The sequence below is a fragment of the Terriglobus sp. TAA 43 genome, from assembly GCF_000800015.1.
GTDB lineage: Bacteria > Acidobacteriota > Terriglobia > Terriglobales > Acidobacteriaceae > Terriglobus.
Genome location: NZ_JUGR01000001.1, coordinates 3284752 through 3341923, shown reverse-complemented (window position 1 = coordinate 3341923; position 57172 = coordinate 3284752). Strand labels below are relative to the sequence as shown.

At 57.9% G+C, this 57172-nt stretch carries 55 protein-coding genes and 2 tRNA genes (2 of these 57 running past the window's edge); 24 read left to right on the top strand and 33 right to left on the bottom strand.

Annotation, left to right across the window (positions count from 1 at the left end):
- Positions 1-259 carry the beginning of a tryptophan synthase subunit beta gene (gene trpB, locus M504_RS14145; protein ID WP_047492498.1) on the bottom strand. It extends 977 nt beyond the left edge of the window, so the window shows 259 of its 1236 coding nt (coding positions 1-259); the start codon lies at positions 257-259; its stop codon lies beyond the left edge, outside the window.
- Between the two features lie 319 nt (positions 260-578).
- Between trpB and M504_RS14140 the strand changes: the two genes are divergently transcribed.
- On the top strand, positions 579-893 hold the full coding sequence (locus tag M504_RS14140) for a hypothetical protein (protein ID WP_047492495.1): 315 nt from the start codon (positions 579-581) through the stop codon (positions 891-893).
- 101 nt (positions 894-994) lie between these two features.
- Here the strand turns inward: M504_RS14140 and M504_RS14135 are convergent, their stop codons facing one another.
- The 3 genes from M504_RS14135 to M504_RS14125 all read right to left on the bottom strand — a co-directional run bounded on the left by M504_RS14135 (position 995) and on the right by M504_RS14125 (position 2677).
- Positions 995-1678, bottom strand: a complete 684-nt coding sequence (locus tag M504_RS14135) for a phosphoribosylanthranilate isomerase (protein ID WP_047492492.1) — start codon at positions 1676-1678, stop codon at positions 995-997.
- Positions 1679-1683: 5 nt separating this feature from the next.
- Positions 1684-2484 (bottom strand): indole-3-glycerol phosphate synthase TrpC, encoded by an 801-nt coding sequence (gene trpC / locus M504_RS14130; protein ID WP_047492489.1) that lies wholly within the window; start codon positions 2482-2484, stop codon positions 1684-1686.
- A gap of 106 nt (positions 2485-2590) precedes the next feature.
- Positions 2591-2677, bottom strand: a tRNA-Leu gene (locus tag M504_RS14125).
- Between the two features lie 178 nt (positions 2678-2855).
- Here M504_RS14125 and M504_RS14120 point away from each other — a divergent pair.
- On the top strand, positions 2856-3119 hold the full coding sequence (locus M504_RS14120) for a hypothetical protein (protein ID WP_047492486.1): 264 nt from the start codon (positions 2856-2858) through the stop codon (positions 3117-3119).
- Between the two features lie 73 nt (positions 3120-3192).
- Here M504_RS14120 and M504_RS14115 read toward each other — a convergent pair whose 3' ends face one another.
- Positions 3193-3807 (bottom strand): response regulator, encoded by a 615-nt coding sequence (locus tag M504_RS14115; RefSeq protein ID WP_047492483.1) that lies wholly within the window; start codon positions 3805-3807, stop codon positions 3193-3195.
- Positions 3808-4050: 243 nt separating this feature from the next.
- Here M504_RS14115 and infC point away from each other — a divergent pair, with 243 nt between their 5' ends.
- Complete coding sequence (gene infC, locus M504_RS14110) at positions 4051-4650, top strand: translation initiation factor IF-3 (protein ID WP_084214433.1); 600 nt, start codon at positions 4051-4053, stop codon at positions 4648-4650.
- 74 nt (positions 4651-4724) lie between these two features.
- Here infC and M504_RS14105 read toward each other — a convergent pair whose 3' ends face one another.
- The 7 genes from M504_RS14105 to alaS all read right to left on the bottom strand — a co-directional run bounded on the left by M504_RS14105 (position 4725) and on the right by alaS (position 14120).
- Complete coding sequence (locus tag M504_RS14105; RefSeq protein ID WP_047492481.1) at positions 4725-5645, bottom strand: tetratricopeptide repeat protein; 921 nt, start codon at positions 5643-5645, stop codon at positions 4725-4727.
- A gap of 416 nt (positions 5646-6061) precedes the next feature.
- Positions 6062-6137: transfer RNA gene (locus M504_RS14100), tRNA-Thr, on the bottom strand.
- Positions 6138-6457: 320 nt separating this feature from the next.
- A complete protein-coding gene (locus tag M504_RS14095; protein ID WP_047492479.1) occupies positions 6458-7594 on the bottom strand; it encodes a DUF6599 family protein in 1137 nt (378 codons plus the stop codon).
- 41 nt (positions 7595-7635) lie between these two features.
- Positions 7636-9960 (bottom strand): N-acetylmuramoyl-L-alanine amidase, encoded by a 2325-nt coding sequence (locus M504_RS14090; RefSeq protein WP_084214347.1) that lies wholly within the window; start codon positions 9958-9960, stop codon positions 7636-7638.
- Positions 9961-10055: 95 nt separating this feature from the next.
- Positions 10056-10748 (bottom strand): hypothetical protein, encoded by a 693-nt coding sequence (locus M504_RS14085; RefSeq protein ID WP_156993791.1) that lies wholly within the window; start codon positions 10746-10748, stop codon positions 10056-10058.
- 93 nt (positions 10749-10841) lie between these two features.
- Positions 10842-11036 carry a hypothetical protein gene (locus M504_RS22105; RefSeq protein WP_156993789.1) on the bottom strand — a complete coding sequence of 65 codons (195 nt, stop codon included), beginning with the start codon at positions 11034-11036 and terminating at the stop codon, positions 10842-10844.
- 396 nt (positions 11037-11432) lie between these two features.
- Positions 11433-14120, bottom strand: coding sequence for an alanine--tRNA ligase (gene alaS / locus M504_RS14075; RefSeq protein ID WP_047492470.1), 2688 nt, complete (start codon positions 14118-14120; stop codon positions 11433-11435).
- A gap of 24 nt (positions 14121-14144) precedes the next feature.
- On the opposite strand from alaS, the gene M504_RS14070 reads away from it, so the two are divergent.
- From M504_RS14070 to M504_RS14055, 4 genes are all read left to right on the top strand, one after another.
- Positions 14145-14627 (top strand): energy transducer TonB, encoded by a 483-nt coding sequence (locus M504_RS14070; protein ID WP_156993787.1) that lies wholly within the window; start codon positions 14145-14147, stop codon positions 14625-14627.
- Positions 14628-14649: 22 nt separating this feature from the next.
- On the top strand, positions 14650-16125 hold the full coding sequence (locus M504_RS14065; protein ID WP_047495036.1) for an alpha-L-fucosidase: 1476 nt from the start codon (positions 14650-14652) through the stop codon (positions 16123-16125).
- A 150-nt stretch (positions 16126-16275) separates the two neighbouring features.
- Positions 16276-17466: a GGDEF domain-containing protein gene (locus tag M504_RS21425; protein WP_084214346.1), complete on the top strand. Its 1191-nt coding sequence runs from the start codon at positions 16276-16278 to the stop codon at positions 17464-17466.
- A 130-nt stretch (positions 17467-17596) separates the two neighbouring features.
- Positions 17597-18781, top strand: coding sequence for a GGDEF domain-containing protein (locus M504_RS14055; RefSeq protein ID WP_156993785.1), 1185 nt, complete (start codon positions 17597-17599; stop codon positions 18779-18781).
- On the opposite strand, the gene M504_RS14050 is transcribed toward M504_RS14055, so the two are convergent.
- Together M504_RS14050 and M504_RS14045 are read right to left on the bottom strand one after the other, a co-directional pair.
- On the bottom strand, positions 18733-19650 hold the full coding sequence (locus M504_RS14050) for a hypothetical protein (protein ID WP_232296288.1): 918 nt from the start codon (positions 19648-19650) through the stop codon (positions 18733-18735). The two genes, M504_RS14055 and M504_RS14050, sit on opposite strands and share 49 nt — an antisense overlap.
- Positions 19634-20179 carry a regulatory protein RecX gene (locus M504_RS14045; protein WP_047495028.1) on the bottom strand — a complete coding sequence of 182 codons (546 nt, stop codon included), beginning with the start codon at positions 20177-20179 and terminating at the stop codon, positions 19634-19636. The genes M504_RS14050 and M504_RS14045 overlap by 17 nt, the downstream gene beginning before the upstream one ends.
- 73 nt (positions 20180-20252) lie before the next feature.
- On the opposite strand from M504_RS14045, the gene M504_RS14040 reads away from it, so the two are divergent.
- The gene (locus M504_RS14040; protein ID WP_047492460.1) at positions 20253-21584 is read left to right on the top strand and encodes a Gfo/Idh/MocA family protein; all 1332 of its coding nucleotides are present in this window, start codon (positions 20253-20255) and stop codon (positions 21582-21584) included.
- Positions 21585-21708: 124 nt separating this feature from the next.
- Here M504_RS14040 and M504_RS14035 read toward each other — a convergent pair whose 3' ends face one another.
- Both M504_RS14035 and M504_RS14030 read right to left on the bottom strand, forming a co-directional pair.
- On the bottom strand, positions 21709-22560 hold the full coding sequence (locus M504_RS14035) for a sugar phosphate isomerase/epimerase (RefSeq protein ID WP_047492457.1): 852 nt from the start codon (positions 22558-22560) through the stop codon (positions 21709-21711).
- A 43-nt stretch (positions 22561-22603) separates the two neighbouring features.
- On the bottom strand, positions 22604-23809 hold the full coding sequence (locus tag M504_RS14030; RefSeq protein WP_047492454.1) for a Gfo/Idh/MocA family protein: 1206 nt from the start codon (positions 23807-23809) through the stop codon (positions 22604-22606).
- A gap of 123 nt (positions 23810-23932) precedes the next feature.
- Here M504_RS14030 and M504_RS14025 point away from each other — a divergent pair, with 123 nt between their 5' ends.
- Positions 23933-24775: a hypothetical protein gene (locus M504_RS14025; protein ID WP_047492451.1), complete on the top strand. Its 843-nt coding sequence runs from the start codon at positions 23933-23935 to the stop codon at positions 24773-24775.
- Positions 24776-24819: 44 nt separating this feature from the next.
- Here M504_RS14025 and M504_RS14020 read toward each other — a convergent pair whose 3' ends face one another.
- From M504_RS14020 to M504_RS14010, 3 genes are all read right to left on the bottom strand, one after another.
- Complete coding sequence (locus tag M504_RS14020) at positions 24820-25755, bottom strand: CHAD domain-containing protein (protein ID WP_198137611.1); 936 nt, start codon at positions 25753-25755, stop codon at positions 24820-24822.
- A 126-nt stretch (positions 25756-25881) separates the two neighbouring features.
- Entirely contained in the window at positions 25882-26037 is a 156-nt protein-coding gene (locus tag M504_RS22100; RefSeq protein WP_156993783.1) for a DUF3309 domain-containing protein, read from the bottom strand.
- Positions 26038-26164: 127 nt separating this feature from the next.
- Complete coding sequence (locus M504_RS14010; RefSeq protein WP_198137610.1) at positions 26165-27577, bottom strand: outer membrane beta-barrel protein; 1413 nt, start codon at positions 27575-27577, stop codon at positions 26165-26167.
- Between the two features lie 107 nt (positions 27578-27684).
- Between M504_RS14010 and M504_RS14005 the strand changes: the two genes are divergently transcribed.
- Positions 27685-28269, top strand: a complete 585-nt coding sequence (locus M504_RS14005) for a DUF1003 domain-containing protein (protein ID WP_232296287.1) — start codon at positions 27685-27687, stop codon at positions 28267-28269.
- A gap of 3 nt (positions 28270-28272) precedes the next feature.
- On the opposite strand, the gene M504_RS14000 is transcribed toward M504_RS14005, so the two are convergent.
- Complete coding sequence (locus M504_RS14000) at positions 28273-29379, bottom strand: mechanosensitive ion channel family protein (protein ID WP_047492439.1); 1107 nt, start codon at positions 29377-29379, stop codon at positions 28273-28275.
- A 544-nt stretch (positions 29380-29923) separates the two neighbouring features.
- Here M504_RS14000 and M504_RS13995 point away from each other — a divergent pair.
- The 4 genes from M504_RS13995 (at position 29924) to M504_RS13985 (ending at position 32976) form a co-directional block, all read left to right on the top strand.
- The gene (locus M504_RS13995) at positions 29924-30370 is read left to right on the top strand and encodes a hypothetical protein (protein WP_232296286.1); all 447 of its coding nucleotides are present in this window, start codon (positions 29924-29926) and stop codon (positions 30368-30370) included.
- 54 nt (positions 30371-30424) lie between these two features.
- Entirely contained in the window at positions 30425-31081 is a 657-nt protein-coding gene (locus M504_RS13990) for a hypothetical protein (RefSeq protein ID WP_047492432.1), read from the top strand.
- Positions 31082-31109: 28 nt separating this feature from the next.
- Positions 31110-31283, top strand: coding sequence for a hypothetical protein (locus M504_RS22095; RefSeq protein ID WP_198137609.1), 174 nt, complete (start codon positions 31110-31112; stop codon positions 31281-31283).
- A gap of 67 nt (positions 31284-31350) precedes the next feature.
- Positions 31351-32976, top strand: coding sequence for a DUF4435 domain-containing protein (locus M504_RS13985; protein ID WP_084214342.1), 1626 nt, complete (start codon positions 31351-31353; stop codon positions 32974-32976).
- Between the two features lie 109 nt (positions 32977-33085).
- Here M504_RS13985 and gyrA read toward each other — a convergent pair whose 3' ends face one another.
- On the bottom strand, positions 33086-36067 hold the full coding sequence (gene gyrA / locus M504_RS13980) for a DNA gyrase subunit A (protein ID WP_047492430.1): 2982 nt from the start codon (positions 36065-36067) through the stop codon (positions 33086-33088).
- A 182-nt stretch (positions 36068-36249) separates the two neighbouring features.
- Between gyrA and M504_RS13975 the strand changes: the two genes are divergently transcribed.
- The 4 genes from M504_RS13975 (at position 36250) to M504_RS13960 (ending at position 39793) form a co-directional block, all read left to right on the top strand.
- Positions 36250-36627, top strand: coding sequence for a hypothetical protein (locus tag M504_RS13975; protein WP_047492427.1), 378 nt, complete (start codon positions 36250-36252; stop codon positions 36625-36627).
- 15 nt (positions 36628-36642) lie between these two features.
- Complete coding sequence (locus M504_RS13970) at positions 36643-37026, top strand: hypothetical protein (protein ID WP_232296285.1); 384 nt, start codon at positions 36643-36645, stop codon at positions 37024-37026.
- Positions 37027-37233: 207 nt separating this feature from the next.
- Complete coding sequence (locus tag M504_RS13965; RefSeq protein WP_047492422.1) at positions 37234-39246, top strand: M13 family metallopeptidase; 2013 nt, start codon at positions 37234-37236, stop codon at positions 39244-39246.
- 76 nt (positions 39247-39322) lie between these two features.
- Complete coding sequence (locus tag M504_RS13960; protein ID WP_052200738.1) at positions 39323-39793, top strand: hypothetical protein; 471 nt, start codon at positions 39323-39325, stop codon at positions 39791-39793.
- Between the two features lie 67 nt (positions 39794-39860).
- Here the strand turns inward: M504_RS13960 and M504_RS13955 are convergent, their stop codons facing one another.
- Positions 39861-40253 (bottom strand): LysM peptidoglycan-binding domain-containing protein, encoded by a 393-nt coding sequence (locus M504_RS13955; protein ID WP_047492419.1) that lies wholly within the window; start codon positions 40251-40253, stop codon positions 39861-39863.
- Between the two features lie 176 nt (positions 40254-40429).
- On the opposite strand from M504_RS13955, the gene M504_RS13950 reads away from it, so the two are divergent.
- Complete coding sequence (locus M504_RS13950) at positions 40430-41983, top strand: sulfatase-like hydrolase/transferase (RefSeq protein ID WP_047495012.1); 1554 nt, start codon at positions 40430-40432, stop codon at positions 41981-41983.
- Between the two features lie 12 nt (positions 41984-41995).
- Here M504_RS13950 and M504_RS13945 read toward each other — a convergent pair whose 3' ends face one another.
- Together M504_RS13945 and M504_RS13940 are read right to left on the bottom strand one after the other, a co-directional pair.
- Positions 41996-42466 (bottom strand): hypothetical protein, encoded by a 471-nt coding sequence (locus tag M504_RS13945; RefSeq protein WP_156993777.1) that lies wholly within the window; start codon positions 42464-42466, stop codon positions 41996-41998.
- Between the two features lie 37 nt (positions 42467-42503).
- Positions 42504-43361 carry a rhomboid family intramembrane serine protease gene (locus M504_RS13940; protein ID WP_047492418.1) on the bottom strand — a complete coding sequence of 286 codons (858 nt, stop codon included), beginning with the start codon at positions 43359-43361 and terminating at the stop codon, positions 42504-42506.
- 238 nt (positions 43362-43599) lie between these two features.
- Between M504_RS13940 and M504_RS13935 the strand changes: the two genes are divergently transcribed.
- Both M504_RS13935 and M504_RS13930 read left to right on the top strand, forming a co-directional pair.
- Complete coding sequence (locus M504_RS13935) at positions 43600-43812, top strand: hypothetical protein (RefSeq protein ID WP_047492415.1); 213 nt, start codon at positions 43600-43602, stop codon at positions 43810-43812.
- Positions 43813-43903: 91 nt separating this feature from the next.
- A complete protein-coding gene (locus M504_RS13930) occupies positions 43904-44263 on the top strand; it encodes a carboxypeptidase-like regulatory domain-containing protein (protein ID WP_052200736.1) in 360 nt (119 codons plus the stop codon).
- Between the two features lie 16 nt (positions 44264-44279).
- On the opposite strand, the gene M504_RS13925 is transcribed toward M504_RS13930, so the two are convergent.
- Complete coding sequence (locus M504_RS13925; protein WP_047492410.1) at positions 44280-45458, bottom strand: peptidase; 1179 nt, start codon at positions 45456-45458, stop codon at positions 44280-44282.
- Positions 45459-45630: 172 nt separating this feature from the next.
- On the opposite strand from M504_RS13925, the gene M504_RS13920 reads away from it, so the two are divergent.
- Positions 45631-46923 carry an MFS transporter gene (locus M504_RS13920; RefSeq protein WP_047492406.1) on the top strand — a complete coding sequence of 431 codons (1293 nt, stop codon included), beginning with the start codon at positions 45631-45633 and terminating at the stop codon, positions 46921-46923.
- A 27-nt stretch (positions 46924-46950) separates the two neighbouring features.
- Here M504_RS13920 and M504_RS13915 read toward each other — a convergent pair whose 3' ends face one another.
- The 6 genes from M504_RS13915 to M504_RS13890 form a co-directional block, all read right to left on the bottom strand.
- Positions 46951-48861: an ATP-dependent DNA ligase gene (locus M504_RS13915; RefSeq protein ID WP_047492403.1), complete on the bottom strand. Its 1911-nt coding sequence runs from the start codon at positions 48859-48861 to the stop codon at positions 46951-46953.
- 124 nt (positions 48862-48985) lie between these two features.
- Positions 48986-49735, bottom strand: a complete 750-nt coding sequence (locus M504_RS21420) for a cytochrome c3 family protein (RefSeq protein ID WP_156993773.1) — start codon at positions 49733-49735, stop codon at positions 48986-48988.
- Between the two features lie 95 nt (positions 49736-49830).
- Positions 49831-51396, bottom strand: a complete 1566-nt coding sequence (locus M504_RS13905) for a GMC oxidoreductase (RefSeq protein ID WP_047492400.1) — start codon at positions 51394-51396, stop codon at positions 49831-49833.
- A 27-nt stretch (positions 51397-51423) separates the two neighbouring features.
- Complete coding sequence (locus M504_RS13900) at positions 51424-52179, bottom strand: gluconate 2-dehydrogenase subunit 3 family protein (RefSeq protein ID WP_047492397.1); 756 nt, start codon at positions 52177-52179, stop codon at positions 51424-51426.
- An 88-nt stretch (positions 52180-52267) separates the two neighbouring features.
- Positions 52268-52837, bottom strand: coding sequence for an RDD family protein (locus M504_RS13895; RefSeq protein WP_047492394.1), 570 nt, complete (start codon positions 52835-52837; stop codon positions 52268-52270).
- A 45-nt stretch (positions 52838-52882) separates the two neighbouring features.
- Entirely contained in the window at positions 52883-54055 is a 1173-nt protein-coding gene (locus M504_RS13890; protein ID WP_047492393.1) for a Gfo/Idh/MocA family protein, read from the bottom strand.
- A gap of 98 nt (positions 54056-54153) precedes the next feature.
- Between M504_RS13890 and lipA the strand changes: the two genes are divergently transcribed.
- Positions 54154-55065, top strand: a complete 912-nt coding sequence (lipA, locus tag M504_RS13885; protein WP_047492390.1) for a lipoyl synthase — start codon at positions 54154-54156, stop codon at positions 55063-55065.
- 3 nt (positions 55066-55068) lie between these two features.
- Here lipA and M504_RS13880 read toward each other — a convergent pair whose 3' ends face one another.
- Positions 55069-55458: a hypothetical protein gene (locus M504_RS13880; RefSeq protein ID WP_047492388.1), complete on the bottom strand. Its 390-nt coding sequence runs from the start codon at positions 55456-55458 to the stop codon at positions 55069-55071.
- Positions 55459-55489: 31 nt separating this feature from the next.
- Here M504_RS13880 and M504_RS13875 point away from each other — a divergent pair, with 31 nt between their 5' ends.
- The gene (locus tag M504_RS13875) at positions 55490-55858 is read left to right on the top strand and encodes a DUF3060 domain-containing protein (RefSeq protein WP_047492382.1); all 369 of its coding nucleotides are present in this window, start codon (positions 55490-55492) and stop codon (positions 55856-55858) included.
- Between the two features lie 13 nt (positions 55859-55871).
- Here the strand turns inward: M504_RS13875 and M504_RS13870 are convergent, their stop codons facing one another.
- A protein-coding gene (locus M504_RS13870) for a dihydroorotase (RefSeq protein ID WP_047492380.1) crosses the window boundary here: on the bottom strand, positions 55872-57172 show its 3' portion. It continues 58 nt past the right edge of the window; 1301 of the gene's 1359 nt are visible here — the last part of the coding sequence; the start codon falls outside the window, past its right edge; it ends in the stop codon at positions 55872-55874.

Here is a 57172-nt window from a genome sequence, read left to right as displayed (position 1 = left end):
TCAGATAGATCTGCGCCCCGCCAAGCTCCTGGCTCAAACGCTTTGCGTAATACAGCGGTGTGGGGCGTCCCACGTAATGCTTTAGCAGGTCTGCAAGCTCTGCCTGAAACTCTGCGTCGTCGCGCGCCTCCACGTAGGCCCGTTCCAGTTCCAGCAGCGCCGCCATCAGCGTCTCCGGCACATAGCGGCCGCCGTACGCGCCAAAGCGCCCCGCGCCCAGCGAGCGGCTTACTTCCGTTGTCGATTCCACAACTGGCATCTCTTGCTGTCCCTCTACGTCTGTTCTGCGTTCAAAAACTAAAAACCGCGGCCCTAGTGGGTCCGCGGCTCCGGGAATCTTTGTCTCTTACTCTGCTGCCCTGTCTTGGCAGCGATTGCTTAGAGAGCGTGTTCCATTGGCGCCGCGGGGGTTGCCCCGTAACGGAAAGTAAATCGCCAAAAATAGACAGAACGCACCATCAGGGAAAACTCTACCTGAAATTACGCGGTTTGAAAAGGAAACCTTCCCGCCAGCGATCCCATCCATCCACATCACGTGCGTTGGCCGGTCCCCCAAACGGCCTCGCGGGAGAGATGCGATGTTCATGAAGAAAATGGCAGCAGCGATTGCAGTGGCAGGAATGTTGGCTCCCTTTGCAGTAATGGCGCAGGAATCTCATGCCGATGCCAAAGCCCAGGTGGAAGAACACGACGCGAAGCATCACAACAAGGCGAAGATCGTTGGCGGCAGTGCCGCGGGTGGCGCAGCTACAGGCGCACTTGTAGGTGGCCCGGTAGGGGCAGTTGTCGGAGCAGGTGTAGGCGCGACCGGTGGCGTCGTTGCCAACAAAGTACGCAAGCATAAGTCCATCGAGAAGCGCGAAGAGACGGCGCATCCGGATGAACCCAGATAACACTTGTATTCGCTCCCGAAAAGAGCGAATATGAAGTCCAACTTTGTCCTTTGGCGAGGACAAGCAGGGCGAGTGGCGACGGCCGCTCGCCCTTTATCTTTTTATCTTTCCGCGGAGCCGCTCCGCGCGGCCTGGATAAACTGCTCCATCCGCGCGTGATCCTTCACGCCAGGCGAAGCTTCCACACCACTGGAAACATCCACACCCCAGGGTTTGAGGACACGAACAGCTTCCGCCACGTTCTCCGGTCGCAAACCACCCGCTGCAATCACCGGCAAACGCGACTCACGAACCACTTCAGCGGCAGCGACCCAATCAAACATCACGCCTGTTCCGCCACTGCCCTGCTTCGTGCGCGAGTCCATCAATGCAGCATCCACTAAGCCGGTATCTGCCAGCGCGTTCAGTTCCCCACGAAGCCGAGCCTGCTGCAGTTCCAGAGCCTCATCCACATCCCAATGCACTACCTGGATCAGCCGTGGCGAATCGCCCTTCGGAAAACGCACACGCAGGGCCGACACCAGCGAAGGATCAAAAACGCCATGCATCTGAATGCCTGAAATTCCCGCTACTTCTGCCGTGTGCAGAATGAACTCCGGATCACTTTGTGTGAACACACCGAAGGTGGGCACATGTGCCGGCAGCTGCGACGTAATCGTCCGCACGTCCTCCGCCGTCACCAGCCGCTTGCCGTGCGCAAAGATGAACCCCAGAGCATCCGCGCCAAGGTCAACAGCGCGCTGACAATCTTCCAGCCGCGTATTCCCGCAGATTTTCACCCACATCGGATTTACTCCGCCGCGACAAGCTGCGGTTGCAACAGTGCAGCCAGCGCGTCGCCCGGATCATCCTTCCGCATCAACGATTCGCCAATCAGAAACGCGTTATAGCCAGCAGATGTCATGCGTCGAATATCCGCAGCAGATCCGATACCGCTCTCGGCCACACGCACTGCGTCCGTCGGCAACAACTCCGCCAGCTTCTCCGCCTCTGCCGTGTTCACCTCAAAGGTGCGCAGATTGCGGCTGTTTACGCCAAACATCTCGCATCCCAGGTCCAAAGCCCGAGCCAGTTCCTCGCGGTCATGCACCTCGCACAACACATCCAGCTCGGCATTCTTTGCAGCCGCGCGTAGCTTGCGAAGTTCCGCATCGGTCAGTGCCGCCACAATCAGCAGAATCGCATCCGCCCGGTACGCACGCGCTTCGACAATCTGAAACTCATCCACCATAAAGTCCTTGCGCAGGCACGGCAGTTTCACCGATTGCGAAGCAATCTCTAGATTCCGAAGCGATCCTTGAAAGAACGGTTCATCCGTCAGTACGCTCAAGCACGCCGCACCGCCACGTTCCAGCGACTGCGCCAGCCATGCCGGGTCGAACTCCGGCCGGATCAATCCCTTGCTGGGCGAAGCTTTCTTCAACTCCGCAATCACCGCCGGACGAGTCTTCGCTGCTGTCCGCAGTGCCGCGGCAAAGCCTCGCGGCGTATGGTCTGCGGCCATCCGTTCCAGTTCACGCAAACGGTCGGGCGACCGCCGTTGCGAAAGTGCGATACGGGTCTGAACAAGAATGCGATCAAGATGCGTCATGGCTGTTCTAATGCTAAACCCGGCCAGAAAGAAGGCTGCAAATTCTGCAAAAAGCAGAAGCGCGATGCTTTCGCATCGCGCTTCTGACGTTCCTTACAGAACTTGATGGTGCCGAAAAGAGGACTCGAACCTCCACACCCTTGCGAGTACATGGACCTGAACCATGCGCGTCTGCCAATTCCGCCATTTCGGCACGGAGCGAGCGTCACAGGCATGAGCCAGAACTTCGCTTGCAGCTCTTTCAGTGTCCCAAAGGATGAACAGGATGTCAAACCAGACGGCCTCATCATCACTTTCTATCCAACCTTCAGACTTTTCAGTAGCATCCAAAGCGCAGCACACACAGAACTAGCTGGGAGCACCGTTTCCGCATGGACCAGAGCAACGTAAACTCGCCTTCTGCCCCCACAACCGAATCTGTAATTCCGGAAGATCTTGCCCTTGAGATCCGCAAGTTGGCACACGACCTTAGCAATGCCCTTGAAATCATTGTGCAGACCGGCTACCTGCTCAGCACGGCAGGGCTGAAATCGCCCGCCAGCGACTGGTTACACATGCTCGACAACGGTACCAGCAAGGCGCTTGAAATCAATCTCGCACTGCGCAGCTACATCAAGACGCACAGCCCGAAATAACGCACCACGGAAATATAGAAAGGCGCTCCTTCCGGAGCGCCTTTCTTATTTGTGAGAGATCTATCCCGCGTGATTAACGCGATTTCTTCGCAGCTTTTTTAGCCACCGGCTTTTTCGCAGCGGCCTTCTTGACCGGCACAACTTTTTTGGCAGCAACCTTCTTCGCAGGCGCATTTTTCTTCGCTGGAATGGCCTTCTTGGCTACGGGCGCAGCCTTCTTCGCCACAACCGCCTTCTTTGCGGGAGCTGACTTCTTCACCACGGCAGCAGATTTCTTCGCAGCCGACTTCACAGGCTTTTTCCCCGAAGTCTTTTCCTTCGCTGCGATATGCCGGGCAAACAACGCCTCAAGCTGCTGCAGAAGAATGCGCGTATGCATTGGCTTCACCAGCATCTTGTCCGCGCCCATGGTTGAAAGTGCTTCATCATCCACGGGAAACGCAGTGAGCAGGGCAACTGCGGGATTGTAAGGAGCTTCCTTGGCCGCCGCAATCACTTCGGTGCCGGCATGTTCATCTTCCATGCGCATGTCCGTGATCACCATCTCGTATTCGCGATGGCGGATTCGGCTCTTGCCTTCGCGTGCGCTTGTGGCCGTATCCACATCAAATCCGCTGATCTCAAGAACCGCCTTGAGGGTAAGCAGAACGGCAACTTCATCATCAACCAGCAGAATGCGACGTTTCATGGAACGTGTCTATCTCCCGTGCGCCAGAACCTCGCCCGCCTGTGCACCACATGCAAGCATAACTCTTTCTGTCTGCTATGTACCGCCTTCAAGGGCACTTTTCGTTCTTGACAGCACACCTGGGAAAGCCCGCAAGGCACAGATTCGGCTATTGATGACATAGAGAAATCACTTGAACGGTGGCACCACGTTGTATACTGGTTCGTGCAGAGGCACGTCTAAGTGCGCTGCGGAGGCCCGACTATTCCACCGTTTACTGACAAGCGTTCCGTCAAGAGTTTCATCCGCACCAACGAAAAAATCCGCGCGCGCGAAATCCGCGTGATCGATGAAAATGGCGAACAGCTTGGCATCATGGCCCCGTTCGACGCGCTGAAGATCGCGCGCGAGCGTTCGCTGGATCTCGTGGAAATCTCCCCCAATGCAGTGCCGCCCGTCTGCCGCATTCAGGATTACGGCAAGTACCTTTACGAGAAGGACAAGAGCGACCGCGCTGCACGTAAGAAGCAGAAGGTCATCGTCATTAAGGAAGTTAAGTTCTCCGTCACCGTGGACGAACATGACTACCAGACGAAGAAGAACCAGGCTGTTCGCTTCCTCAACGACGGCGACAAGGTGAAGGCCAGCCTCCGCTTCCGTGGCCGCCAGATGGCACATCGCGATCTGGGCTACAAGATCATCAACCGCCTCATCATGGACGTGGGCCCGGCTGGCATCGTGGAATTCATGCCGCGCATGGAAGGCACCACGCTCCACGCCATCATCGCTCCCAGCAAGAAGCAGGAAGCACCCGCACCCAAGAAGCCAGCCACGGAAGAAGCAGCAACACCGGCTGAAGCGTAAGCTCCTCTTCTCTCAGATACAGCAATGCGCGGCTCTCGCCGCGCATTTTCTTTTTCACATTCTTCCTGGGAGTTCTACCCAGCCATCTTCCCAAATCGCGAAACGATACTGAGCCGCTCACTCGCCAGCGTCCGTCGCGCCTGAAGGCGTGCGTGCGTCGCCCACGGACCCACGGGGTCCAGTCGCACATAACAGAGCCAGTGCCGCAATGCCTTGCGCTTCTCGCCTGTGCGTTCATAGGCCAACGCCAGGTTGTAGTGCGCATCGGCATACTGCGGCACGAGCTGAATCGCCCGATGGTAAGCCACGATCGCTTCCGGAAGACGTCGCAACTCATCCAGCACATTGCCCAGGTCGAAGAAAGCCAGCGCATAGTCCGGATCAATCTCAGCAGCCGCGCGATACCGCTTCTCCGCCTCTTCAAATCTGCGGTCGTTATAAAGAATCGTTCCCAGATTGATGGAAGCGGGAGCATGCTTCGGCCAGATGGCCAGTACCTGCTCGTACAGGTCGGCTGCCTCAGCCAGCGTCTCTTGCCTCTCTTCCAACTGCACAGCGCGCTGGAAAATCTCCTGGGCGCGCGCCTGATCACGGAGCTGCTGGTCGCGCGGCAGCTCGCGCCGCACGACAGTCAACGCCCGCTTCGGCGCTTCAAAATCAAAGGCAAGCTGCTGTGTCAGAGGATCCAGTAGCGCTCCGGCATGGCGGAAGACCAGCTTCGCCCCTTGCGACACGGGAGCAAAGTTGTGCAGCGGATCAGCAAACCCCGCGCGCTGCATCGCCTCCAGCGATACGCGAATGGATCTCGCAGAATGCCGCTTATGCTGCAGATCACGCAGACTCCGCATCCTGGCCAAGTCGCGAATGGTGAAGTCAGAGGTGTCGGCAATCAGCCCGGCTCGCTGCCACGAAGTCACCTGGCGTTCGGGAACACCCAGGATCCGTCCGGCCTGAGCTCGGCTGTAACGGGAAACAGGCGCTGTCATTACGGGCATCGTCTGTGCTCCAGCAGTGAGCGGTTCCTTGCGTTTTTGCTCACCTAATGCCGAGTATGATGCCGTCGGACATTGCGCGCAAGATACCTATAACCACGAAATGAAGAATCTTGTGGGTAACCTGTACCACAACTGATTCTTTTTTCACGGTCCCCCAACATTTCATGAGCAAACCAAGCGTTCCGGCTCTTTTCCGCCTCTTGCATCGCGAGTCTACCCACCACCAACTTCGAGATGAAGGTGTGCGTCCCCCGCTCCCAATTCGCGACAAAGAATCCCGCACGACCTCCGCGACAACCCTGATCCTGACGTTCTCAAAACGACGGCGGATGGCACCAACGGTCTCCGCCCCCTTCGCCGGGCAATAAAAAATCGCCTGCGAGGAGGCGATGTTAAATCCATAAATGGAACGCGTATGGAGCCGACGAACGGACTTGAACCGTTGACCTGCTGATTACGAATCAGCTGCTCTACCAACTGAGCTACGTCGGCGTTCCTTAACGATTCTATCGTGGGTTGCCGTGTGTGCCAAATCGCGCTCTAGGGAGCGTTTTCCGGGTTCAAAATCGGGCACGAAAAAGCCGCCTGCGGAGCGGGCGGCTTTTTCTCAGGGAGAATAGTCCGGACGGAGGCAAAGCCATCTGAACTTTCTGGCGAAAGTCTATGGCTCCACTTCAGGCGGTGTCAAGGAGAATCGCATCTCATTGAAAAATATGCTTTTAGCGAAGAGATTTTATTACTTGGCGCGCGTACGGTTTCGCTTTTCTTTCTCTTTTACTCACTAGCGCCAAACGTATGAGAATCGAGATCGACTACTCGAGTTTGTGTTCCGGCTTGCCGCGCAAACCCAGGCTGATGACTTCCATGTCCGCAAGCGACGAAGCCGACTTACCGCGCGAAATTCGGAAGGCAGCGCGTCCCCCGCCGAACACAATTCCCAACGCTAGCGCAGCACCGCACATCACGAATACGAAGATCATGATCTGCACCAACACACTGGCTGCGGCAGAGACTTTGAACTGCTCCATGTAGCCTTCGGGCTTGTCCCACGCAATCTGCGCCTGGTACTTCACACCGCCGACCAGCTTCGCAGCCTCCTTCGCCGTGAAGCCACTGGAAGCAATCGCAACAATCGGTCCCGAACGCGCGATCTGAGGCTCACCCGCCAAGAATGAAGCAGGCATCTGCTTGTCGTCCATCGCCTTCTGAATCGCACGCATGCGATCGCCTGCGATCGTCGGCGTGGGATAGAAGATCAGCGTCAACAATCCGGTACCGCTCTTCGACGAGCGATAGTGCGCGGTAAGAATTTCAGGCGACTTGCTGAAGTCCAGCGCCGAAGCCGGAATCGCGCCACCACCGGCTGCGTATGTACTCTGGCCAACGGCATAACGCAGGCTGGTTTTTTCCAAACCGTCGGTAGGCAACTTGCCTGGCAGCAACGGATGCGCGGCTTTCGCACCACTAGGCTTCGGCAACGTACCGACTAGATCTGTAAACGAACCTGCTGCAATGCCCTTCAGCCCCGCGGGCGCGACGATTACCACCGTATCGCCCTGCCAGAACAGCAACCGACCACAGGACACCGCGCAATCGACACCCAGGCTGTTACCCGCCGAGCACGGACGCATCTCTGTCGTACGCAGATAAGTGAATGCGCTGTAAGCACCAGTCGCGTCGGCGAGTTCCACTGCCGAAACTGCAGCCTTGTTCCCCTCTGCCTCGTAGATCTTCGCGGCCGACCGCTTGACGATCAGTTCCTTCGCCACATCATCCGGCAGATGGATGTCATTGACCGTGGCAGGAGCGGAAGCCTGCCAAGGACCAAAGTGATCAGCCAACAGAGGTGCAGGCGGAACAGAAACCGTCGTAGAAGCTGCTGGCGTCTGCGCTACGGCAGAGGAAACCAGCAGAGCGGAAACAAGCGCGAAATGGGCAATACGCAGCATCACTCAAAGTGAGACTACCACCATCGCCCAAAGGAAAGCGGCTACTGCCCGCGAGGGTCAGGTGAGGAAGTCTTCGCAACCCGCGTCGTCACAGAACCGCTACTTAAACCACTGGTGTACCGAGCGACGCCTTTATAGATAGACTCCGCGATGCGTTCGCGGTACTCCGGTGTCCGTAACTGCGATGCGTCACGAGGGTTCGTTACAAAGCTGATCTCTGTCAGGATCGACGGCATATTCGCTCCGATCAGCACCACAAATGGAGCCTTCTTCACGCCGCGATCCTTCAGTCCTTCGTTACCGCGATGCAGTCCCTCGAACAGGGACTTGTCCACGTCCGCAGCGAACTCTCGCGACTCATCCAACTTGTCCTTCAGCGTTATCTTCTTCACCAGGTCCGCAAGTTGATGCACGGATTGATCGCTGACCGCGTTTTCACGCGCTGCAACATCCAGCGCATCTGGCTGTGAGGTGAAGTTCAGGTAATACGTCTCCACGCCACGCGCTGTTTCGTCCTGCGAGCTGTTCGCATGAATGCTGAGGAACAAGTCCGCCTCAGCTTTATTGGCGATCGCTGTGCGCGTTTCCAACGGAATGAATGTGTCGTCGCTGCGGGTGTAGATTACCTGCGCACCCAGCTTGTCCTGCAGCAGCTTGCCCAGCTTCAGCGCCACATCCAGAACGACGTCCTTCTCCATGATGCCGCCCACGCCCAGCGTTCCACTGTCGTGGCCACCATGTCCCGCATCAATCACGATGCGGTTGATCTTGAGTCCCAGCGCGCGCTGCAGAGTGCGTGCGCCATCTGCGGTGGGTGCAGCCGCCTGCCCCGGCTCCGCAGCTTCGACCGCCTTCTCATTCCGCTTGCCGTTCTTGTGCGTCGGCACAGGGATGTCGCCGGTGCGGGTATCCGCAACCACCGCAATCGGTTTGCTCGTCGGCAACAACGTCGCCTTCTGCGTATCGGGAGCCTTGCTTAAGCTGGCCACGTCGCGACCGCTGCTGCGCGTCGCAACTGTGCTTGGAACCGCAGCGGTATCTGCAGGAACTGGAGCGGGAGGCAGTGAGACCCCAGACGACAGACCCGTTGACCGATTCGCGTTGTTGGCTGCGCTCTGCGTCACCGTCGGCGCATGCAGCAGATCATCTCCACGCAGTTTGTCGGTCTGAGGAGTAGCCGTAGTTGTAGGCGGCTGAACGGACGAGGTGGAACTCTTCGCACCACCATGGATATCAATGATCAGTCGGTACGGATTCGGCAGCAGAAACGCCGAATACTCGGTCACATCATTCACGTCGAGTACCACGCGTACGACATCGTTCGAGTACTGCGCCACGCGGATCTTCTTCAAGAAGCCATCGTCCGTTACGCTGAATGCCTTGCCGCTCAACTCCTGCGCCAGTCGCGTTCCATGCAGATCGAAGAAGATGCGATCCGGATTTGGCACGCGTGCCGCTTCATACTGCACTTCGTCGCCCAGGTCGATGGCCACGCGGGTGTAGGTGGGGGTGGACCAGTGGCGGATGGCCGAGACCGTCGCCAAGCCGTTGCGGGTATGCGTTGGCACATTCGCGGATGCGTCTTCCACTTCCTGCATACGCGTCGTCGGCTTCAGTGCGGGCAGCGTGGATGACTGCGAGGCAGCAGCGTTTGCAGCGTCTCGGATCTCATGTGGAACTGTCGAGGCCGGGACGCCATTAGAGGCGGACGCGCTGCCTTCCGGCAGGCGTGATCCCTTCGGTTGCGCAACCACCTGCGGCTTAACACTGGCCTGCGCTGTATCGGGAGAAGTTGGCAGGACGCCGGCCTTCAGGCTCTTGAGTGCGGCCTGTGCTTCGTCGATATGCGACGACTGTGGATACTCCTCGACAAACGCCGAATACTTCGTCCGCGCCAGCTTCACATCATGCAGATCATTCGCGGCAACATGCGCTTCTTCCAGCAATGCCAGGATGCGGAAGCTGGATCGCGGATACTGTGTCCGCAGGAACTCAAACTGCCCAATCGCCGCGGTGAGCATCTTTGGCTCGTGCAGCGTCATGGCCTGGTCGGCCAGTAGCAGGCCTACGTTGTAGATGGACTCTGGCGAATGCACGTCCGCGGGATTGCCGTGATAGATCAGCCGGTACGCATCCATCACCGTCGTGTAGTCGTCGCGGGTGCGCTGCTCTGGCGGAATGGCCATCAACTGTTCGCGCGCTGCCTCGGCGATCTGCCATGGCGTCTGCTCGACAGCCTTCTTCCTGGTGGCAGATGCACTCGACGATGTCCGTGGTCTTTGCGCGACGGCGCTCAACGCCAACGGCAACAGTAGAGCCGCAGCGACAACGCATCGTGCGCTTCGGGATGGAGCTAGAGAAGCCAAACCGGCTTCAGTGTATCGAGGTCTCCCAGCTGTTTTGGGGACGAAAGCCAACGGGGTAGCTTCCGTGATTACCGTCTCAGACCGACACCGTTGCGCTAATTCCCTATCTTTTCTGACATATGGTTCAACGGCGCACGATGTTCCAAAAAGGCACGTTCATGTTCCTGCAATACGCGGGCGGCGATGTGCAGGTTGAGGAGGTGGCCCTGCCATATACCGAACCGCTCCGCCATGGCGTCGGCACCCTCTTTGGTGATGTGGCCGTTCACGATGGGATGGCTGGCAAGCGCGCCGAAGAATTGCGCCTCATCTTCAACGAGGGCTTTCTGTGCGTTCTCGAAGTTGTCGACCTCGTCATAGATGCCGCTGAAGCGCTGGGCTTCCTCGTAGGGCATGTAGCTTAGGGCTCCTGTGGCCTGTGCGGTGCGCCAGGCTGTCTTCTCCAGACCGGTGGAACCGTAGGCGGCATTGATATCGGCGTTGTCTGCGGCCGATCCTTTTGGGGCGGTCTGGATCTTCTCCAGCGTGTCCAGGTTCTTCTTCATACGGTCTTGCTGGGCGGCGATGTCGCGCACCGCGTCATCTGTATTTGCCATGTTGTGGCGGATTTCCGCCGTCAACGTCTCGCGCGCTTCTTCGGCCAGGTTCTTGTGCTCGTGGCGCGTCACCATTCCCTCAATTCCGACGGCGATCAGCAGACCGACGGTGATGGTGAACAGGTGTAAGAAAAAGTCGCCTACGCCGTGTGCGGGGGTGTGGGGTGGATGGACATCCAGCATGGCTTCCACTGTAGTGACGGTTGCCGCACACCGCAACCGTGCGCCGTCACAAACCAGTAGCCAAAACTATTGCGGTGGGAATACAACATAGGCGTTGACAGGCTACGACCGGGAGGCAGTGAGATGCCCGACACCAACACCCATGGAACCCACAATCCGCACCACACTTCGCTGCACGATGTGATGTCCGCACTGAAGCACGGCATGCACAATGCCGGGCACAAGATCACCGATGTGGGCCACAAGATGCACGATGCGGTTCTGCACAAGCATGTTTCGCTCTGCAACGTCTGCCATGTGGAACTTCGACCGGAAGAGTTTGCGGATGGCTGCTGCGCTGACAAGAACGCTTGCAGTTGTCGCGCGTTTTCGGCGCGCTGCTTTTAGGCCACAGCAACAGGCTTTATCGACTTGAGGACCTGGTATCGCAGGGGTACCCCCTCCCCCCTGTTTTTCTAAAATCGTCTTTCTAAAAGAGTTAAGCTTTTAGTGGCTGTAAAATCGTCTATCCATTGGGGTTAGAGGCAAAATCGTCTTTCTAAAGGAGTTAGGGCCGCATCGCTGCGGCCCTGCTCTTTTGCTCTATCTCTATTTTAGAGGTTTGGCGGAAATACCATGCCAACTCTATTTCTTTTGCTTTGTTTGAGTTGGACGGGACCGTGGCTTGACAGCTTTTGTCCCGGACACCGGTTGCTAGGCGATCAGGCCCCCTACGGTATCGGGTACGGAAGCCAACGCGGCATCAAGCTGCGAGGGATCGGTGCCGCCGGCTTCTGCGAGGTCCGGACGTCCGCCGCCTTTGCCGCCAACCTTTGCTGCGACGGCGCCGACGACCTTACCTGCCTGCACCTTGCCCGTGAGGTCCTTGGTTACGCCAGCGATCAGCGCGACTTTGCCATCTTCCGTGGCTGCGCCGAGGACGACGACACCGGAGCCGAGGCGCGTGCGCAGTGTGTCAACGAGCGTACGCATCTGGTTACGGTCGAGACCGCTGACCTTCTGCGCGAGTACCTTAATGCCCTTCACTTCGACCGCAGATTCCGCAGCGTTCTCCGTGGAGGCCGAAGCCGACTTCATGCGTGCCTGATCGAGTTCGCGGCGCAGCTTCTTCAACTCCTCTTCCTGAGCGGAGAGCTTTGCCTGGAAGCCTTCGGCATCGTTGGCACCGACGAGCGTCGAAGCCATCTTCGCAAGCGCGAAGCCCTTGCGGAACTCAGACAGCGAACCGGTGCCGGTGATGGCTTCCACGCGACGGATGCCGCTGCTTACCGACGATTCGCCGGTGAGCTTCAGCAAACCGATTTCGCCGGTGGCGAGCGTGTGGGTGCCGCCGCAGAGTTCGGTGGAGAAGTCGCCGATCTTAACGACGCGTACCTTGTCACCGTACTTTTCGCCGAAGAGTGCAGTGGCCTTGTACTCATTGATGGCGACGTCGATGGGCACATCCACGAAGGTTTCTACCTTGGTGTTGGCCAGCACGTGCTGATTGACGATGTCTTCAATCTCCTGCAACTCCTCATCTGCCACCTGGGCGAAGTGTGAGAAGTCAAACCGAAGACGGTTGCGGTTGTTCAGCGATCCGGCCTGCTTCACATGCGTGCCCAACACCTCGCGGAGCGCAGCCTGAATCAGGTGCGTGCCGGTGTGGTTGCGGGTGGTGGCGGTGCGTTCTGCGCCATCGACCACTGCGTCTACCTTGTCGCCCACGGCGATGGGGCGCTTGACCGTGACCTTGTGCGCGAAGACGCCCGCGACGGGCTTGGTGCAGCCGTGCACTTCCGCGATGGTGCTGGTGTGATCGGTTGGGAAGAGCCAGCCGGTGTCGCCCACCTGTCCACCGCTGTCTGCATAGAAGGATGTGCGGTCGAGAACGACTTCGCCTGTATCGCCGGGTTGCAGAACCTGTACACCGACGCCGTCTTTCACCAGCGCGATGACTTCTGCGCTGTCAGCACGGAGGCCGGTGTAACCGACGAAGTCGGTCTTGTCGAGAGATGCGAAGGCTGGCGATGCGGTCTTCTGCGAACCACCCTTCCATGAGGCGCGTGCGCGCTTCTGTTCTTCTTCCTTGGCTCGTTCGAAGCCGACCATATCGAACTCGATGCCCGCGTCACGCGCGGCATCGGTCATGAAGTCGAGCGGCATGCCGAAGGTTTCGTACAGCGAGAATGCCTGTGCGCCATCCTGCAGAACTTCATTGGTCATGCGTGCGAGGCCAAGCTGCAGCGTGCGTGCGAACTGCTGCTCTTCCTGCAGCACTGTCTTTGCAACGCGCTCTTCTGCATCCAGCAGTTCAGGATATGCGACCTTCATTTCGCCTACGACGGCGTGCACCATCTCGTGCATGAAGGGTTGATCCTGACCGAGCAGGCGTCCGTGACGGATGCCGCGACGAAGGATTTTGCGCAGTACGTAACCGCGGCCTTCATTCGCGGGCTGAATGCCATCGGCGATGAGGAACGTTGCGGCGCGTGCGTGGTCTGCGATGATGCGAAGTGAGGCCGCGCCCTTTGCATCGCTGACAGAGCCTTCCTCCGCGTTCATGGCGGAGAACCCTGTCAGACGAATCGCAGCATCGATCAACGGAACAAACAGATCGCTCTGATAGTTGGAGAGCTTGCCCTGCAGCACACAGGAGATACGCTCGAGGCCCATGCCGGTGTCGATGGAGGGCTTGGGCAGCGGCGTGAGTTCCGGCAGGCCGCCGGGTGTGATGTGACGATCGAACTGCATGAAGACGAGGTTCCAGATCTCCATGTAGCGCTGGTCGTCTTCGCCGAAGGGCTTGTCTTCGCCGGTTTCGCTGGCGGCGAGGCCGAGGTCGTAATAGATCTCAGAGCAGGGGCCGCAGGGGCCGGTTTCGCCCATCTGCCAGAAGTTGTCCTTGGCGCCCAGTTCATAGATGCGGCTCTTGGGCACGCCTGCTTCAATCCAGAACTGTTCCGCTTCGTCGTCGCGCGGGGTCTGCGCGTCGCCCTCGAAGATGGTGACGTAGAGCTTGTCCTTGTCGATGCCGAACCAATCGGGCGAGGTGAGGAGTTCCCACGCGAAGGCGATGGCGTCTTTCTTGAAGTAGTCGCCGAAGCTGAAGTTGCCCAGCATTTCAAAGAAGGTGTGGTGGCGACGCGTGAAGCCGACGTTTTCCAGATCGTTATGCTTGCCGCCCGCGCGGACGCACTTCTGCGAGGTGGTGGCGCGGGAGTAGGTGCGCACGTCCGAGCCAAGGAAGACGTCCTTGAACTGGTTCATACCCGCGTTGGCAAAGAGCAGCGTGGGGTCGTTGTGCGGCACGAGCGACGACGAGTGGATGCGGCGATGGCCCTTGCCCTCAAAAAACCGCAGAAAATCTTCGCGAATCTGGCTTCCGGAACGGTATTGCATGACCTATAAAGTCTAGCAGTGAGTATGCCCGCGCAAGTCTGTCTCGGTGCAATGCTGCTTTGCGGCGGTGCGAACCTTCTTGCGCAGGAGCCGCCCTGCGGCGTTAGCGGTGTGAAAGAGACCACTACGATCACTTATCCGCCAATCGCTAGCGAGGCCCACGTCACCGGTCTGGTCATCGTACGGGTGGAATTTGCCAAAGACGGAATGGTTGAAACGGCAGAAGTTTGGCGTGGGCCAGAGATGTTGCGCGAAAACGTTCTGTCGTTTGTGAAGGGACTTCAGGCGAACGAGTATGGAGGAAGCCGCACCTGCCTGCTCTCAGTAATCTTTGCCATGCGAGAGCAGATTCCCCCAGATTTTCACGGAGACATGCTGGGTGCGGATATCAAGCGAACAACGATCACGCCACTGCACTATTCCATTACCGCGACAACGCTTCCTTTCTATACAAGCGTAGACCCGGCAGGCAAGAAGATTCGCAAGCGCTTCCTCGGCATCTTCTAGCCGCTGTCTTACGATGGAAGCCATGAAACTTTCACGTCGGACGTTTATAAGCAGTGCATTGGCAACCGGCATAACAGCTGCAGCGCAGACCAAAGGCACAGGTGCGCCTGCAAAGTTTGGTCCGACGCCTTCGCTGCGGCAACTCCGCTGGCAGCGTATGGAGACCACCGCTTTCCTGCACTTCACCGTGAACACCTTTACCGGGCGTGAGTGGGGGTTGGGTGATGAAGACCCCAATATCTTTAACCCGACCGAGTTCAATGCGGACAGTATTGTGCTGACGCTGAAGCAGGGCGGCATTAAGGGTGTGATTCTGACCTGCAAGCACCATGATGGCTTCTGCCTGTGGCCTACGAAGTCGACCGATCACAACATCAGCAAGAGCAAGTTTCAGGGCGGCAAGGGCGACATTGTCCGCGACATCTCGGCTGCGGCGAAGAAGCATGGGTTGAAGTTTGGTGTGTATGTTTCGCCGTGGGACCGGAACAATGCGAACTATGGCAAGCCGGAGTACATCACGACGTATCGGCAACAGATCACTGAGTTGCTGACGCACTATGGGCCGATCTTTGAAGTGTGGTTTGATGGCGCGAATGGTGGCGATGGTTTCTATGGTGGGGCGCGGGAGAAGCGGACCATCGACAAGCACACCTATTACGACTGGGCTAACACGTGGGGACTGGTTCGCAAGCTGCAGCCGGGTGCGGTGATCTTTAGCGATGCTGGGCCGGACATTCGCTGGGTGGGTAACGAACGCGGTATTGCCGCAGAGAATTGCTGGAACACGGTGACTCTGCTGAGTGAGCATCATGACGCTACTGCCGTTCCTGGCGATGTGGACACGAAGCTGTCTGGTGCGGGTTCTGCTTATGGCAAAGAGTGGATTCCGGCGGAGTGCGATGTGTCGATCCGTAAGGGCTGGTTTTATCACCCGGAGGAGAAGCCGAAGTCCGTTGACGCACTGTTGAACATTTACGAGAAGTCTGTGGGGCATGGAGCGGGTTTGCTGTTGAATATTCCGCCGGATACGCGCGGGCTGATTGCGGATGCGGACGCGGATGTTTTGTACGGTTTCGCAGCACGTGTGCAGAAGATGTTTGCCACGAATTTGCTGCGCGGGGCGAAGCTGACGGCGTCGAATGTGCGCTCGGCCAAGTACTCCCCGGCGAAGCTGGTGGATGGCGATGCGGACACCTTCTGGAGTACTGCGGACAACCTGACGGAAGCGAATGTTACCGCGAAGTTCGCGGACAGAAAGACGTTCAATCTGTTCCGGCTGCGGGAGCAAATCGGCCTGGGTCAGCGGGTACGGGAGTTCCGGCTGGAAGTACGCGATGGCAGTGGCCCGTGGGTTCGTGTCGCGTCGGGTGAGAGCATTGGGAACTGCCGCATTGTGCGATTGGAAGCCGCTATTCAGGCGACCGAAGTGCGGCTGAGTGTTCGGAGTGCGGCACCGGTGGCGCTGAGCGAGTGGGGCTGTTTCCTGAATCAGGACTAGCCTCACGCCTGATGTAAAAAGCCTTGGAAAACGTCTGGGATTGAGGCGAACGGCAGTGTACCAAAATGCTACACTGTGCCATCTACCCGTCTTAATTCGAGTCGGGTTTCGCGGCTTCGTGTCGACATTATTAGTCGCGCCTTCGAACGCATGGACCGACGGACATTATTCACGGTGCAGGCCGGCCTGCTCATATTTTTGGGCGGCGTCATCCTCGCGTCCTCATACTTCCAATCGAGAAACCGCCGGGACAAGGGTTCCGTATGGTTTGCGGCAGCGTATTTCTGCGCGGGACTGGGACTTGGGCTGCAGGCGTATCGCGGGCAGATCTCGGATGTGATCAGCATCCTGTTTGGCAATGGTCTGTTCCTGATGTTTGGTCCGCTGGCGAACCGGGCCATTGCCAAAACCACCGATCAGAAGCGCGACTATCTGGTGTGGCTGCTGCTGCTGAATGCTGCGACGGTGATGAATTACGCCTATTACACGTGGTGGCAGCCGAACGTGGTGCTTCGAACGGTTGAGGCGGTGCCGATTCTTGCAGTGATGTATCTGGCCTGCATTGACCTCCTCCTGCGAAACAAGGACGAAGTGATCCGTCCGGCAGTCAACGCCATCATTGTCTGTTTCGCCATGCAGTCACTGCCTAATTTCGTTCGAGTGGCGCTGGCCTGGAAGTATCAGATTCCGGATGCGTGGTTCTCCTGGAGCGGCATCATCACCATTGCCGGGTTGGCGCTCAGCTATCTGTGGATTGGCAATTTGCGGATGCATGCAGAGCTGGAGCGGTCGGCCATGACCGATCCTCTGACGGGCCTGTTTAACCGGCGCGCCCTGGATGTGTTTGCCATGCGAGAGTTGGAGCGCATCCGTCGCCGCAACCTGCCGTGTTCCGCACTGATGATGGATGTGGATAGCTTTAAACAGATCAACGATGGCCTGGGGCACGCGGCTGGAGACGCCTCGCTGTGCGCCGTGGCGGATACGCTGCAAAAGACCCTGCGGCTTACCGATATTGCAACGCGCCTGGGCGGCGACGAGTTCTTTGTCCTGCTGCCGGACTGCAGCGAGGCACAGGCGACCGAGGTTGTAATGCGTTTGAAATCGGCCATCCACGGGTTGCGGCTGAAAACGATGAGTGAAGTGGTGTTCACGATTAGCACCAGCATTGGCTGCGTCACCCTGAGTGGGCAGGACGCGACGCTGGAAGAACTGCTGCACGGCAGCGACATGATGCTCTACCGCGAAAAGCAGGCTTTGCGGGCGGAAACTTCGCCTGAGATGAAGCCACAACCGGTGCCCGTGCCCGGTCCACGGCGGGTTCAACCCTATAACGCGTAGCTGGTGAGTTTCAGCGGCGAAGGGTAACAAAAACAAACAATTGACACCCTTCTATACCGAACCGGAAGATAGTGTAGTTGCGCTGCGGTATTGTTTCCACTTAGTTCTTCTCCCTGGTCTGTCTTTTTTCATGGAAAACCTGTCTATCTACCGGATGTACGGTTTATTGCTACTGTCCACAGGCTTTGCAGTGGCGATGCTGTACCGTGCCATTCAAACTGAAAAGACAGATCGTTCCGCATACTGGATTGCGGCCACGTGTTTCTGCGGTGGTCTCGGCCTGGTTGCGCTGAGCACCAGCTCGAATGCCCTTCACTGGGCTGGCATTGTTCTCTTTGTGGCGACGCCGAACATCCTGCACGTTGCGATAGGGTCCGCCACCCGGCAGAGCGTACGCAAGACGCTGCCCTGGATGATTGGCATCACCGTAGGCTGCTTTCTCGGCACCGTACTCCTGAACATCGTTATTCCGAACTGGCCCATTCGGCGTGCGCCAGCCGTTTTTTCTATCCCGCTGATGCAGGCAATGAACGTGTGGTTCCTGTTGCGCCGGAAGGATAGTCCAACGCGACTGGCAAATATCGCCATGGCCGTCTTCCTGTTGTTGCATGTTGTGGTCTTCGCCATACGGACCGGCGACATCATTACGGATAGCTTCCATCAACGCTGGCTTGCTTACGCTGGCATGACCATTATTGTGGGACTGGGCGGCAGCTTTCTGGGCATGGAGTCTCTGCGTTCGCGCCATGAGATGGAACGCATTGCCATGACTGATCCCCTGACTGGCTTGCTGAATCGGCGTGCGCTGGAGGTAGTGGCACACCGCGAGTTGCAGCGTTGCATTCGTTCAGAAAAGCCCTGCTCTGCGCTCATGATGGACATTGATCGCTTTAAGGAGATCAATGACAACATGGGTCATGCCGCGGGCGACGCTGCCCTGCGCGCCGTGGCCGGGGTTCTGCAGGCGATGCTGCGGCCGACGGATGACGTGATCACCCGGCACGGTGGCGATGAGTTCTTCGTTCTGCTTCCCGAATGCGGAGAGGACAACGCGGAACGGATCGCAAACCAGATCCGACAGGGCGTTTCCGGATGCACGTTATTTGCCATGGACAATACGCCCTTTCGCATCCAGGTCAGCATCGGCGTGGCCACGTCTTCCGGCCATGAAATGACCGTGCAAGACCTTCTACACGCCAGCGACATCCTGCTCTACCGCGAGAAGCAGATCAGCCGGAGCAAGGTTGCCGCAATGCTTCTGAAGGATCATCGACCGGAAGGCGGCGGCGCCCAGGTCCATCCTTCCAACGCATAAGCCGGATCGCGCGGCTGGTTCAACGTATAAAACTGCTCGCGGTGTTCTGCCATCACCATGCAGGAGACCAGTGCGTCGAACGCGTCTTCGCTGGCCTTCGCCTTTGCAATCGCTGCCGGTCCGAGCCGTGAATATGCCACGTCTTCCTTTCGCTTGCGCGCCAGATACGCAGCTCTGGCCTCGGCATTCGATTTATGGACAGGGCCGGTATTCAGCCGGGTATACATCTCAACGATCAGCGGCTGGCCCGCCTTTGGCCGATCAAACGGCCATATACGGAAGCCAGCTTCATGGAGTTGCTGCAGTGTCTTCACGCCGCGCAGTGAGGCCGTTCCCACTGAACCGGAACCGCCGATCTGAAACACCGACTTGGGCGTGATGCCCTTTACGCGTAGTGCGCGCTCTTCCTCAGGAATGTGCGCGACAAGCTTGCAGTCAATGTCCGTGGCCCGCAGCATGCGATGCAGTTGTTCACCACTGAACTCCGCGGGACGCTTGTGCGGCTTGCCCCAGAAACGGCGATCTTCATTCTCGCGCGACAGCCATCGTTCACCATGTTCAGCGACTACATCCCAGAACCTTGGCGCGCTGTGGACGCCCACTTCACGCAGGAACCACGCCGGGAAGCTGAAACAGAAATCGAATCCCACGACCATGGCGGGATCCTTCTTCACCTGTGCGATGAGCCACTCCACAACCTCGTCGCGGGTTCTGCCGCTCTCCACGCGCACCTTGCCCGCGTGCCACGTTGCGGCAACGATATGGCGCCGCTGCCCGGCGATGTCCACGCGTCCGGACCAGTCGATGGCGATGATGGTGGAAGGCAACATCACTTTGCTTGGATGCGTGGGATTATTCGTCCTGCGCATCTGTCTCCGCGCGATCCAGAGCTTCCTCTCCGCTCTTCAGACTTCGCAGCACGGCAAAGATCGCCTTCGACGAAAACCCTGCCGCCGTCAGTCTGCGCAGAACGCGCGCGGTGCTCTTTTCGTCCGTCGGTGCAGCGATGCGGCGGCGCTCCAGATGCTGCCGCACCAATGCCTGTTCGTCGACACCTTCGTAGGCCTCATCCAGAGTGGTTTGAATAACTTCCGACGCGATGCCCTTTGCCTGGAGATCCTGCTGAACGCGACGCCTGCCGAAGCTGCGATTCTCCTGCCGCAGACGTGTGAAATCCGCGGCGAAGCGATCGTCCGAGAGGTAGCGCAACTCCTGCAGCTTTGCCAGCACCCAGTCCACGGCTTCGGTTCCGGACGGCCCGGGTTCGGCGCGATCGATGAGCTTGCGGCGCAGGTCACGAACGCTCTGCATGCGTGCGCCGAGCGACTTAAGTGCATACTCCATCAACTGTTCGCGATCGAGCGGTGTGCGTGTGGCGCGTGGACGACCGAATGCCATGAAAGAAAGATTAGCAAGTGGTATGACCATTGGGGTGCTGTGTGTATAAAATGGGCATCCGCAAGGAGAAATTATGCTCACGCGCCGCGAATTTTCCCGCAACGCCGTCGCCACTGCCGCCGGTCTTGCTTTGACCTCCACCGCAAACAGCTATGCACGCATTCTGGGCGCAAACGATCGTGTGAACGTGGCGGTGATCGGCCTGAACAGCCGCGCCTACGCGCATCTGAGCAGCCTGAAGGCAAACCAGTCCGCCGTCAACATCACGCATGTCGTCGACGTCGACTCAAAGATCCTGGCCAAGTATGCCGCCGCCACCGAGAAGGACTTCGGCGTTGCGCCCAAGGCCGACAGAGATTTCCGCAAGACGCTGGAACAGAAGGACGTGGACGCCATCACCATTGCCACGCCTGACCACTGGCACACGCCGCTGGCCATCTACGGCCTGAAGGCTGGCAAGCACGTTTACGTGGAAAAGCCCTGCAGCCAGAATCTGCACGAGACCGAACTGCTGGTTGCCGCGCAGAAGAAGTACGGCAAGGTTGTGGTAATGGGCAACCAGCAGCACTCGTCCGACTACACCCGAGAAATGGTGCAGGCAGTGCGCGACGGCAATCTTATTGGCCGCGCCTACTATGCCAAGACCTGGTACACCAACGAGCGTAAGAGCATTGGTGTGGGCAAGCCCATTCCCGTTCCGGCGAATCTTGATTGGGACCTGTGGCAGGGACCGGCTCCGCGCCAGGCTTACAAGGACAACGTCCATCCGTATAACTGGCACTGGTTCCATGTGTGGGGCACAGGTGAAGCCCTGAACAACGGTACGCATGAGTTCGACGTGGCTCGCTGGTTCCTGGATGTGAAGTATCCGCAGCGTGTCTCTGTCTCCGGCGGTCGTTACCACTTCAAGGACGATTGGGAATTCTACGACACCCTGAACGCCAGCTTTGAGTACGACAACAAGCTGATTGAGTGGGAGTGCCTGTGCTGCAACCATCTCAAGTACTGGGGCCGTGATCGCGGTACCGCCGTTGTGGGAACGGAAGGCACTGTGATCATTGATCGCGATGGCTACGAAATCCACGACCTGAAGGGCAAGACCGTTAAGGAGTGGAAGGTTCCCAAGGCTGGCACGACCAGCAGCATGGACACCGTGGGCCGCGATGGCATGACCGACGTCCACTTCAAGAACTGGCTTGATTGCATCAAGGACAGCAGCACGAAGCAGGACCAGCCGATTGAAGACGCGGCACGCTCTGTAGGTTCGCTGCTGATGGCGAACGTTGCCTATGACCTGAAGAAGGAACTGAAGGTAAACCCGGAAACGGGCCAGTTCGTGAACGATCCCGCTGCTACCGCGAAGCGCAAGCGCACTTACGAAAAGGGCTGGGAGCCGACGGTCTAACATCCACTGCATCGCTTTACAGAAGAGGCCTCGCTTCGGCGAGGCCTTTCTCTTTGTCTATGGCTAAAAACACAACAGCCGCTGGTCGATGCCAGCGGCTGTTGTGTTTCTCGGGATATCGCGACTACGCGGAGTAGCCCATCTCTTCGAGCACTTTGCGCTCTGTTGCGATGCTCTTGGTGACGCCCGGCATAGGGTCCTTGCCGTTGATCTCGTATTCGAGATCGACGCAGCCGGGGTACTTGATTTTGACCAGCGTTTCGAAGATCTGCTTCACCGGCATGATGCCTTCGCCGACGGCAACCTGGCTTTCCTTCTTGTCCTTCTCGGCCAGATCCTTCATGTGGATGCAGTACAGGCGCGAGCCAACTTCCTTGATGGTTTCAGGAACGTCCTTGCCTGCGCGCATGGTGTGACCTACGTCGACGCAGAAGCCCACGCGCTTATCGAGGTTGCCGATCTTCGCAAGAATGTCCTGCGGCGACGGCCATTCCTTGTCTTCGGGGCCGTGGTTGTGGATGGCGAGCTTGATGTCGTACTTCTTTACAAAGCTTGCGACGCGTTCCAGAGCAGCGTGCGAGGGCGATCCGATGATCATCGGAAAGCCTGCAGCCTTGGCGTAGTCGAACTTCGCCTTGATGTCTTCGTCCTCGTCCTTAGGGAAGTAGATGGTGCCACCGCCCGTGATGACGAGGCCCTGGCTGCGATACCAGTCGGCGTTCTTCTTCACCTCATCGAGCGGCCCCATGGGCAGATGGAAGTCCTTGAGGTTGATGTTCTTCAGGTTCAGCTGGTGCATGAAGTCGACAAGCTGCTGCGGCTGCTTGAACTCACGGAAGGTGTAGCTGGCGATGCCCAGACGGATGGGCGAAGGCTTGAGTGCCATGGCCGAAAGGAAGCGCGGTGTTGCCGACGCGGCTGCAGCAAGACCAAGCCCCTTCAGGGCGCTACGGCGCGTAAACGTACGATGCGACATGGTTCATTCTCCTAACGAAATAATTTCCGGTTTTGCAAAAGCCTTATGCCTGATCTAACTTGACCCACTTCGCCTGCTTCTGCGCGCGCACTACCAACTCTGCGGCGAGCAGTGCCTGCGCCTGGTCCTGCGCAGTGTGCGTGCGGTGCACCACGTCTGAAACGAACTGGCGACCGAAGGGCAGATCGACGTTGTTGCAGTCGATGAACTTCTGCTCTGTTCCGTTCACCATGAACAGGTTGTTGCCTGCCTTGTTCACACCGACGTTGGTGTACTTGCGGACTTCGATGTAGCCCTTGGTGCCGAGGATGAAGAGGCGTCCGTCGCCCCATGTGCCGAGTGCATCCGGTGTGAACCAGTCGAGGCGGACATAGCCGAAGCCTTTATCGCCACGCAACACCATGTCGCCGAAGTCCTGGAACTTGGGATGTTCGGGGTGAGCGATGTTGCTGATCTGTGATTCGACAACCTCAGCCGATTTGGAGCCCGTGTAATACAGGAACTGTTCCACCTGGTGCGAGCCGATGTCGCACAGGATTCCGCCGTACTGCTCCGGTACCCAGAACCAATCCGGACGCGCATCGGCACCACCGTTTCCGGCATTGCCGGAGCCCTGCACGATCTGGTGCGGAGCGATGTTGATGGTCTGGATCACGCGGCCAATCTTGCCCTGCTTGACGAGTTCGCCTGCATAGACGGCGGCCTTCACTTCGAGAAGTTCGCTGTACAGGATGGCGTAGATGCGGCCCGTTTCCTTCACCGTCTTGCGGATGGCTTCTACCTGCTCCAGCGTGGTGGCGCCCGGCTTGTCGGATAGGAAATCCTTGCCTGCCTTCATGGCGCGGATGCCCAACGGGGCGCGCTCGTTTGCAATGGTGCTGCTGAGCACAAGGTGAATGCTCTTGTCGTTCAGAATTTCTTCTTCGCTGTGCGCCTGTTTCACGTTGGGGAACGCCTTGGCGAAGCGTGCAATCTTGTTTGGCTCTGCGCCGTGCCAAGCCACCAGTTTGCCGCCGCCGCGAATGATGGCGCCCACCATTCCATAGATATGGTCGTGGCTCATGCCGCAGACGGCAAAGTTGATGGTGTCTGTAGGAGCCGGAACCTCTTGTTTCGGCACCACTTCGTGCTGCACGTTGGACTGGCCGCCTTCCGCAAATGCCATTACATCGGGCATGGCTCCCAGCATTCCCATTGCGCCCGCGCGACGGAAAAACTCACGACGATTGACAGACTCGTTCGCACTCACTTTGTATTCACTCCAGGGCATCTACCGTGCCAAAAGACGTATCCACGTTACACCGGCGGAACAAAGTACGCCAGTAGTGGTCCGTCCACGTCAAACTATACGAAGGTTAGGAGTAGCGTACGCATGCGGCACGTGTTGGCAGGTGTAATGGCGGGATTCTTGATGGCGACCACTGCGGTCGCGCAAAGCGGCCTGGGCAAACTGGACACCTCGCAGCCCACCGGCATGACGCCGGAACAGATCGTTACGGAGATGGGCAAGAAGGAGTCGCAGTTTGTAAAGGCACGCGACAACTACACCTTTCGCCAAGCCGTGGTGATGCAGACGATCAACGACGACAATGGCAAGCCGGATGGTGAATATCGCCAGGTGACCGACATCGGCTTTGATAAAGACGGCAAGCGCAATGAGACTGTCGTGTTCGCGCCGCAGAACACCATGGAGCGCGTGATCCTGGACGCCTACGATCTTGAAGACGTGGCGAAGCGTATTCCACTTGTCCTGACCACGGAAGAGCTTCCGAACTATGACGTGAAGTACGTGGGTAAACAGAAGGTGGATGAGCTGGACACGTACGTCTTCGACGCTTCACCAAAGAACGCTGACTTCAAGCATCGCTTTTTCGAAGGACGCGTCTGGGTAGATCAGAAGGATCTTGAGATTGTGATGATCAATGGCAAGAACGTGCCTGACGACATCAAGCACGGCCACTTCTCGATTCCCTTCACTACGTATTACGAGCAGGTGGATACGGTGAACTGGTTCCCCACCTACACGCGCGCCGATGGCACCGTACACTTTGCCGCCAGCAAAGACGGCCCGGCCAATGACATTCACATGCGCAACACGGTGAAGTACACCGACTATCGCCGCTATCGTTCGTCAGCACGCATCATTTACAACGGCCAGGACATTACAAACGAGAGCAAGCCCGAGAAGCAGCAGAGCGAACCGCCAAAACAGTAGGGCTATTCACGATGCAAGCTACCGGCGTAAGTGTCGATGGACATTTACGCCGTTAGCTTTGGTAGTAGCTCCGACAAGCGCAAACGATAGTCTGCCAATGCTGCATTGGTGTGTGTCTCGTATCGATGCGCCAACTCTGCGTTGCGCCCGTGAAAGTCTGTGGCCAGTTGTTGCAACAGCAGCCAGTCATGCCAGTGGCCGCCCGCTTCCTGCACTGCCTCGAACTGCGCGGCTGCCTCACGCGCCGGTGTGCCTTCCGGAGCTGTTTCCACCATGTAGCGGCATAATTTCGCAGCCTTGCGGATGGTATGAAGCGCGTCTTCATCGAGCCGTTCCAGTCGGCGTTGCAAGCGCTCATGCGCGTCTTCGTTTTTTCGTGGCCGACGCTCGCGCAACGCGGATTTTACATGCGTCGCGAAGAACTCTTCCGCATGTTCCAGCAGCGCGGCCGATGTAATGCCGCGTCGATTTGCAGGTTTGATCATTTGTTCCAGATCGCGCAGGGATGCGGCCAGATCCTGTTCTTCGTCTTTCAGCACGGCCACGAGTTTCTTCGCTTCATCGTCACGTTGTGCTTCGAGATGTTTGCGAAGCTTCTTGGCCTGCTTTCGCACCACATCACCCGTGCTGCCGTTATGCACTGCTGCCTTTTGCGGTGCGTCCAGCGCAATCATGCTGGTCTGCACATCCAAATCGCGCACAGCACCGGCAGCGCGTCGAATGCGGCGCAGGCGCTGCGTGACTGCACGTGCTTGAGAGTGATGTTCCGGCAGACGCATGGGGTGGTCGCCGTGGCCCAACAGCTCCAACAACTCAAGATGAGACTGCACACGGCGTGTGGTAGTGCGCAGCTTATGGACTGCACCGACCTCCGTCGAGGTGATGGCAACAAGCATTGCCGCATCCAGCGCAACAATGTGTTCTTTCAATGCCCGCAATGGTTGCAGGCGTATGGCATTCGTTCGAGTAGCAACCGGCATCGTTACTATGAGATGCATAACTTGGAGCAAGCGTATTGCCTACGTTGCCCCGTACCTGCCCGAGATCAGCGAAAGCGATGGCCTCATCGCGCCTACTTGCGTACGACGTCGAGGAGGCCGACTCTTTTAGAGCTCGCGGCTTGCGCCGAACAGCAGCCACAGTATGACCAGCAGCAGGATCAAGCTGATACCACCGCCACCGTAATACCCAATGCCAGGGCCCATGTAGTATCCGCCGCCACCGAAGACGAGAAGCAGAACAATCAGAAGAACGATCAGCATTACGTCACCTCAGAACAATCTTCGTAAAGCAAAGTTGCGGATTGAGATGCACGCTGATGCAACAGGATGTATAAGAATGCCGAATTGTTCCCGGCGATGCTGTGATGACGCAACCGGGAAGTGTTTCCTAAAAGTGATAGGTTAGGTCACCTGCAACGATGAATTGAGTGCGCTTGGTACCCAGATCGTATGCAGCCAAATCGTAGGAGTGTTCCAGCCGTAGTTCTGGGCGAAAGAGAATCGTCGATCCCACCCACATGCCGTAGCTCACCAGATGTTCGGAGTACTTCGTTGTGTAGCCAGTACGCTGGCCTTTGATGTCGTCAAGGAACTCGTTGCGGATGGAAAGATAGCGATGCGCGTTGAATTGATGCTCAAGATAATTCACTACTGCCACTTCCGGTGCGAAACAGGTACGTTCACCCGCAGAGCAAAAAGCGCCATTCGCTCCTGTCTCAGTGGGTATAGGATCGGCAACATTTCCGGCAATGTTGGGGACCTGACGCTGATACATGAACCATGTCTCGGTGTCGGTATGCCAAGTGGAGTTGATTCGGTGATACCAGGTTTCGTAGTACCCCTGCACATTGTTGTAGGCATACTTGCCATCGTTGACGGAATTGGCACAGGTATAGAGCGCGTCTCCGCCCTTGTTCCACGTGTAATCCACGCAAGCAGTAAGCGTAGGCTTGGCATCTTTCGTCCACGGCGCCACGTCGTTACCTGCGGACAGGCCCGCTTGTACCAGCCAGTGATCTGAGAGTTTGATGCTGGCTACGATACCTGTCTGCGTATACGGATCGACCCCGTAAAGCAGGGAGTGCGAGTAGGTGTAGTTGTTCGGTGCGAGTTGCGCCTCAATGTCGGGCAATGAAATGTAGCGACCTACTCGAATATTCATCCCCTCAGCGACCTTGGGAATGTAGAGGTCGATATAGGCCATGACGGGGTCGTAGCCATTTTCGCGGTTGTGAACGAGTAGTTGTTGCGACAGGATGCCCTTGGCGGTGGTGTAGCGATAGTCCTGCCCATAGAGCTGCGCGATACGGAAACCCCAGTCAACATGGCCCGTCTGCACTGTGTCTGGGAGGCGTTCGATGTACAGCACGGCCTGATCAGCAGTGATGCGATTCGGGTTGTAGTAATACGCCGCGGGAGAGTTTGCGCCGTCGCCTTTGTTGGAAGTGGAAACGTTGAAGCCACCATTCAACCAACCGTAGACCTTGATACGCGAGCGGTTCTGGTTCATGGCCTGCATCAGGATGTAAGTCTGCGTATCGGGCGCGCCGATAACAGGTGTTCCGCCAACAGAGTAGTCAGTGGATGGAAATGGCGGGGAATCCAAGGGTGCCCGATAGCCGCGGCGCGCTAATACGGGTGTAGATGCTGAGGGAGAAGGCTTCCAGTCCTGCCAATACGCATCGCCCAAACGCTGGAAGAAGTTGCGGTCCGGTTGTGGTGCGGAGGGTTGAACCTGAGAGTAAAGCTGGGTGGGACCTATAAGAGCCAATGTGAGCAATGAACAAGCTGCAAGACGCATCGTTTCCCTCACTCTCGAGTAGAGGCGGAAAGATCGTAGGAAATCCATAAAGAAGCCATTAGGAATTCGTAAAGGTATCGACGGAGATGGAAATCTCTCGGATCGTGATGGCGCAGCAGACCGAATTGTCATCTCACTTGCACAAGCGGCCATATTCGCCGTTGCAGGAGCACCCTACCGCCTTGTCACACCAGCATGTGCAGGAACACATTGACCTGATCGCGCGACACGAGCAGGAGTTCTCGGAGAAGCGGACCGCTGCCGAACGGGCTGGCGATGTTATCGCCGGATTTGCCGGGAGTATGCGATTTGTCGTCCTGCACCTGGTCTTTTTCGCTGGCTGGATTCTGTGCAATACACTGCAGCGCTTTCAGCAATGGCGGTTCGATCCCTATCCGTTCGCGATGCTGGACACGATCGTGGCGCTTGAGGCGATTCTGCTGGCGAGTTTCATCCTGATGCGACAACAACGCATGGGTCGCCGCTCCGATGAGCGCGAGCACCTGATGCTGCAAGTACTGCTGCTAACGGAAAAAGAGACCACGGCGCTGCTGCAAATTAACCGCGAGATGGCGGAGAAGTTTGGCATGTACGGTGTGGCACGCGATGTCGATGTGGCTGCGCTGAGCCAGGAAACCTCCATTGAGCAAGTGGCGGAGAATATCCGCGAGAACCTTACCGAAGAGCAGTGATCGTTATGCCGTAGGCGCCGGTATCTCAAACTGGCTGGGCTGGTCTTTTGGGCGTGCCAGGAAGCGCGCTGTGGGAAATGCATCTGGGTAGTTCTCACGCACGAACGTCATCATCTCCTCGCGCACGGTGCAGCGCAGATCGAAGTTCTCGCTGCTGTTGCGACTGCTGACGAGGCAACGAAGTTCCATGGTGTGTTCGCGGAGATCCGTGACTTGCAGGCCGACGACTTTGCCATCCCATTGCTTCGCGGAGTGAACGATGTCGCTGAGCTTCTGGCGTAGTGGTTCGACTGGGACGGAGTAGTCGAGATAGAGGAAGGCTGTGCCGAGGATCTCTGATGACTCACGTGTCCAGTTGGCGAAACTGTTCTCAATGAACCAACTGAGTGGAACGATAAGTCGACGCAAGTCCCAGATCTTGATGACGACGTAGGCGGAGTTGATTTCTTCGATGCGGCCCCACTCCCCTGACACGACGACCACGTCATCGATACGGATGGGTTGTGTCAAGGCGATCTGCATGCCCGCAAGAAAATTGCCCACAGTGGACTTCGCGGCACTTGCCAGTACCAACGAGGCGAGCCCCGCTGAGGCCAACAGACCGGTGCCGGCGCGCCAGAGACGGTCGTCGTGGAAGGTGTACGCGCAGGCCGCGATGGTGATGACGATGATGAATGCGACGATGACTCGGCGGAGGAGCTGGAACTGCGTGCGGAAGCGGCGTGCGTCTACGTTGTTCTCCAACGTGACGTCGTAGCGGCGATAGAGGATGCTCTGCACGACGTAGACCGTGCCGACAGCGAACCAGCCCAGTGAGCACACCATGGCGAGTGCGAGGATCTCGCGGAGGATGGCGTGGACGTTCTCGGGAACCGGGACGAATGGGAGGACGAAGAACAGGCAGGTGATGAGGAAGATGGCCCGCGCTGGTTTACCGAGGTGCTGCTGCAGTCCTAGACCGATGGAGAAGCGTGGGTTCTGCTTGCCCTCCTCCTTACGGACGAACCGGAAGACAAGCCAGTGGAAGGCGTTGGAAAACGCTACCGCTGCGCAGAAGACGAAGAAGGGTACGAACCAACCGTGCCAGACGTGAAAGATTCCCAGGCGCATCGGCGCTCCCGCTGAAGGATTTGCAAATCTTCCCTCTTAGAAGCAGGTTTGCGGGGCGTTGAGAGCAGGCGGCGGATTCCGGCAGGGTGGGTACCCTCCCCCTCCCCCCCCTGTTTTTGCAAAATCGTCTTTCTATTGGAGTTACGGTTTTGGTGTCTCTAAAATCGTCTTACTATTGGGGTTAGAGGCAAAATCGTCTTTCCAAAGGACTTAGCGGTTTAGTGAGTTGGTTGAGGTATGGGCTCTTTCTTATTTTAGAAAGTCTGGGTGGGTGATCATGCCAACAAAGTTTGGCTTTTAAGTGGTTGTTGGGGATGGGTTTATTGGGATGGATGGGGTGTTGTGGGGTTGACAGCACTTCGTGCGGTTCTCGGCGCTGCGCAGCCAGCCGCGGGATTCTGAGGGGCGCGGCGCGATGCGGTTTACTCCTGCTAGCGGCTTGGGCCGCGCGGTTATGCTTTGCGCTATGGGATTGTTTGATTGGGTGCGTGCATTGTTAGGACGGAGGGTGAAAGGTGAACCTCTGGTCTCAATGGTGTTGTTGATGCGGAAGCCGTTCTTTCTTGGTGAAGAAGCGATTCGAGAACCCGCAACGAAGGCGTTTGGTGTGCCATATGACGGCTCGAATCCGATGTATTTTTCGCAACAGAGTCCGGATCTGGTGTGGCTTAAAGCGGGAAGTTACCTGATCACCGTGTTCCATAAATTCGGAGCTTACGGCGGCAAAACAGAAGATGACGTGGAAGCAGGAGCAGCCTACCTGCCTGAGGATGCCGGTAGGTTTTGGCGAGAGCAGCGAGCATGGGCTGCTTTCGATGTACAGAATAACGACCTGCCTGAAGAAGAGGCTTACGGCGTACTAGCGAAGTTATTGCTACAGGTCACCGATGAACGCTGCTGCGGAATCTTCCTGCCATCGACAGGTCTTTTTCTTGCAAATGATGGAACAGCGGAAGCTGAACTTCGCCGACTAGTCGCGCTAGCGAACTGAAGTCGAGTCCGGAGCTGCTTATGAAAGCGCGACGGGACGTGTAGGATTCTGCGCATGAAACGGTGGCTTATCCTCGTCGCGCTGGTGGGTGGATTCGGTGGGGTTGCGAGCGCGCAGCAGCAGCATAAGGATCCGGAGTCTGTTCTGATGACGATGGCTGTGGCTGCGAAAGAGGCCGGGGTGCCTGCTGGGATTGTGTTGCGGAAGGGCTCCGATATTTGCCATGAGCGGGGTGCTTCTGCGGAGCCTCTTCCCACCGATCCGATGCAGCGGTTACGCATGATTGCAGATCAGTATGGGTATCACGTGGATGAGAGCGGGCCTGTGCTTCTGGTGACACCGAAGGATGGTGTGCCGGATGCGCTTAACGAGGCACTGCAACACCGTTGGGAGCGCTTTCCTGCTCAGAATAGCGTCATGCGAGAGATGGGGATGATTCTGAACGGGTGGATGGGCACCGTTGCCGATCCGAAGCGCGCTTTCGGTATCGATAGCATAAGCAATAGTGAGGAAGAGGTGGTGCATCTGCCTGCAAGCGAGAACCTGTCCTCCGAAGAGATCGCTGACCGCATCGTTTCCCTTGGCAGCAAAGGCTTTTGGATTGCGTGGCAGAACCCTCCCGAGATAGTCGCCAGCCAAGGGCTGGTTCGACTCAGCACCTTTTCGTATCGCGATGATTTCGTGAATGCGAAACGCTACGAATGCAAGTAAGTTCGAGTCGCATGGGTGGGTCTATAGCGTGACGAGGGTCCTGGGGCTGGGATTGATCTCGCCGTTTTATATGTTGTTCGTGTCGTTCGGCAGCGGCGCGCTGGGATTGCTGATCCTGTTCTGGGGCGTGCAGTACGCGTGGAAGGCCTTGGCTAAACCGAAAGTGGATTTGGATGGGCCATATCTGCTTGCTACAACTTAGATATCAGCATAAGTTATCGATGTAAATCTGCATATAAGACCTGCATTTGGAGCGTTAGATTTTCGTTATGCCAACCACTGTATTGATTCCAGAACCCAACAGCACCTCATTAATCTCGTTTGATGTCGACACATCCCTAGTTATTGTGGGAGCAAATGGCGCCGGCAAGAGCCGTATGGGAGCGCGCATAGAAGAGGCGCAGGCCCATAAGGTACATCGCATAAGTGCTCATAAGATTCTTAGCATTTCTGATAATTTGCAATTAATTCCGGAAGATCAGGCGAGAAAACTTCTAATCGTTGGGACACAGCATGTTGATCTGAACCAATTTGCAACTACAGGTCAACTCATGCAACAAAGAAATTTCCATCGCTGGCAAAATGATTTCGGAATCGGCAAACCCCTGGATGACTTCGACGTCGTTATAAGCCTACTTTTCGCATCGATGCGCCGTCGCAACGCGCTTTACGTGGATAAAATCAAAACCTATGAGGAAGGAGGGCGCATTGGTGAACTCCCCGAACTCACTAAAGACGCAAGCGATGTCCTTCTTCGAATCTGGAAGGAACTGCTTCCATCCGTAAATATTTCGCTGGCGGACGACAAGATTACGGCTAACAACGGCTCAGCAGATTATTCAGGGTCCAAGATGAGTGACGGGGAAAGAGTTATTTTCTACCTCTGTGCACAAACCCTAATCGCAGTAGAGGGCAATATCCTCATCGTGGATGAGCCAGAATTGCATGTCCACAAGGCGCTAACGGGTAGGCTTTGGGATCTCTTAGAGCAAGCAAGGCCCGATTGCCAATTCATATACCTCACTCAAGATCTCGAGTTTGCGAGCACAAGGGAGGCTTCGAGAACAATCTGGGTGAAGTCTTTTTCGGGTTCAGCTTGGGATTGGCAAGAGATACCACCCAGTGAGGATTTCCCAAAACAGTTAATGCTTGAAGTTCTTGGCACCCGTAAAGCGATTCGTTTCATTGAAGGCACGCAGGGAAGCCTGGATGCATCCTTATACCGCCTCCTATTTCCGAACGACAGGATAAAGCCCGTTGGAGGTTGCGACGATGTTTCGATGCTCGTCAGAGCAGCCAATGCAGAAGTTCTCTTGAGCGACAAAGACATAACAGGAATAGTTGACCGAGATTTTCGCTCGGAAGATGAAATTGCATATCTACGGGATAAGAAAATCGCAGTTCTTGAGGTCGCGGAAGTTGAGAACCTCTATTGCGTGCCAGAAATCGTAAGTTTCGTTTGTAACAAGGAGTATGGCGGCCGAGCCGACGCCGCAGCTAAGGAACAATCTGCGCTAGACGTCATAACATCTGCGTTCGACTCAGCTCTTATAGATCAGACTGCTAAGCATGCGTTGCAGCAAATTAGGAATCGGATGGCCACCTTCTCTGCATCCCATCGGCCGACCGACGCTACTTCGATGAGTTCCGAAGTGACAACATTTGTATCGGCACTTGATGTCGAAGCAATATTCCGGACTAGTCGTGATCTCTACAACAACGCCGCACATTCTTCGAATCTGAAGGAAAAGCTAAAGCTGCTAAATAGAAAAAACCTCTACAAACAAATAGCAAGCAACATCGGCTTGTCACCCGAACTATACATTCATAAAGTGCAGACCTATTTGCGTGAGGACCAAGCCTTAAAAAATGCTGTGGCGAGCTATGTAGTTTAGCTCCAGAGAATACTACTTCGACGTATCTTCTAGATGCTCTGTCAAAGCACCTAATTCAAAAGGCCAGTGCGAATTTGCACTGGCCTTTGAATTAAGTGCTTGTTGGGTCTTACTGCACCAACGGTTTTTCTTCTTCGTTCTTTTCTTCGTTGGGGATGGTTACGGCTGCGGCTACCTTGTCTGCGTCGTCGAGGTCGAGGAGCTTTACGCCCATGGTGGCTCGGCCTGCGGCGCGGATGCTCTTGGTGTCGATGCGGATGATCTTGCCGAACTGGCTGATAACCATGAGTTCGGTTGTTTCATCGACGAGCTGGATGCTGCTTACCTTGCCGATCTTTGGCGTGGTGCGCATGTTGATGACGCCCTTGCCGCCGCGTGACTGGAGGCGGTATGCATCGACGTCAGTCCGCTTGCCGAAGCCATTCTCACTGACGGTGAGGATGAGGCAGGGGGTGATGCCGATTTCCTTGTCGAGCGCTTCGAGGCGGGCTGCGTGTTCTTCTGGCGCGGCGGCTTCGACCACGTTCTCGTTTGGGTCGCCTTCGAGTTCGAGGGGGACGCTGCCCTTGGCCTTTTGCAGCTCGTCGATGGCGGACTTCACCTGGTCTGCCATGGTGGGCTTGCCGGGCTTGACGGGGTTGGCTGTGTCAAAGCGGGCGGCGAGTTCGAGGCGCTTGCGGTTGCGCGAGTCCTCAGACGGTGTGACGGCGACGCCGATGACGTAGTCGCCCTTCTTGAGGGTGATGCCCTTGTTACCGCCAGCGTTACGGCCCATGGGACGGAGGCCGCCCGACTTTTCAGGGTCGTACTTTTCTTCAAAGCGGATGGCCATGCCTTCGCGGGTGGCGAGGAAGACCACGTCGTCGCCTGAGGTGATGCGGACGCCGATGAGTTCGTCTTCCTTGTCGATGTTGATGGCGATGATGCCGCGGGCCATGACGTTGCTGAAGTCAGTGAGCGGTGTCTTTTTGACGATGCCGTCGCGCGTGGCGAAGAAGACGTATTTGCCCTCTTCCTTGAGGTTGCGCACGGCGAGGTAATTGACGATTTTTTCGCCGGGCTGGAGCGCGAGCATGGAGGCCATGTGCTTGCCCTTGCCTGCGGCGCCTACGTCTGGGATTTCATAAATCTTCATCCAGAAGACGCGGCCGGTGTTGGTGAAGAAGAGCAGGTAGGCGTGTGTGCTGTCGACGATGAGCGAGGCCACGAAGTCTTCTTCGCGGGTCTTCATACCCAAACGTCCAGTCCCACCGCGACGCTGCTGGCGGTAGGTGGAGATGGGCGTGCGCTTGAGGTAGCCGGAGTGCGAGACGGTGACGGCGACCTGCTCGTCGGCGATGAGGTCTTCGAGCTGCAGTTCGGCGGTTTCGTCGACGATCTGCGTGCGGCGTACGTCGCCGTACTTGTCGCGGACTTCTTCGAGTTCGGCGACGATGACTTTGCGCAGCTTCTTTTCCGATGCCAGGATGCTCTCGTAGTAGGCGATGTTTTCGCGGACCTTGGCGAGTTCGTTGAGGAGCTCGTCGATGGAGAGCTGGGTGAGGCGGTAGAGCTGCAGTTCGAGGATGGCGTCGATCTGGCGGTAGCTGAGGATGAGCGTGCCGGAGAGCGCGGAGCCTGCGGGTGCAGCGGGAAGCAGAGCGGAGTCGATGCCGTACTTGGCGGGGTCGAGCGTGATGCCCTGGAGTTCGGTGCCGCGGAGGTTGATGTTGCGACCGCTGAAGTATGCGAAGAGGTTTTCGCGGGCGTCGGCGCGGTTGCTGCTGTTGCGGATGATGCGGATGACGGTGTCGAGGTGGTCAAGCGCGATCTGCAGGCCGAGCAAGGTGTGTTCGCGCTCGCGGGCCTTGCCGAGGAGGAAGGCGGTGCGGCGGCGGACGACGTCGATACGGTGCTCGATGAAAGCACGGATGGCGTCGGGCAGCGGGAGCTCGCGGGGCTGGCCGTTGTGGACGGCCAGGAAGATCATGCTGAAGCTCTCCTGCATGGAGGTGTTCTTGTAGAGCTGATTGAGCACGATCTCAGGCTGCGCGCCGCGCTTGAGTTCGATGACGATACGCATGCCGTCGCGGTCAGACTCGTCGCGGACGTCGGAGATGTCGTCGATGATCTTGTCGGTGACGAGCTCTGCGATGCGCTTGATGAGGTTGTTCTTGTTGACCTGGTACGGGATCTCGCTGACGATGATGGATTCGCGACCGCCCTTGAGCTCTTCGGTGGAGCACTTGGCGCGCATGAGGAAGCGGCCGCGGCCGGTGCGGTAGGACTCGCGGATGTTGCGCTTGCCGAAGATGAAGCCGCCGGTGGGGAAATCGGGGCCCTGCACCGTCTGCATGACGAGGTCGAGTTCTTCATCGCGGCTGAGGCCGGTGGAGTTCACCAGGCTGATGGTCGCGTTGATGATCTCCGTGAGGTTGTGCGGCGGGATGTTGGTCGCCATGCCGACGGCGATACCTGAGCTGCCGTTGACGATGAGGTTCGGGAAGCGCGCGGGGAGGACCGTGGGCTCGAGCGTGGATTCGTCGTAGTTCGGGGTGAAGTCGACGGTGTCCATGTCGATGTCGGCGAGCATTTCGCCGGTGATCTTCATCATGCGGGCTTCGGTGTAACGCATGGCGGCTGGCGGATCGCCGTCGACGGAGCCGAAGTTGCCCTGGCCGTCGACCAGCGGATAGCGCATGGAGAAGGGCTGGGCGAGGCGGACCATGGCGTCGTAGATGGCGGAGTCGCCGTGGGGATGGTAATTACCCATGGCGTGGCCGACGACCTTGGCGCACTTGGTGTACTTCTTGTTGGACTGGAGGCCCATCTCCTGCATTGCGTACAGGATGCGGCGATGCACGGGCTTGAGGCCGTCGCGGACGTCAGGGAGAGCACGGCCGATGATGACGGACATGGAGTAGTCGAGATACGACCGCCGCATCTCTTCTTCAATGTTGATGGGGATCATGAACGCTGCGCCGGGGCCGGTGGGCGTGTTGCCGCCGTCGCCTCCTGAACCTGCTGGTGCGGTGTCTGGCGTCTTCGCGTTTTCTTCGGGGTTGTTACCGCCGTTTGAGCCGAGGGGAAGCTGGTTCTGATCGTCTGCCATTGTCTCTATCAGTATAACTGCTGGCTCTTTGCAGAGGCCCGATTTACGCGGCTTTTGCGCTGGTGTTCCGAATCGGTTCCCCATGAATTTACGTGGGTTTAGCTGACACCGGTGGCGGGTTGAGGCATCTACCTTCCAGCACAGCGCTGCTGCCTTTGGCTGCAGAGCGGATTGGATAGAGGATGAAGCGACTCGGAATGGTTTTAAGCGGGGCGTTGCTGTTGGGAACGGTGGCCCCTGCGGTCGTGGTTCAGCCAGCGGAGGCGCAGCATCACGGCGGATATGACAACGGCTACCGCGGGACACATCCGTATGACGACCGGTATGACCGCAGCCGGTACCAAGACAACCACAAGAGTGGTGGGATTGGGCCGGGCAAGGGCGCACTGATTGGCGGCGGTGCGGGTGCTTTGCTGGGCGGTTTGATTGGCGGCGGCCTGAAGGGCGCACTGATCGGCGGCGCGGTTGGCGCCGGAGGTGGTGCGCTGCTGGGCAAGGCGAATGCTGATAGCCGCAATGATCGCGACTATCGTGACTACAACCACGGCTATCGCCGCTAAGCGCGAGAGGACAGAATGATGATGAAGCATTGGGTACTACGGGCAGCGCTGGTAGGCGGATTGATGGTGGCTCCGATGGCGGTGCAGGCACAGAGCAAACCGGCAGCAAGTGCGACTGTTATGCCGGTGAGCCAGGAACTGTTGACCAGCACGGTTCATGAAGCGTGGGTGGAGAGCGGGCGAAACGAAGACAAGTTCTTTGAGATGGTGCAGGTGTGCGCGAACCTAAGCGCCCAGAAGCGTGGCCTAACGCTGCCGGACACCGAAGCCGCAGGGCGAAAGATGGGCATGCTGATCAAGACAGCGTCTCGTCGTGATTCGGACCAGTTGCTGTATGCGGTGGTGGATGCTGCCGTGAGGCAGACAGCTACGCCGACGACAGCCGCTAATACTAAATAGCTATTCGATTTTGATGAGCGGAGACGCCCGACACCGAGGGCAACGCGGGTGTCGGGCGTCTTTGCGTTCTTTGGGGTTATTGGTCGCCGTTGTCTCTGTCAGTAGAAATGGCGGAGGCCCAGCGCTTTCACAAACGCCTAGAAACACTCCTTGGGGGCGACTTCAGGATGTATTGTGAAGACACTTTGCGAGTCGAGGTTTTCTTCCATGCGCTTTGTGGCTTGTGCGCTTCTGGTTTGTACGCTTTCGTTGCCTGCGCAGCAGTTGCGCGGTGTGCCAGTGGAGAATCTGGACCGCTCTGTGAACCCGTGCAATGACTTTGAGGCGTTTGCCGTGGGCGGATGGCGTAAGACGCATCCGATGCCGGAACGGCAGGCGACATGGGCGATTCGGAGCGTGACCCAGGACGATACGTGGGCGCGTCTGCGGACGATTGCGGAAGACGACATGAAAAAGACGTCGCCGAAGGGTTCGCCTGCTCAGCTAACCGGCGACTTCTACGGCGCGTGCATGGATGATGCGGCCATTAACAGCGCGGGGCTAAAGCCGCTGGAGCCGATGCTGCACGCCGTGGACAGCATTCGCGACGTGAAGGCACTGAATGCAGCCATGGTGACGATGGCTGCGATGGGGATGGATGCGCCTGTGGGTGAGGGTGCGACGCAGGACTCGCATGACACCACGAAGATGATTGCGGAGATACAGATTGGCGGACTGGGGATGCCGGACCGCGATTACTACCTACGCGATGAAGCCCGATTCAAACATGTGCGCGAAGAGTACATGGAGTACATGAAGAAGATGTACGCGCTGGCGGGTGAAAACGCTGAACAGGCCACGACTGACTCCGCTGCTGTAATGAAGATTGAAACAGCATTGGCGCAGGCGCGGATGAGCCGTGTGGAGTTGCGCGATCCGAAGGCGACAGACCATCCGACGACCTTTGCAGAGTTAAAGACACTGGCTCCGCACTATGACTGGGATGCAGACTTCAAGGCAAAACATATTCCAACGACGGGCCACATGAATGTGGGGCAACCGAAGGTGGTGCAGGCGTTTGATGGGCTGCTGACTTCCGTGTCGTTGGCGGAGTGGAAGGCGTACCTGCGGTGGCATCTGCTGGATGGCAATGCGGCTTCATTAGCGGACAACTTTGAAGAAACGTCGTTTGCGTTTCGCGGCACAGTATTGAGTGGCACGAAGGAACAACGCCCACGGTGGCAGCGCTGCGTGATCACAACGGACCGCATGCTGGGCGAGGCGCTGGGCCACGAGTACGTGGACCGCTACCTGCCACCCGAAGCAAAGGCTCGTGCGCGCACCATGGCCGTGAACATTGTGAATGAGTTAAAGCTGTCCATCCAGACACGTGACTGGATGACTGCGGAGACAAAGACGAAGGCGCTGGAGAAGGTGAATGCGCTGAACATCAAGATTGGCTATCCAGACAAATGGAAGACATACGAAGGTGTGGTGGTGAAGCGCGACACGTTTCTGGAGAACGTCATCAGCGCGCGCCGGTACTCGGTGCGTGATGATCTGCAGCAGATTGGCAAGCCAGTGGATCGTGGTCGCTGGGACATGACGCCGCCCACAATGAATGCGTATTACAACCCGCTGATGAACGAGGTGGTGGTGCCTGCGGGATATCTGCAGCCGCCGGGCTTTGATCCGAAGGGACTGGATGCCATTAATTATGGCGCGGTGGGTGTGAGCATTGGCCATGAGATAAGCCACGGTGTGGATGATGAGGGCGCACAGTATGCTGCAGATGGTCGGCTGCTGAAGTGGTGGACGGATGCCGACTATAAGAACTTCACGGAGCGCACAGCATGCACCACGAAGCAGTATGACAACTACTTTGTGGAGCCGGGACTACACCTGCAGGGCAAGCTGGTGACAGGTGAATCACTGGGTGATCTGGGTGGCGTGAATCTTGCATTCCGCGCATACGAGCGATCGCGTGAGGGCAAAGGACCAGAGCCAACGGTGGACGGATTGACACCGGAACAACAGTTCTTCCTGGCGGAAGGACAGTGGCGTGGCGCATTGGCACGCCCGGAGATGGCACGCACTGCAGTGTCCACTGATCCGCATCCGCCGGGGCGCTATCGTGTGCTGGGCCCGCTGAGCAATATGCCCGAGTTTGATAAGGCGTTTGCGTGCAAGGAAGGCGATGCGATGGTACGGCCAACAGCGGAGCAATGCTCTGTTTGGTAAGCGGCTTGTTTCTTGATGCTTCGAAGACAAGCGGGATGAAGCAACGCAACTTTCTGCGTGATGTGTGTTCATACTGATGCGTGCTTTTGACGACGACGGCGATGGGCGCCGCGGCGATCTGGGGGCCGTAGGACGGTTGGTCATGAAACGGTTTGGACGTGTGGTGATGTCGGGTGTTTTGCTGGCGGGTATGGTGGCTCCAGTGGCGGCTTCGGCGCAGGGTCCTCGGCCGGGGCAGTATGCCAGCAGCTATTACGGCAATGGGTATCGCAATGATGGCTACCGCAACAACAGCTATCGCGACACGGATTATCGTGGCGGTTATAACGGTGGTTATCGCAACGATGGTCGCTACTACTATGGCAATCACTACAACGGCGTTGGACCGGGTACGGGTGCGGCGATTGGTGGCATTGCCGGTGTTGTGCTTGGCGGATTGCTGGGCGGCGGTAAGGGTGCGCTGATTGGCGGCGCTGCGGGCGCTGGTGTGGGTGCGATTGCCGGTGCTGCGAATCAGAATTCGCGTCGTGGTTATTACGGCTACTAAGTTTTAACGATGTTAGAAAGGGCCGAGGCGATTGCCTCGGCCCTTTGTCATGCAGCTTGTTGCGCTGTTAACTGCGCACTGGGATGTTCAGTGTTGTGCCTGCGGCTAGCTTGTTTGGGTCGGCGATGTTGTTGGCCTTTACGATGATGCCGTAGAGATTGCCGTCGCCGTAGAAGTGCTGGGCGATTTTGCTGAGCATGTCGCCGGGCTTGGTGGTGTAGGGCTGATCCTGTCCGCCGCTGTTGATGAGTTCGTGTTGCAGGTCAGCGTATTGCGCGTCGACTTTCTTGATCTGATCCCATACGAAGTTGAGCGTTACCTGCGAGGGCAGTGTTGCCTTTACGTGCAGCTTGTCGCCTGCGAGGGATACATCCTGCAGTTGCGCGCCTTCCGGTGTGAAGCGATCAATTGCTTTCAGGACGGGTTCATACTTCTGCTGCAGTGTTGCCAGATCAGCCATTGGAAAAATCTCCTTCGCATGGCTTGGATGCGCGAAATGATGTTGGAGAAACGAGCGAGGACACACGTTACTGAACGTTCATATTTCGGTTGTGTGAAAGAATCATCCCGCTGCGTGGGCATGTGCTTTGAGCAGCACGAGATGGGAGACAGAGAGCAGTGACTATGGACATGCGCATGAATCGCAGACGGTTTCTTGGTGGGCTGGCGGCGGCTGCTGTTGTTACATCTGCACCCAGCCTGCTGGCTGCTGCGACGCGCAGACCCAACATTGTGGTGATTCTGGCGGACGATCTTGGCTATGGCGATGTGTCGAGCTATGGCGCGAAGGATGTTGCTACTCCGAATATTGATTCGCTTGCGAAGCAGGGTTTGCGATTTACGAATGCACATACAGATGCCGCCACGTGCACGCCTTCACGCTACGCGATGATGACCGGCAGTTATGCGTGGCGCAAGGATGGCATCGCCGTGTTGCCGGGCGATGCGAAGCTGTTGATCGATCCGCAGCAGGCGACGATTGCGTCGGTGCTGAAATCTGCTGGCTACACGACGGGGCTTGTGGGCAAATGGCATATTGGTCTGGGCGATGGAACGATTGATTGGAATGGCGAGATCACGCCGGGGCCGTGCGAGCTTGGATTTGATGATGCGTTCTTCTTTGCTGCTACGGCGGATCGAGTGCCTACGGTTTACATCCACAATCATCGTGTGGTGAATCTTGATCCTGCTGATCCGATCCATGTTTCGTATAAGACAAAGATAGGTAACGAACCTACCGGTAAAGAAGACCCTGAGCTGCTGAAGATGAAGCTAAGCGAAGGGCATGACGGCACCATTGTGGATGGCATTAGCCGCATTGGTTGGATGGAGGGCGGCAAGTCTGCGCGATGGGTGGATGAGAAGATGGCCGCGACCTTCACGGGTAAGGCTGTGGAGTTTATTGATCGCAACCATGACAAGCCTTTTCTGCTGTACTTCACGCCCAGCGATATTCACGTGCCGCGTGCTCCTGCTTCAGAGTTCGCGGGTAAGAACACGTGCGGTGTGCGCTGCGATGTGATCAGCCAGTTGGACTGGAGTGTGGGGCAGGTGCTGGATGCGCTGAAGCGCAATCATCTGGATGAGAACACTCTTGTTGTATTCACTTCAGACAACGGGCCTGTTGTGAATGATGGTTATGACGATGGATCCGATCGCAAGCTGGGACAGCACAAACCTGCAGGGCCGTGGCGTGGTGGGAAGTATTCGATACAAGAGGGCGGCACGCGTGTGCCGTTTCTTGTGCGCTGGCTGGGCACGGTGAAGCCGGGCGTTTCTGATGCTTTGATCAGCCAGGTGGACTTCTTGGCGAGCTTTGCTGCGCTTACCAAACAGGCGGTTCCTGCGGGGTCTGCGCAGGATAGTCAGAACATGTTGCAGCCGTTGTTGGGGCGCAGTACTGCTGGTCGTGAATCACTAGTGGAAGAGGCAACGGTGCTGGCGGTTGTGGAAGGCCAGTGGAAATTGGTGGATCGTTCGCAGCGGCCCGGCATTCATACCAAGCCGGAGACGGGTGGTTTGAATGAGAAGTCTACGCGGCAGTTCTGGGGGCAGCCTGCTTATCCGACTTCGCCGTTGGAACTCTACGATCTGAAAGCCGATCCCTATGAGTTGCACAACCTGGCGAGTGAACATCCGGAGATTGTGCAAAGGCTGCGTGAGAAGCTGCAGCGGATCCGGGGCCGCTGAGGTAGAGATTTCTCACGGCAATGAGCGGTAGGCGTGAATGAGCTTTCGGGCACGAGTAAGCAGGCTAAGCTTGTGCTTTGAACTCAGAACTAAAGTACCGTTCTTGGGCAACCACACTTCTCCGCTTGGAGAACTTACATCGTAGAAACCCAACTTGTTCTTTGCGGCTAGACGGAAGACGGTTTCATTCGCCTGCGCGGATTTTGACCAAGCAAATGCGATGTAAACCATGTTCGGAGCGATACAGTAGTCCGCTGCAGTAGCTTCATCACCGGGGAGTTCTTCTTCTGCTAAAGGTCCATTGAGCGGAGGGAAAATTGGGAAAATATCCGCGATGAAAGATCGCAGTCTTACCGTTGCATTTGCGGGATTGTCGTAATCGATCGGCTCATTCCAATCCGTCTGGCCCCGAAACCACTCCAGAAATGCATCTCGCTCTAGCGGAATATTTTCAGGATCGAATACCGCCAAGTAATAGCTCATGCGCCCACTATAAGGGCGCATGAGCGTACCGTCATAGTTAGTTCATCCACTTGCGATCTTGCGGATTGCGCTCTTCTTCTTCGGGCGCGATGTAGCGGCCGTCTTCATCGAATTTCACGATGCGGTCCTGCTTGCGCATGTAGACCTCAAACTTGCGTGCGGCGCGACGGCGCTTCCAGCGGTAGTAGCCGTTACGCATGCCGTACCAACGTTCGCTGGTGGAGGCAGACAGGCCGGTGCGGCGTGCCAGTTTTGTGTAGGCGTAGCCGCTGAGTCCGCTGCAGATGGCGAGCAGTGCCCAGAGCGCATTGCCTTCAAAGATCAGCATGGCCACGTAGATCAGGCCACCCATCCAGACGACATATTTTGCCTTGGCGCGGAGGACGAAGAAGAGGAGAAATTCTGTGTCGCCGAAGAAGACGGCGAAGGCTATGAGGACGCCGAAGAGCGGCGCGCCTACGCCTCCCACCGCGATGGTGGGATCGAGGTGGGGCAGGATGACGCGGCCACCGGTGACCAGTGGCGGCAACGCGGTAAGGAGTGTGGCCAGGATGCTGCCGCCGAGTGCCGAGACGTAAAACAGCTCCGTGAACCAGCGTGATCCGCGAATGTCTTCCAGCATGGCGCCGGTGAACCAGAGATTCAGCAGTGCAAAGGCGAAGGAGATGATGCCGCTATTGAAAAACGGGTACGTGAGCAATTGCCAGACGTAGCCGTGGCGGACGACAGCCCACGGTGTGAGCAGGAAGAAAAGTTGCAGAAACCGCCCCACAGCGGGTGATACCAGCGCCAGCAATCCTGTGAGAAGATACACAGCCAGCAGCGCAATCACGAGGCGGCGAACGGCGCCGCGGAAGGGTGGCAGGGTGAGCGTGACTGGGTCGCGCGGAGACATCAACCATCATTTCATCACAGTTCGTTGTCGGCATGCGTAAAGAGAGACGTGTACTCTGCTGAAGTGGCACGAGCGTCTTAGCGGCTGAAGAATGCCGTTCGAAACAACCCCGCGCGGCGCGGTTTGCGTCTGTAGCAAATAACGCAGCCACAACTGCATCTGAGCGGGAAAACAAAACGATGGGCACCGGCATGTACCGGACCTGCAACACAACACAAAAACGCTAGAGGGAACGATCATGGCAGCGACTTGCCCAGAGTGCGATAACCAGCTCGACATCGATGTGGACGAGGTTGAAGAGGGCGAAACCATCACCTGCGACGAGTGTGGGACAGAACTGGAGATTGTCTCCACCGAGCCCCTGCAAATTGCACCGGTGGATGCCGAAGGCTACGACGACGAGGACGACGATTATGGCCGTTCTCATGACGATGACGAGGACGAGGAGTAATCGCGACTCCCGCGATGACTTCGGGTTTAATCCGATATAAGGGACGATGGTTGCCGCGGAGACTCCCCGGCAGCCATCGCACAGGCGATACATGAACCGATTGCGCATCCTTCCGTTTCTGTTTGCCGGAGGCCTTCTGCTGGCTCCTGTAAGCGTCACCATGCCCACCGCACAGGCGCAGGCCGCCGCTGCCACACGCAGCGTGACCGGCACCGTGGTGGACAAGTCCGGGGCCATGGTGAAGGGTGCCGTTGTCCATCTGAAGGACACACGCGCACTGTCGCAGCGCAGCTATATTACGGCGGATGACGGGCAGTTTCGCTTTGCCCAGCTCTCCACGTCGACGGATTATGAGCTGTGGGCGGATCTGAACGGACAGAAGTCCGACAGCAAGAATCTCAGCTCCTTCGACACCAAAAAGGTCCAGGAGATAACGCTGAAGCTGCCGTAACCGGCGCAGCGTTTCCCTAGTGCAGCAGGCCTGCTTGTGGGGCCTTGCCGCTGTGGACCCATGTCAGCAATTCGTCAAAAGCGTGGCCGACTTCGTCGGGAGTAAAGGTGCAGTGCCCTTCGCGGTGGACGTATTGCTGTACGAGGTTGTCAGCAAAGCCGGCGTGCGCTACTTCGCTGGCGTATAGCGTCAGGGAGTTCGCAGGGATCAATGGGTCGTAGATGGTGTGCAGCGCCAGCATGGGTTTGGTGAGACGACCGCTGGGCCAGTAGTGCGCCATCAGGTAGTCGCGGGCTGGTTTATCGGGTGCGTAGCGGCGTACGCCGTCGTTCAGCGCGTAGTCGGTGGCCGTGGTCACGCTGGTGCCGGTGTAGATCCAGTTGCGGTTGTCGAAGGGATTGCCGCCAGCCTTCCTCTGCAGATCGCCGATGACGTATGTGAAGTAGCCGATGGCGCGAGCCACCTCCACGTCCGAGTGCAGCTGCATGAGTTCGCGCATGGCCAGCGCGGCGTCCGGCTTGGCACGCAGCGCGGTGAGTACCTTCTGCCGCAGCGCTTCACTCTCTTCAAAGTTCGGCGGGACCGGGTCTAGCGGGCCCATCAGGCCGGGGAAGTAGAAATCGAACGCGGCGCGCGTAGCGAAGCGGCGATCGAGATGCACGTAGCTTGGGCCGACCGCTCCGCACAGGTTCAGGCCGCCCGTGTAGGTGTTCTTGCTATTCAGCTCCATGGTGATCATGGTGAGCGCACCCCCCATGGAGCCGCCTGCGGCGAAGGTCTCGCGCGGGGTGCCGTACTTCTTCACGAAGTAGCGGCGCAGCGATTCGGTATCTCCGTATCCCGCCTGCAGTGCCCATCCGGTTTCGCTGTAACCGCTCTGGATAACGGCGAAGCCGCGTCGGTACATCTGCTCGGGCTGCGCGCCGATGCTGCCGTCAAGACGGAAGCGGAACGGCGATTCCGAGTAGCCGTGATAGAAGACGACCAGGGAACGGTTCCACGATGCGGGTATGTCAATGCGATATTCGGCGCGCCCTAATACGCCTACCTCGGTGATGGAACCGTTGTTGCCGTGCAGCACTTCCGGCTCGCCCGTGGGTGTGGGCGACGCCTGACCCACCGCCGCGGCTGGCAGCACCGCAAAGAATGCGGCAGCAGCGCAGCACAAAAGCCGACGTGAGGCACCAAGGTTCATGGGTATGTCTCTCAGCATATCAAGCCGTAGTACGTGCCGCGAGATGATACCGTTCCACATCTACATCTACGATGCAAAAGCGATGCAGCCCCAGTGCACAAGTGCCTTCATAGGCTGAGGATGGCGAAGAATTTCCGCGGCTGGCAACACGGACAGCAGCTACGATAACGCAATGTCTTCCGCCGCTCCCACTGCATCACAACGCCGTTACATGCCCGCATGGATCACTGGCGTTCTCTACGGCGGCACCTACAACGGCTTTGCGTCTGTAAGTCTTTCGCAACTGATGCCTGAGCACGGTGTGACGCTGGGTCGCACCGCCGATATGATCGCCCTGATTCTGACGGCCAGCTACGTCAGTTTTCTGCTGACGCCGCTGGTGGACTGCGCTTTGCCGCGTCGTGTGTGGGCGGGGTTGTTGGCCATTACCGCAGCGGCATGTCTTTGTTTCTCTGTGCCTATGCTCGCGGCTGGAGCGGAAAATGGAGGCCACGGCCCGCATGCCACCGCGTTGATGCTGGTGGTGTTCTTCGGTTATCTGTGCAACCAGATGTACACCAGCACCATTGGTGGCATGGTTCCGAATCTGGTGCGTCCTTCGCAGCATTCGGCGGCGAGTGCGTGGCTCAACATCAGCTACCTTGCGCTGACAGGAGCGGGCGGCGCGCTTTGCGTGTGGGAAGTGCGCAATCTACCGGTTCATGTGGCGATGTTCACTGTGCCCATTCCCATTCTTCTGGGCGCAACACCACTCTTCTTCATCCCGAAGGAAGACCGCATCCCGCGCCGGGTGGGCGAGGCGATGCACAAACTGTTCAGCGATCTATGGGAGACGGCGCGGCAACCGAGTTATCTGTTCGCGCTGCTGGTATTCGTGATCCCGTCTTCGACGTTTGCGTTGCAGAATCTGTTCGGCGGAATGGGCGCGGACTTTCATGCCAGCCCGGAGTTGACCAATCTTTCGGTAGGGCTACTGTTCACCATTGCATGCGCGATTGGCGCGGCTGTCGGTGGGCCTTTGAGTAATCGCTTTGATCGTCGGTTTCTATTTATTGCACCGGCGATGCTGGCTGCGCTGGGATCGCTTGCGATGGCATTTGGTCCGAAAACACCGTGGGTGTTTGCAGCCGGGCTTTTCTTTTACAACCTGATGGCAGGCATCAATTACACAGCAACCAGCGCGCTGGTTTTCCAGATTGTGGGCAAGAACAATCCACTGAGCGCGACGCAGTATGCGGTTTCGATTGCGGCCTGCAACCTGGCCATTACCGGCTCCGTGAAGATGGATGGCGTAGGCGCAGACCACTTTGGAGTGCATGGCGCGCTGGTGACCGATGCGCTTTTGAGCCTTGTGCTGGGCACGCTGGTTTTGCTGCTGGTGTGGAAGTTTGGTGGAGGATTCCCGAAGCCACCGATTGGCGAAGACGAACTGGTGGAAGCAGAGGCTGGCGCAAAGATCGCATGACATCATGCGTTGCGTTGGCGCGAAGCGCTACACCGGTTTGTCTGGTTGTGATTGATAAATCTCTTCCACGCGTTCCACTGTGTCGATATCGTCGACCGACTTATCTCGACGGATCTGCACAATGCGCGGAAACCGCAGCGCGAATCCTGATGCGTGACGATCGCTGCGCATGATGTTATTGAACGCAATCTCCAGCACTACGAGAGGCTCAACGCTGCGGAAGTGTCCGTAGTCTTCGAGCGTATGCGCTTTGCTCCAGTCAGTAAGCTCCACGATCTCCGCATCGGTCAGACCGCCGTACGCTTTGCCCACGTTCTGCAGAGAGCCATCGCTAGCGCGCACTGCGAATGTGTAGTCGGACAGGAGCTGCGAGCGCCGTCCGTGACCATACTCTGCGCCGGTGATGACCACATCCAGCGTGTCGAGATGGCGCTTCAGCTTCATCCACGAAAGTCCACGACGACCCGGCTGATAGAGCGAGCCGGAAGACTTGATCATGACGCCCTCGTTACCGCGATCACGCGCCGCGACATAGGCACGATCCAGATCGCTTGCCGAGTGCGCCTCCACCACCTGCGAGAGAAGCAACCGTTGTTCTCCCTGCGGAGTCGCAGCAGAATCGTCAACAAAAAGCCCACCCGAAGGCAGAGGGGCTTCGGCCTCCAACGGCGAAAGCGTCACTGCCTGCATGCGCGAAGCCAGTGCTTCCAAACGGCGGCGACGTTCACTCAACGGCAAGTCCAGCAACAACTCACCATGCGCGAAGAGGATGTCGAATGCCATGTAAACAACCGGCGTTCCGCTGCGGACTGCGTTCGTGACCTTCTTGCGACCGATGCGAGGCGACAGCATTGCAAACGGTAACGCGCGTTCACTGCGAACATCCCACGCTAACAACTCACCATCCAGAATCACGCCGCTGCTATTGCCGATCACAGCCTCGCTCACCGCAGCGAAGGCTTCCACAATCTCCGGATAACTTGCGGTCACATCCTCACGATTGCGTGAGTACAGCGCGACGCGTCCCGGATCATCGCTGCTGCCAAAGTGCAGTTGCACGCGCATGCCATCGAACTTGTCTTCTACCTGCGCATCGAGATGGATTGCCTGCAACGCCGCGTGTTCCTGCTCCGCATCATCCAGTGCAGACTCATCCTCTGCGCGAATATGCGGTTCTGGTTCGGCGTGCGATTGCGGCGGCACACTGATGCCCGCTTCCTCTGCAGCCTCTGGCTTGGAGGCGAACCGTTTCACCGCCTCTTCCGGTGTGTCCACAGGAGAAGCCAGCATGAACCCCAGCGGATGGAAGAGCCGCATACGCGCCTCGCGCAACGTAACGCTGAAGGCCATCTGCGTGGCGCGCGCGAGGTCCGCTTCCAGCATCACTGCGTTACGTACTTCAGCTAGCGGCTGCTCCGCGGCGACGGCGATGGCTTCCTCAATCAGCGCCTGCTTCACTCCAATGCGCATGTCGCCGCTGATGAGCTTCACCAGGTACTTCGCCTCGACGGGCGAACACCGCTCCAGTAAGCCCGTAAGCAGCGCCTGTCGTTGCGCTGTCGTTTTTGCCGCGGGGATGGCCGCAAACGCCTCTGCGACCTGGGCGAAGGTTAGGCTCGGCTCGGGTAGATGTCCTTGCTCGGCGAACAGGTCGCCCGCGGCTGCGCCGATATCGCCATGCCGACGCCAGGCCGCCGTGAACTGCTCCTCCGACGGTCGCACGATATCCCGCAGGACACGCGACAGCATGGCGCCGCCAATGCTCAGTTTGCGTGCATCCGATTCCGGAAACGCCTCGCCGGAGAGATACAGCGCCAGCAGACCGGCGTCGTCGCGCACCTGTACCAGGCACTCGGCAATTGCCGCACGCTTCTTCAGCTTGCTGGAGGTTTCCGCAAGAGCATCACCCAGGGTTGCGAGTTGAAGGAAGAGCGCCATGCCTCACTTTGACAGATGCTTACGATCACTCCAACGATTGCCTGCACTGGCGATAGCGCAGCGATTCCCAAGAGTAAAGGGCACGGCTTTCGCCGTGCCCTTACCTAATCAATCTCAAGTGCGCTTAAAGCGATGGAGCGTGGAGATAAGGTGCAACGCTCATGAGAGACGCTGCGAGAAGCGACGCGGTGCTACGTTGGGCTGACGGCGCCGCGGTACGCGAAGTTCCGGCAGGAATGTGCAGACGAGCCAGCACCGTCTTGTCTGCATCGAACGGAGACTGCCCATTCTTCGACATGATGGCGTGGCAGGTATCGCAGGTGGCAGGTGCACTTACCTGCTGATGGCACGCAATGCAGCCCGCCATGTGCAGGTTCTTCTCTTCCGCGATGGCTGTGCGCTGGGCGACAGGGCCGTGGCAGCCTTCGCAGGTGGCGCCTGCAGAGATATGTGTCTTGTGGCTGAAGGTCACGAATGACGGGACGCGATAGACGCGCACCCACTGGATGAGTTCGTTGTTCTTTGCCGCATCGGCCAGGTGCTTGATGTCGGGCTTATCCGTGGCAATGGCGGCATGGCACAGCATGCACTTCGAAGGCTGCGGGATGGCAAGCGTTGCGCCGCCGCGGTTGGGCTCGTGGCAGTCATTGCAACCGAGCTTGGCTGTACCGACGTGCAGTTGGTGATTGAAGTTGATGGGCTGCCCTGGAGCGGTATTGCCCGTGACATTCGGCGCAGATGCCTTGGCTACATCGGCTGGCGATGCCACCTGCGCAGCATCACCCGCCGGTGGCGCGCCCATGGAATCATCCTGCGCGTGCGCTCCCAGAGCGAATGCGAACATCAACGCAACTGCCAGCAACAACTTCTTCAACGAACGTTCTCCCCTGATGGAAACGTGCCGCTCCCTGATGGGAAACGGCACGTTCCGTTACTGCAAGTGTACTTCTGTTTAGATGACGCCGAGAGCTAGACGTTGCCCTTGCGCATCTCTTCGGCCAGATACTCCGAAGCGCGCATGGCCAGCGACAGGATCGTCATGGTTGGGTTCTGCCATCCGGCGCACACCATCACGCTGGCGTCCGAGATGAACATGTTCTTGTGATCGTGCGTCTGGTTCCACTGGTTCACAACGCCCTTCTTCGGGTCGTCGCTCATACGAGCGGTGCCCTGCTCGTGGATCGAGTAACCAGCCGGGTTGTACTTGTAGTTCTTCACCAGAACTTCAAAGCCAGCTCCCTCAGCCATGGAAGCCATCGTGTCGACCATGTCTTTCGCCATGTTGTCTTCGTTGAGGCCGTACTTGGTGCTGATGGTCAGGGTCGGCATACCCCATGCGTCCAGAACCTGCTTGTTCAGGTACACATGGTTTTCGTAGTGGCCCAGCGTCTCGCCCATGATGTTGCAGCTAAAGCCGCTGCCGTTGTACTCTTCCAGCTTTTTATCCAGAGCTGCGCCGTACTCGGGGAAGGAGCGCGAGTCCATCGGGCCCGGGCTGGAGGAAACGTTGACGGCATAACCGCGCATGAAGCCCGGCGTCTTCGTTTCAAGGTTACGGAAACGCGGAATCAGAGCGCCGCCGCCGATAACACCCGGCTTGCCGCCGCGTGCTTCAGGAACCGATGCCGTGATACCTGCGCCGTAAATCTGATCTGCCAGGTGGTGTCCCAGCAGGCCGCTGGAGTTCGCAAGCTCAGAGATCATGAGCAGACGCGTGGTTTCCAGCGTGCCGCAGGCCACGATGACAACGCGTGCCTTCAGCACCATTTCGCGGTGCGAGTGGCGATCAATGAAGATCACACCGTCTACCTTGCCGCTGTTCTTGTCCGTGGTGATCTTGCGGACGATGGCGTTGGTGATGGTGGTCAGCTTGCCCGTTGCCACTGCGTCGGGAATCAGCAGGTTCAACGAAGCAGCCATGCCGTCACGGCCGCGCGCGGAGCGTGCCTTGGTGACGGGAACGCCCTGCTTCTTGCCAGCGTCTACAAACCGCTGCATCGCAGGCGACCAGGGCGATTTGTCCTCGACAAAGTTGCCATCCGGATACTGCGGCAGGTTGTCATGGTGACCGCTCACCTGGAAGATCTCTTCCACGCGGTCATAGTAGGGCGCGAGGTCCTTCAACGAGATCGGCCAGTTCTCGCCGAAGCCGTCGTGATCCTTGCACTTGAACTCAAAATCCGACAGGCGGAAGCTCTGGCGGCCCCAGTACGGCGAACGTCCACCCAGGCTGCGCACGCGCACCCAGTTGTACTGCTGGCCAGCCGGATAGTTGTAGGGAATCACCTTCTCATCGACCCACTGGTTCGCGCTGAACTCGCTTGCCTGGAAGATGTGCGGGTGGCGACCCGGAGCATCAAAACCCTTGTACGGGAGCTGGTTCGCCGGCTTCAGCGAGCGATCCTTTTCCCAGTCAATTGCAGGACCTGCATCCAGCATGGTGACTGCAATGCCCTTCTGCGTCAGGATCTTCGCGGCCATGCCGCCGGTGTGTCCCGAACCGATAATCAGTACGTCAACCTTCTTCTCTGCCATGTCGCTCTCTCGTCTCTTCAGAACCGTTTAGGAGTGGGCCTGCTTGGTTAGCGGCGCGGACGCCTTGGGTGCACCGTGGTTCACCCAGGTCTCAATGCCCGGATCCAGCGGATGCACATACAGACCAACGCTCACGCGCTCGCCCGAAACTTCCGCAGCTTGTGCCCATGCAACCGAATTCATCGTGGCCTGGCGAATGTCGCGGTGCGACAGCGCGATAAAGTTCTCGTGCTTCTCAATGGGAGGATGATCGTTGATCCAGCCCTTCAGATAGGGGCGAATAACAGCATCAGCCTGCGCAGCCGAAGACTTCGCAAACGAAACGCCAGACTTCTTCATGCAATCTGCGTTCAGGCGATCCAGACCGTCGTTGTACATGGCCTGACGATCCGCCGGCGATGCGCCGATGAGGAAGTCCAGAAACTCCGGAGCCCCAGCCTGCAGTGCACCGGGAGCACCCTGCGATGGGGGAACCAGCAGATCAGCGAAACGCACCAGCGTGGCATAGCGCGCTGGCGTGAAATAACGCACGTCCGTAACCGCGACAACGTCCGGTTGGGACAGCGGAATGTTCGGCGTTTTGAAAGATGCCATCTGCCGCTGGCGCGCCTGCGCTGCCGGTGCAGATGCGTTATTGGGAGCAACGGCCTGCTCGCCCTGGGTAATAGTGCTGGTGTTGGGCACAGGATTCGCCGCATTTGGCGAAGCCTTCTTCTGTTGGGCAAGGGCAGTGGTGGCCGCGGCCGTTACCGCTAACCCCTTAACAAATTCACGCCGTTTCATGGGCGCAATACTACGAGTTATTGATAATGGCAGTCAACGCGTCTTGAAGAAAATTCAGAGAACGCGGGACCGCCCTTTCCGTCCCACTTCAGACGGCTGCTTCCGCCTCAATTTGGCGCTCTTCGCAGTCAATTTCCGGGTGCAGGGCCGGGCGCACCCGCAACTTCTGTAGATCCACCACGATGGTCTCAGCGATGCGGTCGTGCACGCACATCCGGTTGGCGTTCAGGAAGTACTGGAAGAAGCCAAAACCGCCCTCCAGCAGCGACGCGCCGTATCCCAGACCACGCTCAATGGACTGCCACCAGCCGATGCTGTCATGCGTCAGCGACATGACCCTGATCTTCATCAGCCACTTGCCCGGTGTCTGTCCTTTGCCGAGCTTTAACGCCACACCGAAGTAAACAATGGACTTGATGAGTTCCGGTATCTTCTCGGTGACCTCGTTGACCAGCTCCACGCTGCTATGCGCCTCCGGCAGGAAATGGAAATGCCGGAAGGGCGCCTTCAGGATGCCAATGATGAGAGCGTCGATCATGAACGCCCACGCGCGACGCTTGAAGCTGGCCAGCGGCAGGCCGTTCAGCTCGTCGAAGCGTGCTGTTTCGTGCGCGTGAAACCAGCGATCTCCCCGCCAAGATTTCAGCATGGGCTGCATGTCTCCTGTGTGTGCGTTTGCTCTATTCCACCACAGGAGAAGGCTTTAGCCGCGTTTTGCCTGCCAGACTCCGCCATTTTTATAGGCAAGATTCCCGATATGACCGGCATTTGCCGCCGCAACACCCGCCTCTACCGGCGCGTTTGGCTCCTTCCGCGACTCCAGGCACTGGAAGAAGTTCGTCATGTGGTCGATGGTGCCATCGCGGAAGGACTCTTCCTTCAGGATGGGATTTTGTGCGCCCTTCAGGCCTTCGCGCCACACCGTCATGCCGCCGCGCGTGAGCTTCAGCGTGGCCTCGGTGCCGCGGAACTCCAGCCCGCCGTCGTCGATAGACGAACTCATCATGCCCTCGTACACCACGTCAAAGCCGGGATAACGGAACGCCGCCTGGATGGTGTCCGGGCAATCCCAGTTGGTGAACACGTGCTTGTCGCCGAGCATGGTGGCCATCAACGGTGCGTCGGTCTTCATGGCCCAATGCACGACGTCGATCCAGTGCGCGAACAGGTCCGTCATGGCGCCGCCGCCAAAGTTCCAGTACCAACGCCAGCGGAAGAACTTCTCCGCGTCATACGGCTGATCCGGCGCGCCGCCGAGCCACTGCTTCCAATCAAGCTGCGCCAGGTCTACCGGCTTCGGCACCCAACTCACCGCATAGTTCTGCCACCAGTAGGTGCGCACCTGCGGCACGCGGCCCAGCGCGCCGCTCTGCACCAGTGCAACTGCATCGCGAAATTGCGACCAGCTACGCTGCTGCATGCCGCACTGCAAAATGCGCTTGCCGGAACGCACCGCCTTGCGCAGCGTCTCGCCCTCTTCAATGGTGTGGTTGACGGGCTTTTCCAGGTAGACATCCTTGCCCGCCGCCAGCGCCGCGGTGGCCACGCGCACATGCCAGTGATCCGGCGTGGCGATAATCACGGCGTCGATGTTCTTGTTGTCCGTGACTTCGCGATAGTCGTTGTGCAACGTGGCATTCGTAGCCGAGGGCCGTGTCTTCACCTGTTCGCGATTGGGTACGTACACGTCGCTGACGGCAACAATCTCAAAATCAAAGCCGCTGGCTTCCGCTGCATTCAGCAAAGACTTCATGCGCCCGCCAGCGCCGATGACACCAACGCGAAGGCGCTGGTTGGCTCCAAAAGCAGAACGCGATGCAAGGGCTGTCATGCCCGTGGCAAGCAGAAAGGTGCGGCGGCTGGTGTTAACACTCATGGACAAAAATCCCCTAAATAAATGGCAGCAAGAAATCGCGTCAGTGCGTCGCGCAGCCATACTAAACCCCGTTCAGGACACAGGCGTAGAATGAAGAAGTGACGCCTGCCGCATCGGAACTGATCCAGATTGATCTCTCACCGAAGAAGCCTACGCCCAAGCCGGAGTGGCTGAAGGCGCGCGCGCCCATGGGCGAGACCTTCCATGCGCTGAAGAAGCTCACGCGCGAGCAGGGCCTGCACACCGTCTGCGAAAGCGCTCACTGCCCGAACATTGGCGAGTGCTGGAACCACAAGACCGCCACGTTCATGATGCTGGGCAATAGCTGCACGCGTCGCTGCGGTTTCTGCGCAGTGCCCAGCGGCAAGCCAGAGCCGATCGATCACGATGAGCCTCGCCGCGTGGCCTATGCCGTTGCAACGCTTGGACTGCAGCACGCCGTCATCACCAGCGTGAATCGCGACGATGACAACGTGGGCGCAGCCACTGCCTTCGTCAACGTCATCCATGAGATCCGCAAGCAGGCGCCCGGATGCCAGGTGGAGATTCTGACGCCGGACTTCCAGGGCACGGAAGAGGCGATCCGCCTTGTTGTTGCCGCCGGTCCGGAGATTCTGAACCACAACATTGAGACGGTGCCGCGGTTGTATCGCGTGGCGAAATCCGGTGGACGCTACGAGCGCAGCATCGGCTATCTGCGTCTTGCAAAAGAACTGAATCCGAAACAGGTGACGAAGACCGGCATCATCGTGGGCATGGGCGAAGAGACGCATGAGCTACTCGACGTCTTCCGCGATCTTGCTGCCATCAAGGTCGACATTCTGACCATCGGCCAGTACCTGCGTCCGTCGAAAGACCACATCCCCATGAAGCGTTACTACACGCCGCAGGAGTTTGAGTTCCTGAAGGAAGAGGCGCTGCGCATGGGATTCAAGCATGTGGAGAGTGGACCGCTGGTGCGCTCCAGCTATCACGCGCACGAGCAGGCTCAGTCCACCGGACTGAAGTAAATCTCAGAGACAATCCACGGGCATCTTTTGCAGGCTCACGTCGCGCTTGCCCGCGTGAATCTGCGCGCTGACCGCCACATTCACATCGACGGCGCTGCAATACCACGGGCCATTTTCGCGACGGATACGGAACAGGTACTGCGTCTCGTTGCTTGCGAGCAACATCACAGCGCCGCGCTGTTCGGCACGCTGCCGCAACGTGTCATCGGAGGCCGATTCGAACTCCGCACGAAAGTTTGTCAGAATCGCCTGATCCTGTTGCAGAGCGCGGTGCGAACGACGCATTGCCATGGCAGCGGAGATCAGCAAGGCCACACCGCACAACATCACGCAACAGCCAATGACGCGGCTGAAAAATCGGCGGGCATCGCGAGGACGGGTTACTCTGCTCATACCTTCTGCACCTTCTTATGAGGAAGCCTATATGAAGCCGTTTGCCGTCGCTGTGATGACCGTCACGTTCTCCGTATCCCTATTGGCACAGCGCCAGGTCGCACCGCACGACTTTGACCAGCCCGGCGAACACGACACCGTGATTGCAGGCAATCAGCAGAAGCAAAGCGTTACGTGTGAAAGCGGAACCGCCGTGTATGTGGAAGGCCAGGAAAACGAAGTGCAGGTGCACGGCCGCTGCCGCTTCGTCCGCGTGCAGGGCAACAAGAACCACGTGTGGGTGGACCAGTTCACGACGGTGCCGGTGGAAGGCAACGACAACGTTGTCTTCGTCAGCGATCCGGAAACGCGTTACAGCAGCCGTGGAAACAACAACCGCTTCGAGAAGGCAAAACACTGAAGCACCGCGCAGTTTATGCGCGGTACTTCACTTCGCCCTTCACGAGGGTGAACTTCACTTTGCCCAGCATCGGTGCGCCGTCGAAGGGCGTATTGCGCGACTTCGATCGCGTTGTGCGCACATCGTAAGTCCACTCCGCCGCTGCATCGAACACCATCACATCGGCAAATGCGCCGGTTTGTATGCGGCCCACATCGTGACCGAGCCTGCGCAGATGCAGCTTCTCTGCGGGTGCGGAGGTCATCAGCGCAAGAACATCGATCAACGCCATACCGTGTTCGCGATGCAGGATACGTAGTGATGCACCCAGCGATGTTTCAAGACCTGTGATGCCATTCGGCGCACGTTCAAACTCCACGTTCTTCTCGTGGTGCGCATGCGGTGCATGGTCGGTGGCGATGATGTCCACTGTTCCATCCAGCACAGCGGCGATGCACGCATCCACTTCTGCACGCGAACGCAACGGCGGGTTCATCTTGAAGTGCGTGTCGTAACGACGCGAACGTTGCGCAGGATCGCCTGCAATCGCTTCATCTGTAAACGCAATGTGATGCGGCGCTACTTCACACGTCACATGCAGGCCGCGCGATTTTGCTTCGCGAATCGCTGCAAGCGCCCTTGCCGTGGACACATGTTGCACGTGCAGATGCGGACGCAGCTTCGTCTCGCGCTCAATCTCTTCCAGCAGACGGATATCGCGCTCCACGATGGAAGACTCCGCTTCAATGGGCATGCCGCGCAGTCCCAGGCGAAACGCCACAGGACCGAAGTTCATGCTGGCTCCCACGGTCATGCGCGTGTCTTCCGCGTGTTGCGAAATAGGCAGGCCTAACTTCGCCGCTGCAATGAGCGCCTGTTTCATCACCTCATCGGCAAGCACGGGCTTGCCATCGTCGGTGAAGCCAACCGCGCCCGCCTCCGCGAGTGCAACGTAATCCGTAAGCTCGCCGCCCATACTGCCGACGGTTGCAGCGGGCATGGCCAACACGCGCGCGGAAGGATCGCGTTGCACGCTCTGCACGAATTCCAGTAGCGCGACGGAGTCTGTTACGGGCGTGGTGTTCGGCATGGCGACAACCGTGGTGACGCCGCCTGCGACTGCGGCTAGCGTGCCGGTTGCAATGGTTTCCTTGTGCGTCTGGCCCGGCTCACGCAAGTGCACATGTGCATCAATGATGCCCGGCGCAATGATGCATCCAGTGCAATCGAGAACCTCAGCGCGCATGTTCTTCGCAAGAGCATCCAGTTCACCGGACTGCGTTGTGAAGTCCACTTCACGGATGATGCCGTTCTCCACCAGGACATCGGCAAAGT

Coding starts and splice junctions, on each gene's coding strand:
- M504_RS14140 (WP_047492495.1), top strand. CDS start 579: ATGTTCATGAAGAAAATGGCAGCAGCGATTGCAGTGGCAGGAATGTTG.
- M504_RS14135 (WP_047492492.1), bottom strand. CDS start 1,678: ATGTGGGTGAAAATCTGCGGGAATACGCGGCTGGAAGATTGTCAGCGC.
- trpC (WP_047492489.1), bottom strand. CDS start 2,484: ATGACGCATCTTGATCGCATTCTTGTTCAGACCCGTATCGCACTTTCG.
- M504_RS14120 (WP_047492486.1), top strand. CDS start 2,856: ATGGACCAGAGCAACGTAAACTCGCCTTCTGCCCCCACAACCGAATCT.
- M504_RS14115 (WP_047492483.1), bottom strand. CDS start 3,807: ATGAAACGTCGCATTCTGCTGGTTGATGATGAAGTTGCCGTTCTGCTT.
- M504_RS14105 (WP_047492481.1), bottom strand. CDS start 5,645: ATGCCCGTAATGACAGCGCCTGTTTCCCGTTACAGCCGAGCTCAGGCC.
- M504_RS14095 (WP_047492479.1), bottom strand. CDS start 7,594: ATGCTGCGTATTGCCCATTTCGCGCTTGTTTCCGCTCTGCTGGTTTCC.
- M504_RS22105 (WP_156993789.1), bottom strand. CDS start 11,036: ATGGCAGACGTTGCAGAGCGAAACATGCTTGTGCAGAACCGCATCGTG.
- alaS (WP_047492470.1), bottom strand. CDS start 14,120: ATGCAATACCGTTCCGGAAGCCAGATTCGCGAAGATTTTCTGCGGTTT.
- M504_RS14070 (WP_156993787.1), top strand. CDS start 14,145: ATGCCCGCGCAAGTCTGTCTCGGTGCAATGCTGCTTTGCGGCGGTGCG.
- M504_RS14065 (WP_047495036.1), top strand. CDS start 14,650: ATGAAACTTTCACGTCGGACGTTTATAAGCAGTGCATTGGCAACCGGC.
- M504_RS21425 (WP_084214346.1), top strand. CDS start 16,276: ATGGACCGACGGACATTATTCACGGTGCAGGCCGGCCTGCTCATATTT.
- M504_RS14055 (WP_156993785.1), top strand. CDS start 17,597: ATGGAAAACCTGTCTATCTACCGGATGTACGGTTTATTGCTACTGTCC.
- M504_RS14050 (WP_232296288.1), bottom strand. CDS start 19,650: ATGCGCAGGACGAATAATCCCACGCATCCAAGCAAAGTGATGTTGCCT.
- M504_RS14045 (WP_047495028.1), bottom strand. CDS start 20,179: ATGGCATTCGGTCGTCCACGCGCCACACGCACACCGCTCGATCGCGAA.
- M504_RS14040 (WP_047492460.1), top strand. CDS start 20,253: ATGCTCACGCGCCGCGAATTTTCCCGCAACGCCGTCGCCACTGCCGCC.
- M504_RS14035 (WP_047492457.1), bottom strand. CDS start 22,560: ATGTCGCATCGTACGTTTACGCGCCGTAGCGCCCTGAAGGGGCTTGGT.
- M504_RS14025 (WP_047492451.1), top strand. CDS start 23,933: ATGCGGCACGTGTTGGCAGGTGTAATGGCGGGATTCTTGATGGCGACC.
- M504_RS14020 (WP_198137611.1), bottom strand. CDS start 25,755: ATGCCGGTTGCTACTCGAACGAATGCCATACGCCTGCAACCATTGCGG.
- M504_RS22100 (WP_156993783.1), bottom strand. CDS start 26,037: ATGCTGATCGTTCTTCTGATTGTTCTGCTTCTCGTCTTCGGTGGCGGC.
- M504_RS14010 (WP_198137610.1), bottom strand. CDS start 27,577: ATGCGTCTTGCAGCTTGTTCATTGCTCACATTGGCTCTTATAGGTCCC.
- M504_RS14005 (WP_232296287.1), top strand. CDS start 27,685: ATGGCGCAGCAGACCGAATTGTCATCTCACTTGCACAAGCGGCCATAT.
- M504_RS14000 (WP_047492439.1), bottom strand. CDS start 29,379: ATGCGCCTGGGAATCTTTCACGTCTGGCACGGTTGGTTCGTACCCTTC.
- M504_RS13995 (WP_232296286.1), top strand. CDS start 29,924: ATGCGGAAGCCGTTCTTTCTTGGTGAAGAAGCGATTCGAGAACCCGCA.
- M504_RS13990 (WP_047492432.1), top strand. CDS start 30,425: ATGAAACGGTGGCTTATCCTCGTCGCGCTGGTGGGTGGATTCGGTGGG.
- M504_RS13985 (WP_084214342.1), top strand. CDS start 31,351: ATGCCAACCACTGTATTGATTCCAGAACCCAACAGCACCTCATTAATC.
- gyrA (WP_047492430.1), bottom strand. CDS start 36,067: ATGGCAGACGATCAGAACCAGCTTCCCCTCGGCTCAAACGGCGGTAAC.
- M504_RS13975 (WP_047492427.1), top strand. CDS start 36,250: ATGAAGCGACTCGGAATGGTTTTAAGCGGGGCGTTGCTGTTGGGAACG.
- M504_RS13970 (WP_232296285.1), top strand. CDS start 36,643: ATGATGATGAAGCATTGGGTACTACGGGCAGCGCTGGTAGGCGGATTG.
- M504_RS13965 (WP_047492422.1), top strand. CDS start 37,234: ATGCGCTTTGTGGCTTGTGCGCTTCTGGTTTGTACGCTTTCGTTGCCT.
- M504_RS13960 (WP_052200738.1), top strand. CDS start 39,323: ATGCGTGCTTTTGACGACGACGGCGATGGGCGCCGCGGCGATCTGGGG.
- M504_RS13955 (WP_047492419.1), bottom strand. CDS start 40,253: ATGGCTGATCTGGCAACACTGCAGCAGAAGTATGAACCCGTCCTGAAA.
- M504_RS13950 (WP_047495012.1), top strand. CDS start 40,430: ATGAATCGCAGACGGTTTCTTGGTGGGCTGGCGGCGGCTGCTGTTGTT.
- M504_RS13945 (WP_156993777.1), bottom strand. CDS start 42,466: ATGAGCTATTACTTGGCGGTATTCGATCCTGAAAATATTCCGCTAGAG.
- M504_RS13940 (WP_047492418.1), bottom strand. CDS start 43,361: ATGTCTCCGCGCGACCCAGTCACGCTCACCCTGCCACCCTTCCGCGGC.
- M504_RS13935 (WP_047492415.1), top strand. CDS start 43,600: ATGGCAGCGACTTGCCCAGAGTGCGATAACCAGCTCGACATCGATGTG.
- M504_RS13930 (WP_052200736.1), top strand. CDS start 43,904: ATGAACCGATTGCGCATCCTTCCGTTTCTGTTTGCCGGAGGCCTTCTG.
- M504_RS13925 (WP_047492410.1), bottom strand. CDS start 45,458: ATGAACCTTGGTGCCTCACGTCGGCTTTTGTGCTGCGCTGCTGCCGCA.
- M504_RS13920 (WP_047492406.1), top strand. CDS start 45,631: ATGTCTTCCGCCGCTCCCACTGCATCACAACGCCGTTACATGCCCGCA.
- M504_RS13915 (WP_047492403.1), bottom strand. CDS start 48,861: ATGGCGCTCTTCCTTCAACTCGCAACCCTGGGTGATGCTCTTGCGGAA.
- M504_RS13905 (WP_047492400.1), bottom strand. CDS start 51,396: ATGGCAGAGAAGAAGGTTGACGTACTGATTATCGGTTCGGGACACACC.
- M504_RS13900 (WP_047492397.1), bottom strand. CDS start 52,179: ATGAAACGGCGTGAATTTGTTAAGGGGTTAGCGGTAACGGCCGCGGCC.
- M504_RS13895 (WP_047492394.1), bottom strand. CDS start 52,837: ATGCAGCCCATGCTGAAATCTTGGCGGGGAGATCGCTGGTTTCACGCG.
- M504_RS13890 (WP_047492393.1), bottom strand. CDS start 54,055: ATGAGTGTTAACACCAGCCGCCGCACCTTTCTGCTTGCCACGGGCATG.
- M504_RS13880 (WP_047492388.1), bottom strand. CDS start 55,458: ATGAGCAGAGTAACCCGTCCTCGCGATGCCCGCCGATTTTTCAGCCGC.
- M504_RS13875 (WP_047492382.1), top strand. CDS start 55,490: ATGAAGCCGTTTGCCGTCGCTGTGATGACCGTCACGTTCTCCGTATCC.